Here is a 57,671-nt window from a genome sequence, read left to right on the forward strand (position 1 = left end):
ATAGATGTACACGTAGCCGGTGAGGCTTTTCGTATTATCAAAGACGTACCTTTTATTCATTACCAAAACTTAAAACAGTTAAATACACAGCTTGCACATGCTTTTGCAGAAGAAATCAAGCTTTTATTAAATGAACCACGGGGTTTTTCAGGCCTAAATGGCTGTCTTATTGTTCCACCGATTAACCAAGAAGCAGATGCTGCAGTCATATTTTTAAATCATGAAGGAACAATCCCTCTTCATTATGGTGGTATTGTTGCCGTGATTACAGCTTTACTAGAATGCGGCTATTTACAACCAAGGGCATCAAACAACTACAAAATTGAAACAGTCAGTGGTGTGATCCCAGTTACTGCTACTATACAGAATGATGAAGTCGTTTCGGTTTTGATAGAAAGTGAACCATGTCAAGTAACCCATGTAAATATTCCTTTGCCTTATGAGCGTTTAAACTCCCGGTACTCTCTCGTCCAAGCCGATCAATTATATGCTGTGTTTGAAAAATGTGATACTTCTGCAGAGATTCGTATTGAAGAGCTTTCCGAATTGAAAAGATGGGGAAAAACAGTTCTTCAATCTCTCAAATCAAAAACACCTGTAAAAAGTATCATTTTAATGGATACTTCCCATCTAGAAGAGAAGCGAATTAAAACGATCACTTTTCGTAATGATGAGTATATAGTTCGTTCCCCTGGCTTTGGATCAACAATGGCATGTTATACAAGCTTGCTTTCTAATAGTAGATTGTACATGGAACCACCATTTGTAAATGAAAGTATTTTTGACAGCTCTTTGAAAGTACAATTTGCCAACCATACAGAAAATGGATATAAGTTTACGTTGGCAAGCCGTGGTTTTATTACAGGAATGCAAAAATTTATATTAGATCCGACAGACCCTTTACCAACTGGATTCTTATTAAAATAATTCACATAAAAAAGCGACTAATAATTCCATTTGGCCTAGCTGCAGGTGTGTAATCAAAAAAGTATGGAATTATAAATTAATGATTACAATATAAGCACCGCAGCCCTATTTGGTAGCTATAAACATTCAGATATCCAAAACGAATTGTCTCTTATGCACTTGAAAGCTGATACTAACAGCACTTTATTTTTCTGAATATTAAAATAATTAACATTTTTCCTGAACCTACAAACATTATATTAAGGAGGAATTGGATGGAAAAATTAGTGGAATGGTTAGTTGGACAAGTATGGAGCCTCGGATTAGTTGTCTTTGCTCTTGGAGCAGGATTGTTTTTCTCGATCATGACCCGCTTTCTGCAGATACGATATTTTAAAGAAATGATTAAGTTGCTGTTCGAAGGCAAAAGTTCTGATTCAGGAGTATCATCTTTTCAGGCTTTTTGTATGGCTCTAGCAGGACGTGTAGGAATTGGTAATATAGCAGGTGTAGCGACAGCTATTGCCTTTGGAGGACCAGGGGCGGTGTTCTGGATGTGGATTATGGCTCTATTAGGAGGAGCAAGTGCTTTTATCGAGTCCACTCTTGCCCAAGTATACAAAAGTAAAGTAGGAAATGAGTACCGAGGGGGTACACCCTACTTTATCGAAAAAGGTTTAAAGATAAAATGGTTTGCTTCGTTAGTCGCTATCGTTGTTACCATTTCCTATGGATTCTTATTGCCTGGTATACAATCAAGTACTATTGCTGTTGGATTTGAAAATACATCCGGTATAAATAAGAGCATCACTGGGGTTTTATTGGTTGTTTTGCTTGCAACAATCATTTTTGGTGGTGTTAAGCGAATTGCTAATGTTGCAGACAAAATAGTTCCCTTCATGGCTGTAGGGTATGTGATCGTTACTTTCATTATTTTATTTGCAAATATGAAGGAAGTTCCCTCTATGTTCGCTCTTATATTCTCGAGTGCATTCGGTGTGAATGAGGCCTTTGGTGGGATTGTTGGGGCAGCGATTGCCTGGGGTGTTAAAAGAGCCGTGTTTTCAAATGTTGCTGGTGTTGGGGAAGCAACATATAGTTCAGCGGCAGCTGAAGTTTCCCACCCTGCCAAGCAAGGGTTAGTCCAAGCATTTTCAGTCTATATCGATACAATTGTTGTATGTACAGCGACGGCTCTTATGATTCTCGTAACTGGTATGTATAGCGTTACTCCAGAAGGAAAAGAACCCATTGTGGAAACGATGGAAAATGTTGAAGCTGGCCCCATCTATACTCAGGAAGCAGTAGACACTGTATTACCGGGATTTGGATCAATATTTATATCTATCGCCATCTTCTTCTTTGCCTTCACCACCCTAATGGCTTATTATTATATTGCCGAAACGACTCTTATCTATCTCGATAAAAAACTAAAAATGCAGTGGTTGAAAACGATTCTGAAAATCGTATTTTTACTTATGGTTTATATTGGAAGTGTTGAATCAGCATCTTTATTATGGGCTCTAGGGGATTTAGGTATAGGCAGCATGGCATGGCTTAATCTTATTGCTATTTTATTTCTAACAAAACCAGCTTTAAAAGTATTAAAGGATTATGAAGTTCAAAGAAAAGCAGGAAAAGATCCAATTTTTGATCCAAGCAAAGTAGAAATAGATGGAGCGGATTTCTGGGAAGAAAAATATAGAGAGCTAGAGAGTGAGGCTTCCGAAGATAAAGTGTCTACTGGTGGACCGGGGACAAAAATAATGCAATAGGAACATAGAATATCAATCCCCTCACGAATAACTTGTAAAGAGTATATGAAATTCATACTAGTAAAGAACCGCCCCTAGTAACTAGAAAACGATCTCCTGTAAGGGGCTGACTTATGAAGCTAATCCAAACAATTGACGGACAAGTTCTTATTGATTTTGGAAACATATCCTCCTTCTTTCGGGATAGGCAGAATTCTTAACTAAGATTATGAGAGAAGGTTTAGAAATATATAAGGCCAAGACTTTTAAAAAAGTGCTTGGCCTTTTTTATTCCTTGCCTTAGTAAACATCTAAGGCATTCTCACCATGTTATGCAACGTTGTTCTTACTGCCCCTGGTGCCTTAATTAGGAGTTTAAAAAATTCTTCTATTTTTCCTCCCAAACCGATTTCATATAAATCAACCCCAAAGATTTGTGCATTTGTTAGTATAGGTTTTAAATGATTATGAACAGAATCTGGATTTCCAAACTCTATCTTTTGAATATATTGCTGTACCTCTTCTAGCAGAGGGTCTGGACTAGGGGTGAATGCTTCCCCATCATCATTAATCCCCATTAAATAACGACACCAAGCTGCAATTGTTAATGGAATAAAAGTTAAGTGGTTTACATCTAGATCGTCTCTTTCTACATATAATTTTAATGTTTCTCCAAAACGAATGCTTAGCTTTTGTGAAGTATCTGTAGCGATTCGTTGTGGTGTATCTGGGTTGTTCGGATTCGCAAAGCGGATTTCAATCACTTCTCTCAAAAATTCCCTCGGATTAATAATCCCTGGATCCACCACTACCTTCATACCTTCAACATACCCAATTTTCTCTACTAATGCCTTCAAATCTTTATCCTTCATCTCGGCAGCAATCGACGTATAATTAAGCAAACAACCGAATATGGCTAATGCTGTATGCAGCGGATTCAAACAAGTGCATACTTTCATCCTTTCTACGCGATCAACAACTTCTCTTTCTGTAAAATATACACCAGCTTTTTCTAAAGACGGTCTTCCATTTGGAAAAGAATCTTCAATAACAAGGTATTCAGATTCTTCAGTATTCACAAAAGGAGCTATTGTTGGTCCATTTTTTCGCGTTTGAATTAAATCTATACTTCCGAATCCTACTTCTTTCAATTTCTCTTGTACATCTAAAGAAGGATTCGGGGTAATTTTATCAATCATACTCCATGGAAATGTAATAACATCCTCGTCATTTAAATACTCAATAAACCCTTGATCTACAGTATTCATTTCCTTCCACCTAGAAGCTACTGTCATAACAGCCTCTTTTAACTTATCCCCATTATGAGAAAAATTATCTGTACTTACCAATGCTAATGGTACTTTTCCATTCTGATACCGTTCAAATAAAAGTGCTGTTAATATTACCATTGTATGTTTTGGGTTTTCAAGTCCTTGCTCAATTTCTTTTTGAATAGAATACTGGATTTTACCATCCATATCTTTTAAATTATATCCTTTTTCAGTAATTGTAAGAGTTATAAATTGTAGAGAAGGATTCCTGAAAATTCCCTTCAACCTTTTCCAAGATGAAGTTTTAGAATCTGCTGTGATACTTTCTGCAACACTTGCTATGACTTCCATATCCAATGTCCCATCTACTTTCATGGTAACATCTAAACACAAATTATCATAAGGATGATAAGCTTTTTCTATCTTGCCATCATTGCTAGTTGAAACAACAATAATTCCCTTATCAGCCTCTTTTAATTCTATTAAATGATGTTGTAAGACTGAGTGGAAGGCTCTAAACAAGTTTCCTCCTCCAATGTGTAACCAAAGGGGCTCTTTTTTCGTAGCTTCCCAAACTTCCTCAAAGTTATATTCCGGTGTTTTGATCCCTATCTTCTCAAAGCAATCTTTTTTATTTTTTAATTCTTCTTTTCCTAATCGTAGCATTTGTACACCTTCTCCTAACTTCTACATTATTATTTATCTTTAAGACGGGGAAATGATGGCTTCTTTCAGTTTAATTTCAAAATACTCCGAAGCATTGTTGTAGGATATATCCTGGACAATTTGCCCTAGCCATTCTAAATCATATGGATATTCGCCATTCTCAACCCATTCACCTAAAATATTGCATAAGATTCGTCTAAAATACTCATGGCGACTGTATGATAAAAAGCTACGTGAATCCGTTAACATTCCAATAAATCTAGATAATACTCCTACATTGCCAAGTGTTTTCATTTGAGCAACCATACCATCTATATGGTCATTAAACCACCAAGCAGAACCAAATTGAACTTTTGAAGGTGTTTCCCCTCTTTGAAAATTCCCTGCTATTGTTGCTAATAATTCATTATCCTTTGGATTTAATCCATATAAAACTGTTTTAGGAAGTTGCTGAACTTTATCTAATTCGTCAAGCAACTGACATAAAGGGATAGCAATAGAGTCATCTTTCATAGAATCACATCCTACGTTTGAACCAATATTATAGAATAGATGAGAATTAGCATTTCTTAAAGCACCAATATGATATTGCATAACCCATTTTCTCCGACTATAAGACTTTCCAAGCCTTACTAGCAATTGCGCTAGAAACTGATAGATTTCCTTTAATGAAAGAGCTTCCCCATGTAACCTCTTTTCCACAATCGCATCTAATTCTTGTAAGGTAGCATTTTCAAAAACAACTGTCTCTAAACTATGATCAGCTAATTTACAGCCTATGTTCTGAAAATAATCCAGCCTATTCTCTAAGGCATCTATTAGTTCTGTAAAATTGGTTATGCGAATCCCTGCTACATCTCCTAAATCTCTGACATAATCTCTCCAAGATTCATGTTGAATAGACATAACTTTGTCTGGTCGAAACGATGGTAAAACAGTTGTAGAAAAGCCTCTATCCTCTTGCAATAGCTTATGATAATGCAAATCATCCATTGGATCGTCTGTTGTTCCGATGAATGTTACGTTTGAGTGTTTAATTAACGCCCTTGCTGAGAAATTTTGCTCCTTTAGCTTCTCATTACATATATCCCAAATATCTTTTGCTGTAGTTCTTTTTAAAATAGTTTCTACATTAAAATATTGTCTTAATTCCATATGTGTCCAATGATAAAGTGGATTTCCTATTAACTTCTCAACTGTTTCAGCCCACTTTTCAAATTTTTCATATCCGCTAGCCTCTCCAGTAATATAATACTCGTCTACACCATTTGCCCTCATTGCACGCCATTTATAATGATCTCCCTCTAACCATAATTCTGTCATATCTTTATAAGTTCTATTTTCATAAATTTCGCGTGGATCTAAATGACAATGGTAATCATAGATTGGCATTTTAGAAGCATAATCATGGAACAGTCTTTTAGCTGTTTCAGTTTGAAGTAAAAAGTCATTATTCATAAATGGTTTCATTTGTTTCATCACTCCTATTAATTAACTTTTATATGAGGTAATTGAGTTTTTTTATCATTTCCCCATAGTTTTTCATATTTATAACCTGTAAGTGCTTCTACAACTTCTTTTGTCTTTTGGTCAACATCATCCTTGCTTCCGTTATTTTTCAAACGGTCTATTTCAGCAACAAGAATTGAATGCGTTTCTTTATTTAACTTAAATGTAAATGCTGCAATCAAGGAGATGAGCAGTAATCCACCTACCCCAAAAATCATAATCCCTATAATTGCATGAACAGCGCCTACTGGCTGTGAAGTGGCATTTTGCACAAAACCTCCACCCTCTAAGATTGCTCCAACTAAAAAAGTAGCCAATGCAACAGAAGACTTTCTAAAGAACGTCATTACAGATGCAAAAATCCCTTCTCGTCTTTTGGTCGTAATTATCTCATCGACGTCTGGAATAAACGGAAATACATTCCAAGGTATAAACTCTAGCATACTCCTTCCAATCTGATATACAAACGAGATGATTATTAAAGTTAGGATTAAATTGTCTGGATGAATAAAATAAACGGCTGCATATGCTGCTATACAAAGAAGCATAGTAGAGTAAGAAATTTTAAATAGATTTCCTGGTCCAATTTTAATTAATAAAAACCCATAAATAATTGCACCCGGTAGTCCAATAATACTAAATGAAAGTAAATTTGCTGCAACAGTTGAGGAACTATGCAAAGCATAGACACAGTAGAATACAAACACAGCATTAAATGCATCTTTAGCAGTCATAGAACAAATATAGATAAGTAGATGCTTACGGAAACTTTTCACTTTGAAGGTTGAACCAAAATCAACTAATGTTCGAGTAATTCCTGTAAGGATTTCCGAAAAGTTTTTATGCTCTTTCTCTTGATCTAATAATTTTTGCATATCTTCTGGAGAAAGTTCTCTTTCCCATGTCGAGCGAAAAGAAATAAAAACACAAATAGCATAGATAACAGCAAAAAATACGCCATTGACAAGGAAGGACATAGAGTTATCTTGCCCTAAAGCACTAAATAGTTGACCTGGAATAAAGGTAGCTAAAAATGTGCCAACACCTGAAATAAACATTCTAGCCGTTGATAACTTCGTTCTTTTGTTAAAATCTGTTGTCATTTCTGAAGGAAGTGTCTCCCATGGAATTAACACCATCGCTGCGATGATTTCAAACATTAAGTAGCTGAATAAGTAGTATAAATAACCCATTCCGTCTACCCATAGTAAAGCGTAAACAAGCATTAATGGTGATCCAATCAACAGGAAAAATCTGCGTCTTCCAAATCGTCTACCCAATTTTAATTTTAGAAAGTTATCCGAAAAACTTCCCATAAATAAACTAATAACCGCATCAATTACTCGGGCAATAGCAATAATTGATGCTGCTTCAACAGCCGATAAGCCAGCAAACTTTGTATAGAAAAACAATAGCCAAGCTCCAATAATTGTGAAGGCTCCTCCACCCATCATATCTGTCAAACCAAATCCTATACTTGTTTTGAGAGTAATTTCTTTATTGTTTGTAGACATTCTAACGCCTCCATCTCAAACCATTATGCACACACAAACTAATGAAGCGCTTACATGACGAAGGTGAGCTTTTAGAAGAAAAGAAACAAATTGATATTATTCCTTTTCTCCCCTTATCTCGATAAATAATGTACTAAATGTTTTGAAAATTAATCTTTTCAAGAGAACGGTTTCTTAATGATACGTTAGCATCCCATGCACCTTGTAAATACATGGCGCCTAAAGCACGATCATATAACCCGTATCCCGGTCTACACACTTCATCCCAAATATGTCTTCCATGGTCAGGACGAATATAACCTTTAAAATTACGGGCAAATAATGTATTGACTATTCCTGTAATAGGTAAAGAGCCATCTTCATTTCGATGGGATGCTTCAATAAAACTGCCATCTTCAAAATGTTTGACATTCCGAATATGAGCAAAAGGGATTTGATTGATAAAGGATTGTACGATATCAATTAAATCGTTATTAGGATTTCCCCCTAATGAACCAGAGCAAAATGTTAGTCCATTTGAAGGACTGTCTACAGCACTTAATATAGATTGAATATCCTTCTTGTTTTTTACAATGCGGGGTAATCCAAATATAGAAAATGGTGGATCATCTGGATGAATAGCTAATTTAATACCACATTGTTCAGCCGTAGGGCACACTTCCTTCAAGAAATAAGTCAGATTCTCTAGTAACTGTGCTTCAGTAACGCTTTTGTATTGATCAAAGAGATCTTGTAAGTCTTTTAATCTTTCAGGCTCCCAACCAGGAAGAGTAAAATCTTTTGAGTTCTCTTCCATATCCCTCACAACCTGTTCAGGTGTAAGTGAAAGAACTTTTTTAGCATCGAAAAATAAGGCTGTACTGCCGTCTTCCATTTCTTTAAATAAATCCGTGCGAAGCCAGTCAAATACTGGCATGAAATTATAACATACAACCTTAACACCAAATTTGCTTAAGTTTTTTAATGTTTCCTTATACGCATTTATATATTTGTTTCTCGTATTCAATCCAAGTTTTATGTCTTCGTGAATATTGACACTCTCAACAACATCGGTATTTAATCCATATTTTTTTGCTTGATTTACTACTTCTTCTATCCTTTGAACAGGCCAAATCTCTCCAACAGGGATATCATGAAGTGCCCATACGACTCCTTTTATTCCAGGGATTTGGCGAATTTTGTTTAATGAAATAGAATCATTCCCTTCCCCATACCACCGAAATGTCATTTGCATATTATTTATCCCCCTTTTATTAGTTAAACTCAACATGGAAATCTTTGAATTGTTATTGAATATTACTTTTAAAGATTTTTTAAAGTAAAGGTTTTAATTTTAAAATACCTCCCTTCATTTAATACAAGTAAACTTCTTTGAAACCAAATTAATAGTGGTCCTACCTTTCCTTTTCTATATGTTTATTAATCAATAGTGAAAATAAGGAATTTAAGCGAATCTTTTTTTAGAGATAACATACTAGTATGGTAGTATTAACATAATTATATTGCATTTTCCTGAATATTCAAACAAAATTGACAAATTTACTTTTATAAGCAATTAAAGTTCCCCTGGAATTTTTAAAATCCCTTATTCGCTACATCCTAAGTTAAGTTTATAATTGGCATTAGTTAAAGTCTTTCTGTTTAAAATCTGTTTCTTCAAAACTTCTGACTGGCTGCTGATATCCTACATTATTGTGCCCCCAGAGCTTCTCATACTCCCACCCTGTTAGCGCTTTCAAAGTAATGCGTGTTTCTTTGTCTGCTTGTTCCATTGACCCGTTGTTTTTTAATCTATTAATCTCCGCAAGCATAATAGAGTGAGTCTTCTTAGATAGTTTGAATCTAAAAGCTACAATTAAACTAATAATAATAAGTCCAATTGTTCCAAAAAATAAAATACTCGTAATCCCATTTACTGCTGTTGTTGATTGGGTCGTGGCATTTGCATTAAATCCAGTCTCTTGCAAAACAACCCCTACTAAGAAAGTTGCTAATGCTGTAGTGCTTTTACGTGTAAAGGTCATAATACCTGCAAATATGCCTTCTCTTCTTCTTTGCGTTACCATTTCATCTACATCAGGAATAAACGTGTAAATATTCCATGGAATATAATACAGGCCACTCTTCCCTATTCCTAACACAGTAGAAAGAATGTACAAAGCAATAATCATATAAGTTGGCTGTGTAAAATATAAAAATATGTAACCACTTATACTTATCATAATCGCAAAATAAGAGATTTTCAGTGATGGAGCTGGTCCAATTTTAATAACAAGCCATCCAAACAATAATGTACATATCATTTGAAGGAGTGATCCAATAGATAATAAATCAGATGCTAATACAGCATCTTTGTTCAACGAAAAGACGATAAAATAGACAAAAACTGCATTTAAAATATCCATTGCTGTAAAGGAGCAAATGTACATTGTGAGATGTTGACGAAAACTTTTAATTCTTAAAGTAGATGATAAATCAATGATGAATTTTTTTGTAGTTTCCATAAGAGGTAATTTTTCGGTTTCAGAAGGTCTTGTAATATCTTCTTCTATATTACGTTCCCATGTTGTTCTATGTGTAATTAACAGCGAAGCCATAAAGATAAACGTAAAGATAATCCCATTATAAAGAAAAGCTTGTGGTGAGTCCTTCCCAAATATTTCAAATAATCGACCAGGAATAAAAGTAGCTAAAAATGTCCCTAATCCTGAATAGATTAATCTAATAGTTGAAAGCTTTGTACGTTCATTAAAATCATCTGTCATTTCAGCTCCAAGAGTTTCAAATGGAATTAACACCATTGCTGCCAAGAACTCTAACAAAATGTATACTATCAAGTAATACCAATAGCTCATATCAGAAATCCAAAGTAAAGAATAAATAACCATTAAAGGCGCTCCAAGTAATAGAAAAAACCTACGTCTTCCAAACTTCTTTCCAAGTTTTGTACGGCCAAAATTATCAGTGATATGACCCATAAGTGGACTTGCAATAGCATCAACAATACGGGCGATGGCAATAATTGACCCTGCTTCAACAGGAGTAAGACCACAAAAGGTAATATAAAAATATAACATCCATGCTCCAATAATTGCGAATGCTCCACCTCCAAATAAGTCCATTGTTCCATAACCAATAAAATTCTTTACTGTTAATTTCCTATTTGCAGACTTCATTCTTTCTCTCCTCTCAAATATGTCCTAAGAGATTACTTTGTGAATAGGATAAGGATAGTCATTTTTTTGGTTGCTCATGCTCAACTCCTTTATTTATAAATCATAGGCAGCTTGAAGAGAAAAGGACTAAAATTACACTGAACCTAGTTAATAGCTTATTATGAAACCTGATAGTTAAAGTTATCTTCCACCACCTCCTTTTTCATATTAAAATAGCACTTTTTTAATATAAAAAGATAAGTCTATTATTTATTATAATAAATCTCTCCATTGAATGCGTTTTCATTTCAGTTTTCACCTTTCATAAAAATGTCTATAAAACTTACTCCTCTTCTAGGAGACATTTCATAAATAATGTTTTATTCATAGATTGACAAGCTAAAAGTAAGAATGAATAGATAAGGAGCCCATGTAATAGAGAGCTCTATTATATGGGCCAATATTTCAAGTTATGGAAACATTACTAATACAAGTTCAGTTTTTATTTAAAATAATGTGGATGCTCTTTCTTTAATAATTCTCTGTCTATAATAACAAGTTTTAAATGCTCTTCCATTAGTTGTTCAGCTTCTTGTACATCATGTTTTTGTATCGCTTTAAAAATACTTTCATGTTGAAGCAAAATACCATCCCAGTTATAATCTGTGACTAGTCTTAACATTCGACTTCTATTAAAGTGAACATTCATTTGTTGAATAATTAACCATGTTTTTTCTTTATTACATCCAGCAAAGATCGTTCTATGAAATTCCTCATCTAACTCAAACATTTTTTTATAGTCTTTTTCTTTAATACATATTCTTTGCATATTTAAATTCATTTCTAAAGCAATCATCGTCTCTTTAGGAAGGCACTTACAGGCTAATTTAATAACAGCCTTTTCAAGTTGTTCCCTCATAAATCTTGCTTCCTCTACAAGATCTAGATCAATTAAGGAAATAAAGGTTCCTCTTTGAGGGTAAATGTCTAATAACCCTTCTTGAGATAATTTTAAAAAACTCTCCCTTACTGGTGTACGGCTAACTTGGAATTGCTCTGAAATTTCTTTTTCAGAAATATTGGTCCCAGGAGCAAGTTTAAGACTTAATATTTGATCTTTTAACATATGGTAAACTTGTTCTCTAGTAGAAATGCTTTGATTTTTTAAGTTCATATTCATCGTCTATACTCCTTTCACTAACATACTACCATACAAGTATATTAAAGCAACATATATTTTTTGATTATTCTGTTTTTATTCTGTTTATATCTCGAGATTTTGAGAATCCCTAAAAAGATTCTTAAGATAGAGACCACAGGGCCTCAAAAATAAAAAACTAAAAAAGTATTCAAAATTCAGAATATTTATATTATAATACATTTTGTACTACCATACTAGTATATCTATAAACGATCAGTAGGAAATACCTTTTAAAATCTGAGTTAACGTTTTTTTGAAAGCGCTATCTGCATCTTTGTTTTAAAAAACCACTTTCTTACAGAAAGGAAAGATTCATATGACGAACATTGCCATTATAGGAACTGGATCTATTTCAAAATCACATATTGAAGCTTATCTCGAAATGCCTGGAAGTTGTACAATTGTAGCTATGTCTGATATTTATCCTGAAAAGGCTGGAAGTTTGGCAAAAAAATATAATTTAGAAGTCAAAGTTGTTGCTGACTACAAAGAGTTACTAAATGATTCTAATATTGATGCTGTGTCTATCTGTACCCCTCCTTATATGCATGCGGCTATTGCTATCGATTTTCTTAAAGCAGGAAAACATGTTTTAGTAGAAAAACCTATGGCTTCTTCCTTACAAGAATGTGATGAAATGATAAAAGCAGCTATTGAGAGTCAGAAACTTTTATCGGTGGTTGCTCAAAATAGGTTTTTAACTCCCATTATGAGATTAAAACATGTACTCGATCAAAAAATGATTGGAAAAGTTGCTCATGCTCAAGTTGATTCGTTATGGTGGCGCGGACATAGTTACTATGACTTATGGTGGAGAGGCACATGGGAAAAAGAAGGTGGAGGTTGCACACTAAATCATGCAGTACATCATATTGACATGTTGCAATGGATGTTAGGATTGCCAACTGATATTTTTGCCGTAACTAGCAATGCTCTACATGATAATGCAGAAGTTGAAGACCTATCTGTTGCTGTACTTCGTTATGACAATGGCAGTTTAGCTCAAGTAACAAGCTCTGTTGTCCATCATGGAGAAGAACAGCAACTTATTTTCCAAGGTGAAAAAGCAAGAATATCTGTTCCTTGGAAAGTAACAGCTCAAGTATCTAAAGAAAATGGATTTCCTCAAGAAAAAAATGATGAAGATTTAGAAAATCAAATTCACGAAGCTTTTGATCAATATCCAGAGCTACAATTTGAAGGTCATACTGGTCAAATAAACAACTTCTTAATGGCAATTCAAAAAGGTGAAGAACTTTTAATTGATGGAACCGAAGGAAGAAAAACGCTTGAACTCATTACAGCTATTTATAAATCAGCAAATTTAGGAGTAAATGTAAAGCTCCCTCTTTTATCAGATGATTCGTTTTATACACGTGAAGGGATGCTAGCCAATGTTAAACATTTTTATGAGAAAAAAAGCAGCGTAGAAAATTTCTCAGATGATACGATAACAGTCGGAAGAGATTATAAAAAGGGATAAATATAATCATTTAATGTCATGTATCTAAACCTTATCACAAACTCTAAAATGTTTTTTAGGAGGAAAAATGATGAAAAAAAACGATGGAATGAATTATGCTCCTAAAGGAAAAAGTGCTCCTGTTGTTACAGAGGGACAATTTATCATTGCAGCTATCGGTCTTGATCATGGCCATATCTACGGGATGTGTAATGGATTAATTGAAGCTGGTGCTACACTAAAATGGGTATATGACAAAGATTCAAAAAAGGTAGCAGAATTTTGTAAAACATATCCTCAAGTACAGCCAGCTCAAAGTGAAAAAGAAATTCTTGAAGATTCTGATGTAAAACTTGTAGCAGGTGCAACAATTACATCTGAGCGCTGTGATTTAGGATTACGTGTGTTAGATTATGGTAAACACTATTTTACTGATAAATCCCCCTTTACAACATTAGAACAATTAGAGTTAGCACGTAAGAAAACCGCTGAAACGGGACTTAAATGGGCTGTTTATTATAGTGAACGGTTACATGTAGAAAGTGCAGTATTTGCTGGGCAATTGATTGAACAAGGAGCCATTGGGAAAGTAGTCCAAGTTCTTGGAACTGGTCCACATCGTAGTAATGTAGAAAGCAGACCAAGCTGGTTTTTTGAAAGGGAATATTATGGGGGGATCCTATGTGATATTGGCAGCCATCAAATTGAACAGTTTCTCTTCTATTCAGGTGCACAAGATGCCAAAGTCGTACATAGCAAAATTGGCAATTACAAGCATCATCAGTATCCTGAATTTGAAGACTTCGGCGATGCAACTTTAATCGCTGATAATGGGGCTACAAATTATTTCAGAGTAGACTGGCTTACTCCTGATGGACTTAAAACTTGGGGAGATGGACGTACAACTATTCTTGGAACAGACGGATACATTGAAATTCGCAAATATATTGATATAGCTAGAGACGAAGATGGAGATCACTTATACCTAGTAAACCATGATACAGAGCACCATTTTTCTTTAAATGGAAAAGTAGGATTTCCTTACTTTGGTGAACTCATATTAGATTGTTTAAATGATACGGAAAATGCTATGACTCAAGAACATACCTTTAAAGCTGCCGAACTGTGCTTAGTTGCACAACGAGACGCCCTCTATGTAAATGATGAATTTAAAGTAAATAGAGTTTAAAAATTAAGAGTTACTTTAAACTCTGACGCAAAAACTTCGAAATAACTACTTAAATCAAATATTCTAGTTCGCCTTTGTGCAAACATCCTGACTTTCTCTTGAATCTACATGTTTTAAATTCCTTTGGACATACTGTTTATGTATCTTTTATACCAATGACAGTATATAACAAGGAGGAATAAATATGTTAAATGAAAATCAGTCTGTACAGGAGAAAATGGAAAGCTTGTGGCACACAACTTGTGGAACGTGGGAAAACTGTAATGAATCTACTGTTCAAGCCTTTTTATCGGAGTGTGAACAACATAGTATCGATCCTCAATTTTGCATGAATTGGATTCAGCAGAACAAAGATAAAATCCCGAACTGGTCCGCTGTTTCGGATACAACACGAGAATGGGTCAATGAACATACTTCTACTGGTTCTCCTATTTCTATGTCAAATCAAAATAATGAGTAAATCAAAAAGAGAGTCTTAAGACTCTCTTTTTGATTTACGAAAATGAAGAATATGAGCTGTTGTTCTTTTGGTAAGATGATCCATAGCGATTGGTTATTCATTGGTTTTACAATAACTGCAAATAACAGTCCCAACTGCTTTGGCTGCTACTAAAAGGGCCTCTTCATCAATATCAAATTTCGGATGGTGGTTGAAATAAGGCTTTTCTACGCCTTTAGGTGTACAGCAGATATAAAAGAAACAAGCTGGAAACTTTTTTGCATAATGGGCAAAGTCTTCTGATGGCGATAATTTAGGAAACTCTTTTACTTCTTTAATGTCTCTATCATTTGTATTTTTCAAAGCCATTTCCACCATCTTTGTTAATTCTGGATTATTATATAGCGGTGGATAGTCAGGCGTATAAGTTAACTCACATGTTACATTAAATTCCTCTTCTATTCCTTTTGCAATACGACGAATTTCTTTTTCAATTAATTCCCGCGTTTTTTCAGTCATGCCCCTTACATCACCTTCAAGTTCCACCTTATCTTTAATCACGTTAAATGTACCTTTGCCATCAAAAGAACCGATTGTGACAACACCCATGTCAAACGGATTTAATCGTCGACTAATAACGGTTTGAACAGCTGTTACAAAATGTGCACCAGCTACAATAGCATCATTTGCTAGATGGGGAGAAGAACCGTGTCCCCCTATCCCTTGTACTTTTAATTTAAAGTATGCTCGCCCTGGAAAAACGTATCCACTATTATATCCAACTATCCCTACAGGTCCAAGAGGTAATAAATGAACACCAAAAATATGATCTAAATCATCAAGTAAACCTGACTCAATCATACCAATTGCCCCACCAGGCGGTACTTCTTCAGCTGGTTGATGAATAATTTTTATTGTTCCTGGGATTTCATCTTTTAGCTGGATTAAACAATCAGCAAGAATCATTAAATATGCAGTATGTCCATCATGTGCACAGGCATGCATAACCCCCGGATTGTTTGACTTGAATGGTACATCCGTTTCTTCTTGAATAGGAAGAGCATCAAAATCTGCCCGTAAGCCAATCTTTTTTCCTTCTTTCTCTCCTTTAATCGTTACAATGACGCCATATCCTCCGCCTACATTTGTGTGTATCTCGACATTCTTGCCTTTATAAAACTCTACAATATACTGACTAGTTTTCTTCTCCTGAAATGATAGTTCCGGATTTCTATGTAGGTATCGCCGGATGTTAATCATCTCATCCTTGCGATTTTCTAACATCTTCATCAATGTTTCTTTCATTTTAGTGCCCCCTTCTACTAAATCTTTTAATTATTGAGGCTTCTCCTTCTCTGCTTTATTGATTTTTTTGTAATCACAACATGAACAAACTGACTATGAATACTAACTACTACTCCAAAGATTGCATTTACAATGGTGCCGAATAATAATAACTTCTATACTGTTAATTTTTTCTTTCGAAAATGTACCACACTCTATAAAAGTAATAAGAATCTTTCACATAACTATTGAAGAAACATTTAGGTATAAAGGTAACTTTTACAATCTAGGGTAAAATGCTATCCTATACATAAACCATACCGAAAAGGTGAAAAATACAAAAATATTTGGAAAGAGGTGGATAATAAGTGAATGATTTTAAAAATAAATACAATAAAAACTATATTAATGGCAAGTGGATTGATGGAGATACAGAACGTACAGAAGATATTATGAATCCATATGACAATTCGGTCATAACCTCTGTTAAATTAGCATCATTACAACAAGTAAAGGATTCATTTAAAATAGCTGAAGCAAAACAAAAAGAATGGGCACATTCACCTGTCAATGATAGAAAAGCGATATTTCGTAAGACAGCTGAATTTCTTCAGGATAATCGTGAGGATATTATTCAGATCATTAGTCAAGAAACAGGGGGTACCCTACTTAAATCAGAATTAGAATTGAACCTTTCCATTGATGTACTAAAAGAAACGTTTAAATATATGGATGCTGTGGATGAAATAATAGATATCCCTTCGACAATCGAAGGAAAAAGAAATAGAGTTTATCGTCAACCACTTGGCGTCGTTTCATCCATTTCACCCTTTAACTTTCCAATGAATTTATCACTACGTTCTATTGTTCCAGCTATTGCGCTTGGAAATACAGTTGTTCATAAAGCAGATTTACAAGTTGGATTAACAGGAGGATCTATCATTGCACGAGCCTTCGATTATGCTGGATTACCAAAGGGCGTATTTCAGTCTATCCTTACGACTCCTGATGAAATTAAAGATGAAATGTTAGAAAATCCAGTGATACAATTAATTGCTTTTACAGGCTCTACTGGATTTGGGAAACATATAGGGAAAGTAGCTGGAGAAAATCTCAAACGTGTTGCATTAGAGCTTGGTGGAAATAACCCATTTATCGTTCTTCAAGATGCAGATGTTAATAAAGCTGTTGATGCAGCTATTTTTGGGAAGTTTATGCATCAAGGACAAATTTGCATGTGTATTAATCGACTTATCGTACATAAAGATTTATATGAAGACTTTGCGAATAAATTTATGGAAAGAGCTTCAAAGCTGCCGTACGGAGATCAAACAAATCGGGATACAGTAATTGGTCCACTGATTAATGAAAAACAAATAGAAAGAGTACTTGAATTAATTGAAAAAGCTGAGAAAAGTGGCAACAAACTAGGGCTGAGAGGCAAACGAATAGGAAACGTGTTAACTCCATTTGTATTTGTTGATGTAAATAATTCTGATGAAATTGCTCAAACAGAATTATTTTCCCCGGTCGTTTCAATTATCAAAGCTGAATCGGATGATCATGCAATTGAATTAGCTAATGATACTATCTATGGCCTAAGTTCTGCTATATTTACTTCTGATTTAAAAAAAGGCGAAGAATATGGATTGAAAATTGACAGCGGGATGACACATATAAATGATCAAACTGTAAATGATGCATCTAATATACCGTTTGGCGGTAATAAGCAAAGTGGTCTAGGAAGGTTTGGAAACCCATGGATAATTGATGAATTTACAAAGTTAAAATGGATCTCTGTCCAAGATAAATATCGAGAATTTCCGTTTTAATAGGGTGAAGAATATTCTTCATTTCCTCCCTTCTTATTGTTTAGTCATACGCAAAAATAAAACTCATGGAACTAGTAAAAGTTCCATGAGTTCTCTTCATTAATGAATAAATATTAATGAGTTGTATTGTTATTTGGCATGTTTTGCTGCCCTTGAGCAGGTGCATATGCATTTAACATTTGTTGCATATCTTGTTGCGCAAGTTGTGGTACTTGATAATAATGATGTTTGTTTTGATAAAGAGAGAGCTCATATGCCATTTCAATACTATTTGGGATAGAATCTGCAAGCACACGGCGCACAACTGGATTAGTTGTTTCAAGAGCTGCTGTTGTTTTCATTGTTGCACATGACTTTACAGAGCCAAGCATACAGCTTGAAACACATTCATCTGTAATTTCATTTACGGATTGTAAAGGCTTCTTAGGCTGAGATGGCTTAAGACCATATACAAAGTCATTACCTTGCTTCATCTTATAACTCTGTGTTGGTTTAGAAGGATCTTGGCCACTTTTAAAACATTCTACTGTTGTATTGTACTCATCTTGAATAAATTGATATTGGCGTTCCAAAATATCTTTTAATTCAGGATCTTGTACATGTTGACGTAACAACGTATAAGAATTCAGAGTACCAATTGTTCCTGATAATACTTCTTGCACATCAAAGACTTCATGGCCACCATGATTCATATGTTGTGAAATATCCCCCGTGTGCATGTTTTGATGTGTTTGACCTTGTTGATTTTGCATCATTTAAAACTCCTCCTTTTAGAACCATATTTTCGCAGTTAGTATAAAACAACAAACCAAAATTATTCCTTATAAAAATAATGGAATAAGGTAAGGCGATTTTTTTAGTTTTAAATGATACATACTATTTTATAGATGAGGGAAAAGAAGACAACATGCGGTTAGAAAGGAGTCATCCCCTTATAAAAAAAGAAGTCTACTTTTCTATCTTCCTCTTTCCCCTTATTTTTCAGATATAGTCTTCTGTAGTTTCTTCAAAAAAAGCCATCATAAAAATCCGTAAACAAACCTGTTTACGGATTTTTATGATTTACTTCGTGAAAAGTATAGTTAAAGACTTCTCTATTTTTATTAGGAGGTAATTTCTCTCACCATTATTTAAATAGTGGTCAATGAATAACATCCGGCTTAATAACTGGATTAGAATCATAAAGTGAAACATACATTTCATTTCGCTCATTAACAGAAGCTAAGAAAATACGATTTATATCTTTAATCCCCTTCTTTTCCAATTCTTTATTTAACCATTCTTCTGTCAAATGTAAGTCTGTTAGTACTTTTCTATACACTTTCCCTTCAATCACAACAGGATAAGCAATCCCATCAAGATTTTTTTCAATACCTAAATCATTTACCGTTACAATATCGTTAGCAGGATGTTTATAAACCGTTAACTTCCCGTTTGATTCAATAATACCAAGATGAACATGTGTTATATCAAAAACTCCGTTTTCTCTTAACATTTGCAAGATATTATCAAGTGAATAGCGTATCTTTTTTATATTAGTTCTTGATATTTGACCATCTTTAATAACAACCGTTGGGTCAAATGTAATAAGCTTTCCAAATCTTCGAAATGAGATGGCCGACTTTGCGATAATACGTTGAAGAAAAGCAATTAAAACAATAGCTATAGCTGTATGAATATGTTCAACATTTGGATCTGCAATATCCGCTCCAACAACAGATCCTAATACAAGAACAACAAGAAAATCAAAAACAGGAAGTTCTCCAATTGCCCTTCTCCCCATTACAAGCGTTACAACTAAAAGTAAAGGGATAATTGTGACTATTCTCCCAAAGATAAGCATTAGCTCTTTTAAAAATTCCATCTCCTCCCCTGCCTTTTCTGTATAAATATATACTTACTTTTTCCGTAAAGAAAAGGAAACATGTATCATACGTTCTAGAATTTAATAAGTGTGATGTTTAAGCACGTCTTCTATTTGATTCATCATTGGATCATAGAGATCCGGTCGTTCTTTTTCATATCATTTATATATTCTAACTAGACTTTTTTCTAAAAGGTTTTGCGAGACATACACCCTATATTCTTTTAGTTTTGCGTTATTTAAAAAAAGCGTAATATTTCTGAATGGGAAAATAAAATTCTCTTTTTAAGAAAAATTAAAAGAAAAGGACGAGAACAACGAGAATAAGAATTGGCCTTTTTAGACTTTCTTTTAACCGTTTACAGAAAAGGTGAGTTGGGAAAGTGGTATATAGTAACTTTTTTAGAGAGGAATGATAAAATGGGCAAAGCATCGTTAAACTATGTAAAACGAAATGTATTTTCAGGTATTCTTGTTGGAATGGGTTTTGCTGCTTTTATTGATGAATTTGTTTTTCACCAGCTTTTACAGTGGCATCATTTTTATGATGGTTCAACAACAAGAATTGGTATCATATCTGACGGTTTCTTTCACGCCTTCAGCTGGTTTTCCACAATTGGAGGTTTGTTTCTATTTGCTGACTTACGCCGCCGAAATGCTCTGAAGTTTAAAAAGTGGCACGGTAGCTTTTGGCTTGGGACAGGAGGATTTCAGCTTTACGATGGACTTATTCAGCATAAGCTTATGGGCCTTCATCAAATTCGCTATGTTGATACCTTATGGATATATGATACTATTTGGAACGGGTTAGCTCTGCTGATGATTGTAGCTGGAATTGTATTACTACAAATAAGCAAGAAGAAACAAGGACGTCATTCTTATGAATAATATGCAGCATCATATAGTTAGAGCAGAGTTCATCTTAGCTGCTCCATTTCTTATCGCATTGTTCCTTTATCTTGTTTCTGTATTTCATTCTAATTCTCGCTATAAAACATGGCCTTTTTCTAGAGTAATTTTGTTTGCTTTAGGTATTCTTTGTGCAGTAGGCTCTGTTAGCGGTCCAATTGCAGAGGAAGCTCATTCTAATTTCACTCTACATATGGTTGGACATTTGCTGCTTGGCATGCTCTCACCGCTGTTGATTTCTTTATCTTTTCCAATAACGCTTTTGTTGCGTACGCTGCCTAAAAAACGAGCTAGAATGCTTTCAGCCTTTTTAAAAAGCAGATTTTCACGTTTTTTTACTCATCCTGTTGTTGCAACATTGTTAAATGTTGGCGGGCTTTGGTTGCTTTATACTACAAATTTGTACAGTATGATGCATGAACATATTTTATTGCATATTTTCATTCATGCTCATGTGTTTATAGCAGGCTATCTTTTTACGATTTCTATAATTTATATTGATCCTGTGTCACATCGCTTTTCTTATCTGTACAGAACGATTGTCCTTATTCTCGCACTAGCAGGTCATGGAATTTTATCTAAATACATCTATGCACAACCGCCTAGTGGAGTACCTATTCATGAAGCTGAACTTGGCGGCATGATAATGTACTACGGGGGAGATATCATCGACGCACTGCTTATTTTTCTTCTTTGCTTACAATGGTTTAACTCTACAAAACCGCGAAAAAGGCCTGAAGCACATTATGTTTAGTTCCCTCACCTTAAACAGCATTGACCTGGAATAGATAAGCAAAGAAAAAAGCAGGAAACTTATATTTTAAATATTAACAACACTACCTATATGATTTTTCCGTTTGTATGCTGCAAAATAGGTTTTGTTATTTGTTATTGCTTTTTTTGATAGACGCTAAGGATGAAGAATTAACATTCTTCATCCTTTTTTCTTGAGGAGCCAATCTCCCTTCTATCTATAAGACTTAGCTATGCTCACTCCCCCCAGTTTCTGGGGTATAACAACTATTTCTTCATAAGACGCCCCTTTTTCTTTCATGTTGTTCATTCACAAGTCTACAGTGTCTCTCGGCTATGAAGAAATAGTAAATAACTTATTTCAAACACAAGGCTCCTTTTTGCCTTACGACATCCAATCGATTCCTCATAGTCACAAATTGCTCCAATTAAAATAAGTGAGACATATCATGCCTCACCTATTCTGATACTCCACCTGTAAAGATTGTTGTTTTTGTATTTTTTGGCGTCACAAGTATAGGCCACCAGAAAGGACCTCCTCGCCAGCCGTTTTCTTCTTTTCCATTTTGACGAAGTAAAATCAACACAGGTGTATCAATAGCAATGCGTTTTGCAAGCATTAGTTCACTTTCTTCATTTGAAGCTGTGTCTGGCGCATCTTCATAGCGATGATTGCTTCTTATCCGGCTCATGTTACGATTTTCTCTTACAATACATAATACGTTGCCACTATATTTAGAGTTCAAATTTTTAGAAAGGTACGTGAGACTTGAAAGAAAAGCTGCATCATCCCAACTTTCTCCTTCTTTCTCATCATGTGTTAATTTAATTTTCTGGATCACTTTTACAGCTTCTGGGAGAGGAAACAAAAAGGGCTTTCCATCTTCTCTTTTTCTCCTTTCTATGATTTGATCAATCTCTTTTACATGTTTTGCAATATTTGATTTATAACCTGTTTGAAATCCAACAGGCAATAGGCGCTTTAATGGTTTTAGAGCTACAGTTTTAGACAGTAAGATTTTGTTTGGATTGCAAGGAACAAGCTTTTCATCTTCATCACGTCTTATAAATACAACACCTCTTTCATGGCTCTTCTTTTCAAAAGATTCCCGTAGTGATGTATCAAATTCGTGAATTTTTTTCATCACCTGATAAATTTCAAGCGTTGTATAAAAGCGAGTGACAGCTAAATCTTTCTTTAATCTGTAACCAAACATTCGAGAGTGCTGTAAAATGGTATCCTGCTGAAAGGTTCTTGGATTTCGTCCATAATAGAAACCAATTAAATTTTGTACGGTAATTCCACGATCTAAAATTTGCCCGCCAATAAAAATATTAAGAGGCGCTCGAAGTTTCAGCTGCCCTTTATCATCTAAAAGCTCTGATATTTCTTTTTCTGAATTTACTTTTGTCACAAGTACATAATCGTTTTTTAAGTAAAAACATGTTTCATGCTGAACATCTTGAAGCGTTGGGATTTCCCCTTTTATTCTTTCTAATGATTTTTTCAAGTTAGCATAAAGGGGCTTAATGAGTTTGTAAAGAAAAAGAGGCTGTTCAGTTGCCATTTGTTGAAGCTTCCGTTTCATCTCAGCCACAATCGTTTCTTGCCATTCGTGTGCTGCCTTTGCTTGCTCAGTATGAACGATAAAACTGTATTTCATCTCTCTCTTTCTCATTTTCCGCTGCTGTAGCCTTCTGATAATTCCACCAACGATAAATTGAAGGAGCGCTGTACGAAGCGATTCAATCCTTTTACTTGTTAACGCTTCTTCTAGTTTGAACCGCCTTCTATCTGGTTTCTTTAAAATAGCAAGCTCATGCGATGGAATCGCTTCATAGAGATAAGAAGCAAGCGACCGTTTCCTTATGCCCTCTTCGAAATAATACTCTCCTCCAATATAGCCGTCAGATACAGGAACAAGCTCTGTGAATGAAGGCTTCACAGGTTGAAACTCCTGAATAGAGCCATTGATTTTCAATTGTTCAGGCTGAAGGTAAAGAGAATATGGTGTTGCTGTCACTTGTAAAAAGGAAATATCGTCAACTTTCTTCCGGAACTGATCAATCTCTCCTGCGATAACTCTTATTTCATGAGCTTCTTTTTTTGTTTTTAAGAAACCGACACTCGCAAAATCTGCTTCATCATCAATTAAGAGAATCTTTCGGTCCTGAAGAAGCGGATATTGGTCAAAAAAAGCTTTATGAAGCCTTTTTAAATTGTGAATTTCTTTCTTCACAACAAAAATGAGCTTTTGGTTTAGTTCATATTGAATGAGATTGCCTGGAAGATTCATAATGTCATAAATTTGTATTTTATCATGAGCCTGAAATGAAGAAAATTCTTCTTTCAAACGTTCGTACGTTTGCCTTGTAAGAGCTTTTGTACCTTTTGTAAGAACAATTACAATATCATAATTGTTATCAAAAGCTAATCCTGTAATTCCAATAAACGTTTTCGTTTTTCCGCTTTGGATCTTCCCAAGCAGCATCCCTGGCTTATTTGCCGTTGTCTTTTTATTTTTCAATCCTTTGAGCGTATTAAAAATGCACTTCTCTGTTTCCGGGGAATAATCATTCTTCTTCAACAGTCCTTTATAGAATAGACCCCGAATAAGCTGTTCATTCATGCTGAATCTTTTTCTCCTCTTTCATCATAGTCTTTGCTCATTGTATCACAACATCCCCTTTTTCACGTTGCACAATCTATGCCATAATAAATGAGAGAAGGCTTCATTACATATAAAGGGAGGAATATTGTGTTTACGGACTATCATACACATACGAACAATTCATTTGACTCAAAAGCGATCATGATGGAAACATGCCAAAAAGCGCTTGAGAACGGAGTAGAACAAATTTGCTTCACTGAACACTTCACACTAAACCCGAACATTCCAACTTATGGACATATGAAATGGGAGAAGTACAGGGAAGACATTCAAACGTGTCAAGAAGCTTTTAAAAATCAGCCTCTTCATATCTTAAAAGGAATAGAACTTTGTGAACCACATAAGTATACAGAAGAATATAAACAGCTGTTTCAAAAAGAGCACATTGATTTTATTCTTGGTTCTGTTCACAATATTAAAGATATAGGCCTTCGCAAAACGTTAGCAAAATACTCACGGCTAGAAGCATATGACCTTTATTTTAAAGAAATGCTCTTACTTGTTGAAAAAGCCGACATTGACTGTTTAGCTCATTTTGATCTTATTAAGCGCTATTCAAAAGAAGCGTTTAGTCAGGACGACTTCGAAAAATTCGAGCCTCTTATAAAGAAGATACTTTCTAAAGCCATTGAACGAGGTATTGGAATTGAAATTAATACTTCAACAGTAGAAGCATTACAAGAACCAATGCCTTCACACTATATTTTAACTTTATATAGAGAGCTCGGCGGACGCATTTTAACCATTGGTTCGGATTCTCACTATTCAGAGCATATTGGTCGAGGTATTAAAGAAGCGTATGCTCTTGCCAAAGAGTGTGGATTTACGGAAGTGAGTATTTTTGAAAACCGATGTGCAACATTTGTTTCTATTTAAAAAAGCAGGCTTTCCTTGACGGAAGCCTGCTTTTTTATAAATCTTTTTCTTTAAAACGCTTCTTTTAAAGATTCTGCTCCTTCTTTCAACGCTTCTCTTGCTTCTGGAACAAATTCAATAAAATTAGCAAAACCATGAATCAAATCATCATAATTTTTATAAAAAACAGGAACATCATTTTCTCTTAGCTTTTCTGCATAAAGCACGCCAGAATCACGAAGTGGATCATATTGAGCAGTAAGGATTGTTGCAGGAGGAAGATTTGCTAAATCTTCTGCAAGCACAGGGGATGCATACGGATGTTTCCAATCTTCTTGCTTATTTACATAATGTTCTCCAAACCATTCCATAAGCTCACGGGTGAGAAAATAGCCTTCGCTGTTTTCTTTCATTGAGGGAAGCTCATAATCACGACCTGTTGATGGATACAGTAAAAACTGATGGATAATGCTTGGCCCTTTTTTTTCTTTAGCGATCATACTTGTAACTGCAGCTAAATTTCCTCCTGCGCTGTCGCCTCCAACTGCAATTCGATTAGCATCAATATCAAATTCCTCCCCATGATCGCTAATATATACAAGAGCGTCATATGCATCGTGAACACCAGCAGGGAATTTATGTTCAGGAGCTAATCGGTAGTCCACCGAAATGACCGTACATTGCGCCATATTTACAATCGCTCTGCACACGCCATCATGACTATCAATATTTCCTAACACCCAACCTCCTCCATGGTAGTAAACAAGCGCAGGGAACTTTCCATTTCCTTCTGGCTTGTAGACTCTTACTCGAATATCTCGATCTTTTAATGGAAGCATCTTATCTTCTACTGCTCCTACTCGTTCAACAGTTGTCGGAGCTTGGCTCATTTGTTCTTGAAGCGCTCTATATTCTTTAGGAGTAATCGTTTTCAAATCTAGTTTTGGCATACTATTCATCTGATCAAGCATCATTTTAATTTTAGGATTTAAAGACAACCAAAAAACCACCTTTCTTATATCATTTACTACTTTTAGTATACCCTCCTTTTATAGATAGTTCAGCTTTAAAGCTTATCTCAATAGGCTAAAAAGAGCTATCAGTCTCGATAGCTCTTTTTCCTCTATGCTCGTCCAACAACTGCAATTGTTTTTTCTTCGATTACATGACCTTCAATTGCTCTATAAAATTCATTAAGATAATAGCCGTCTCTTAAATTAAGCTCTGTGTCTAGCGCATATACAACAAGTGTATAGTCATGATCTTTATCAGGAGGTGTTGGGCCCCCGTACTGCTGTGTAATTTTTGGGTCTTTATGGCCTGCTACTGGGGAAGCATAGCTTGTGTTCCCTTGAACAAATGGAAACGGCTTTTCATCACTTGCATTTTCCGGAAGCTCTTTAACCTCCGCTGGAATATTCGCTACAAGCCAATGAATCCATGCAAAATTACAAACTGGTACTGAATCATAATCAATAAGAGTTAACGCTAAACTTTTAGCATTTTCAGGCACATTTTCAAATGAAATTGGAAAAGAAACGTATGGAACACCATCTCTTAAATATTCTTCTGAAGCTTGCTTTCCATACTTGTCTGCTAAAGAACCGTTTTCCGTCGTTACGTGAACTTTCATCATAAATCATCCCTCATCTCTATTTAATACCCAATTTTGGATATATCTATGATAACTTATCTTTATAAATTCGCGCAATTTTTAGATACTTTCATTTTACTTTGTTGGTTTATATGTAACGATTTCCTCTCCTCTTTGAGACTGACCGTTTTTCACACACGAATATGTAACATATAAAATAGTATCCTTACTCTCTTCAAGCTTTCCAACATATAATCTGACAGATTTATAGTTTGTATTTTCGTCTACATTGCTTACATCTGCCTCTCCCTCTTGCAGTTTGTAAACATGTCCAGACCAAGGACCTGTGTTACTTGCTGCTCCGAAGCTTCTATTATTCCACCATAAGGGAGCATTCCATACTTCGTTGTAACCCTATTATCCTTTAAATTAAATGTTACCTTATCAAAGGAAGTTGTTCCACTCGCTTTTAATGTTAACTTATCTTTATCTCTTGTAACCTTAATACTTGTATTTTTTCCTTTTACCATTTTCATATCGCTCTGTGAATCTAGGAAAGTTTTATGCTCATCTTCTAAAATCCTTAACAACTATAGTTTAACAAAAAACTTTCTAAATAAGGAAAAAGAATTAATCCTAGTTCTTTAGTCTCTAAATTTAGAAACTAAAAGAGAATCTATATTCAACACTTTTTCTTCTTTGCTTTTTTACTATAATAGAGAGAAAGAGAGAAATATGGTATTCTACTTTTATTCTCTCACTTTAAAAAGGAGTTTTTTAACATGAATTCAAAAGAGATGGAACAAAAAATTATTCAAAATTATCAAAAAGACGAAGAAATGATGATTCTTGTTTTTGCACAATGGTGCGTTAACCATGATTTAGATCCTTTTGAGCTATATATACGCGCATACCCTAATCAAAGGGAGAATGCTGCATTAAAACACGCACTCTCCCTTACTGTACCAAAGGATGAAGCTGGGGAAGTTGGGGATAGCACGCTTTTAGGTGTTTTGTCCCTATTTGGAAATGATGATTTAGCATTTGTGGTAACTGAAGAAATGAAAAAAATGAAAGAGAAAAACTAACGAACCTTTTTTTCCTCCTCTACATATAGTGACCACAACGATGTAGAAGGAGGCTTATGTACTATGGATAGTGAGACAAAGGACTATAAAACATACTTAGAAGACTGGGCTAACGATTTATACAGCCATTGGGACTCTCTTTCCTCTCACCGAAAAAATGAAGAAGAATGGCACCAAAAGTGGAATGAATTTGCTCATCTTTTAGAAGAAAATCATGATCAAGATATGCCATATGCTTGTTTTGAACGAGCAAAGGAGCTTTACCTTTTGTGGGAAGACGCCTATGAAGAGAACGAGCGGGATGAAGAAATTCATCACGAGGAAGAGAACCACCAAGATGAAGAGGGTCACCGAGACGAAGTAAATCATCATGGTGAAAAGTCTCGCCCTGCTTTTAATCCTGTACCGATTGGAGGACATACTTTACCTCCTTTACCATATCCGTATGAAGCACTTGAGCCTTATATTGACCGCGAAACAATGAGGCTTCATCATGACAAACATCATCAAACATATGTTGATGGGTTGAACAAAGCAGAGAAAGAAATGAAAAAAGCGCGAAGCAATGGAGATTTTACGCTTATTGCCCATTGGGAACGAGAAGCCGCTTTTCACGGTGCTGGACATTATCTTCATACGCTGTTTTGGAATGTAATGAGTCCAAATGGTGGAGGAAAACCAAGAGGTGAAATACGAAAAGCGATTGATAGCACATTTGGAGGATTTGAACGATTTAAACAACAGTTTACAGAAGCCGCAAACAAAGTAGAAGGATCTGGATGGGGTGTTTTAGTATGGGCTCCCCGTGCTCATCGTGTGGAGATTTTACAAGCTGAAAAACACCAAAACTTAAGTCAATACGATGTTATCCCTCTTCTAGCTCTCGATGTATGGGAGCATTCTTATTATTTGAAATATCAAAATGACCGCAAGAAGTATATTGAGAACTGGTGGAATGTTGTCAATTGGGCACATGTTGAAGAACGTTATCGTGAAGCAATGAAAGTGAAATGGAAGCCATTTTAATATAATATAAATATCGCTCTTTTTTAGTTGTGGAACATCTTGCCTTGGGGTATAATGAGACTATCTCTTACAATGGAAATGTGAACAACAGATTCATTCCTCATAAAAAGGAGCGATATGTTTATGAATATTACGATTTATTATGGAAGTCACGATGATAAAACATTACATACAATGGACTGTTTTGTAGAAGATGAAACAGATGATGAAGGTTCAAACCTTGCATAATCAAAGCATTGATGATACTGATCAATGCTTTTTTTGTTGCTCTTTTTATTATACTGGATGAAAAATAAGAGAAAATCTTCCTTCTCTCTCAATTTTCCCTCTTCTTTTTCTTTACTTTTAGAGAAAAGTGCTGTAATATAGGGGTATAGAACATCTGTTCGTGTTACTAATGCAAGGAGCTGAGCTTATGGCAAGAATGACAAAACATAGTCGTAAAAAAACCTCTTCCCCTACTCTTTCAAATACTGGTTTCATTGGGGCAACGTTCACAGACTTAGATGATTTAACGAAATACGAATACTACTTCTCTCGTAAAAAGCTGCAAATTACACATCACGTGCTTGATGGGCTATTGCAAGGAAGCAGCATTTTATTTTCGCAGCACGGTATTCCTGCGCACATCTCCTGCATCTATTTACCAAAACAAAAGAAAATTGGTCTTGTTTTATCTAAGAAACCCTTCCGCCGGAAAGAAGGAAAAAGTTATTTTATTAACTACCTACGTGAAGTTGGACATTTAAATGAGGATGAAAAAATAAAAGAACATGAAATTTTTAATACAGGCTTTATTGGCGTCATCTTTGCAGATCTCTCTAAAGTCGAACGTTTTACATTTCAATTTGAGTTAGAACTTCTTTCTCAATTTTTAAAAGGCTTAATCATTCCTGCAAAAGAGCTTTTCCTTCGCCATAACATTCAAGCTTATATCTCTTCTGTTGAGCTTACTAATGAAGGGAAAATTGGTTTCGTTCTTTCAAAGAAACCATATGATGAAAGAAAGGAAGCAGACCTTTATTTCATTGAATACTTAAAAGAACGTGGATTATATGAAGACGAAGAAGAATTTATTCCTATACATAGTGAAAAGACTCTTTTTTAAAAAAGAGTCTTTTTTATAGGACTAGCCAGAATGTTTTTACTTTTTTTCTTTCCTTATCTCTTTATTGACGAAACGTGCGCCCTCTTGTATTATTTTTTAGTATTACCGTGGTTCGTAACCCTCCCACGCTAAAAAACTAAGGAGAAATAAATTGATGAATATTAGAACAATAAGTATTAACGCCCTTGTAGCGGCTTTATATATTGCCGTATCTCTTTTAATTCAGCCATTTGGCTTTACGAACATTCAGTTTAGACTTTCTGAGATGTTTAATCATCTTGTTGTATTTAACAAGAAGTTCATTTTTGGTATCGTCATTGGAGTTTTCTTAACAAATTTACTATTCTCACCGCTTGGAGCATATGATCTTGTATTTGGCGTTCTTCAATCTCTTATAGCTCTACTTGTTACAATTGGAGTAGGCCGCTATATAAAGAACTTATGGGCTCGTATGATGATGAATACAGCTATTTTTACAGTAACAATGTTTATTATCGCCTTTGAGCTGCACTTAGCATTAGGACTTCCCTTCCTTTTCACATGGCTCACAACTGCTGTTGGTGAATTCGTTGTGATGTTTATCGGCGCTTTTATCATGATGGCTTTAGATAAAAAATTATCTTTCAAAACGCTCTTGAATTAAAAGAGAAAAAGCAAAAGGCTTCCTTATGACAGGAAGCCTTTTTATTATGAGAACCATTATATAAAGTCCTCACAAGATTAATTAATGCGCATAAACTAGGATTGTGATATTCAACTATATGTGAAAGGATATAATTACTGTGTATCCTCTTTATACTACCTCCCATCATCTCAAACAAGAAACTTTATTAAAGGTTAACCCATGGGTACAATATGGTTTAAATGAAGCTCAAAAAACATCTATCCCTCATGCAATGATGGAAATAGCAGCTATCACTTATTTGATGGGTAAAGGATATGATGCACGAATAGCACATCAAATTGTCGAGTCATGGGAAATTAATGAAACCTTTTATCTGTAATAAATGAACAGATAAATGATTATGTTAAGAATCCTGTTCAATATGTGAATTATAAATACACAAAAAGAGCAAAAAAAAAACGACTTTTTAAAAGAAAAGGTCGTTTTTCTTATCAACAGATTAAATATTAGAGGTTAGGTACCTAAAGGGTGCCTAATCTTGTTTATGTTGCTGGGGAAGAAACTCTAACTGCTGCAAAGTGTGTACTTGGGCTTGCTTGGATCGCACCAGCGGCAGTACTTCTCATTGCTACCTGCACCTGATCTCCAGCATTTAACTGAAGTATCTCAGTAGTCGTTAGGATTGCCGGAATATTACCTGCAAAAGTTTCACTATTTCTTCCCTCAATTATATCGCTATTTATCAGGAAAACCATTTCTAAGGTAAACTCACCCATGATATTCGGTTGAAACTCAACAGATGCAGTGAGCGAATATACCCCATCCGTTTGTGGAATAAATGTAGATGTATTTGGGTTATATTCATTCGCTAAATCAAATTGTTCATTTTGAAAAAGAACTTGGCTAGCAGCGTTTGCGGGAAGAGACTGATTAGCAGTATTATTAATAGCTCTGAATGCTGATAATGTTACGCTACCACTTTTATGATTGGGGTACCAGACTTGTGATTTCTTATAAGGGTAATGCTTACTTATTTTAATCACTCCTTTTTAAATAAAAAAAGATTTTGAAACTCTCTTTTTAAGGTAGAATTGAAAGGAAAAGAAGCTGACAACCAAAAGTTCACTTTCACAATTTTTGGGGTCAGCCTCTTTTATCCATAAGGAGAGATGATTCAAAGCATAATCCATTTAACAATATGAAAAGGTATAAATATTTTCATATTACTAATATTTTTTCTTGCGGTCGCAATCATGATCTTCTTTGAAGTAAAGATATCCTTTTAGAATAAATTTCTTTTTCTCATCTTTATCATCATGTTTACAATCATCTTTATCTTCATATTTACGACGATCCTCTTGCTCTTCACAATAACATTTTACTTTTTTAAATTTATCATGTTTGTCATGTTTATCATAACAAGAGTCTTTTTTATCATAATCATATTCAAATTCATACATAGACATGTTCACCTCCTCACATCTTATATGTAATATCATATGAAATTGTTAGAGCAAAGATTGGATGAATATTACATGTCAAAAACCTGTTTTGGCCTAAAACTATAAACTTACTCTTTAAAAAAGGCATGAATGATTAAAATTACCTTAATAGAAGGTTTTATCTATCTATTTCTAATAAGGACCATTTCAACTAATAGGAAAGATATCGAAGCGAATAATAGGTTATTTTGTTATATTAAAAAAAGGTTGGGTAACTAGACGCCGAACCCTTTTCAATGCTTATAATTACGTTACGTTAACTAACTTTACATACCTTATCCATCTCGAAAGAAAACAACTACCTTCATAAGAAGATAGCTGTTTTCTACTAACAATATGATTTGTAGTCAATGCCCATGGCGTCTTGAGTAGTTCACTCAAAGGAGCTTCACCGCTTCCCATGCACTCTTTTAAAGGTGATCCGCTATTTCTTAACCAATTGGATAAAACAGGACCCCCTCTATTTCCCTAACGCATACAATCAATTTCTTATATTTAAGTAAAAAAGCTCTTATCAATGTAATAAGAGTTTTTACTTAAATGTTTTTAGTTAATCTACAGGTTGCGTATTTTTCAAAATAAATTCTTAACTTTTATTGTCAAATAGGAATTCGTGACATAGTTTTAATTAAATTTCATTTCAAAGCTACCATTTAGGATTTCTCTGAAATCACGTTTTTCTCGGTGCAAACCAACCAATTAGGGCAATACCGACTAATACTCCGTAGAAAATTAACGTCCAAGCTGTACTGTGAGGAAAATCATGATCTAAGAACCCAATATCCTCATGGGCAAGGGTAATGACAGCAAGTTTGACACCGACCCAAGCAACAATGACATATGCTGTTGTTTCCAATGCTGGACGTTTTGCAAGAAGCTGCACAAACCAGGTTGCTGCAAACTTAATTAAGATAAGGCCAGCAATACCGCCAAGAAGAACAACAATAAACTGTCCTCCATCCATACCGCCAAAATCGCCGAGCGGTGAATCTGGAAGACCAAGGGCAAGAGCAACCGCAGCTAGTATCGAATCAATTGCAAAAGCAAGGTCAGCTAGCGCAATCTTTGCCACTGTCGGCCAGAAACCTTTTCCAGCGGCTTCCTTTTCATCATCCTTATGAATATCCTTATTCTTTTTTCCGAAACGCGCCTGAATAACATGTTTTAAACCTAAGTAAAGAAGATAAGCTGCTCCTATCGCCTGTATCTGCCAGACGTTTGCGATAAAAGAAATAGCAAAAAGAGCAACAAATCGAAAAACAAAGGCCATAATGATACCATAATTGATAGCTCTTCTTTTTTCATTTTCGGGTAAATGCTTGGCTATAACTGCTAGTACAAGAGCATTGTCAGCCGATAACAATCCTTCTAATCCGATTAGAACTAACAATGCCCAAGCATACTCTAGCCATAGTGACTCCATCCTCTTCTCCCCTTTCTAAAAATAAATTATCCTTTAAAAGTTCTGCTAACATTAGACTTTCCCATTAAGTCATAAGTAATTCTATAAAATACATCTTAATGATTTTGATAATTTTTCTCTTCCTCTATTTGGAACCTCAACTCTTTATATGTATTGAAAAACTAACATAATAAAAACGCAAAGAAAAAATTGCTTAAGAAAAGAGCTGTTACAAAAATTGCACCATACCCATGCCTCCTTTCTAATTGTAGTAGAATCAATAATAAAAGAAACACAAGGCATTTTTAGAGAATGATGATGTAGGAATGACTATGACCATTTATGCTCATGTGGTAAAAGTTTTTTCACTTTTAAGCTGTATACCTATTCATTTCTAGTTAACATCATACATCTTCAATGAATTGTCATATCTCTCCATACTTAATCATAAAAGAGAAAGAACATTACATAGGGAGTTGAAGGTTATGCGAACACCTTATAGAAGATGGGCAGAACATCCTTATCCAGGAGAACAAACCCTTCCGAAAGGCGCACCTGAAGCAGGATATTGGCCAATGTTTTTTATAAAAAGAGAAGGAAGTAACAATTTTTCAGATCCATTTCAGCGCCGCATCAATTGGAACATTAGAAAACCTGAGACCATTGATTGGGATAGAGAATTGCTAATTGTAGAGCAAACATTGGCTTCCTTAACATCGCAACAGGCTCAAATCGCACGATACTGGGGTACAGGCGAACTAACTTCCAAAATTACCCCTATGATTTATAATCTCGCTGAAAAATATAGAATGGGTTCCCCCTATACCGCTAGAATATTAGGTTATTTTCATGCTGCCATAAATGATGTATGTGTTATAACATGGTTTTTAAAATATCTATGGGATGTAGCACGTCCAAATCAGTACAATAGAAATATATCCCCCGTTCTATTTACCCCACGTTTTCCAGCTTATCCTTCTGCACATGCAACAATTGCAGGATGCTCAGAAGCAATAGTAAATTATTTCTTCCCTCAGGAGTCCTTTACAATGAGTCAATTGATGAAACAAAGTGCTCAATCTCGTTTATATGCTGGAGTACATTTTAAAGTTGATAATGATGAAGGGTTAAAACTTGGTAGACAAGTAGGAGAAATAGTAGTACAGGTATTACGAGCTCAACATAATGAATAAAATGATTACATGAAATAAAATAAATGGTAACTAATAATGTAAAAGTAGGAGCCTTATTTCAGTGGATTCTCATCAAGGTCAGGAAGCTGACCATCCTAAGAGTAGTATGGATAATAAAAAGCACATTATCAAATGTATATTCTGTATAAAATTAGTTAACATAATGGATTTTATGGGTAGTAATAATGAAAAATGAGAAACAAATATAATCAGGAACTATAAGCCTAATTTTTCTTTACGAAAAAACAATCCCAGGGAGGTGGATTGTTTTTTCACTTTTTTATCCGCCTATATAATCTCATTTTGGTTAATATCGTTGGTCTCTAAGCATATAATTCAATAATGAAATCTTTAAAGATTTCATAAATTTTGAGGGGGTGTAATTATGAAAACAAGGGGTATTTTAAATGCATTAATTGGTGTCTGGTTTATTATCGCGCCTTGGGTTATTGGTTTTTCAGATCAATCAGGAGCTTTGTGGTCAAGCATAATTTTTGGAATCATTCAAGTTATCGTATCATTGTGGGGAGCTGATAAACCTGGCTGGAATTCGTGGCAAAACTGGATTTCAGTCATTACCGGTGTCTGGTTTGTGGCTTTTCCATTTATCTATTCATTAACAGATGGAGCAGTTTTGTCAAGTGTAATTCTTGGATTAATCACAATTGTATTTAGCTTATGGAACTTGGGATCTAAGTTGAACTCAAAAGCTGAAGGTTAAAAATAAAATAGATAAAATCCCATAGTTTAAGCAAACAAAAGAAACCGCTTTCAAACCCTAATGTGCAATAGCAAACATCTCCCCTACTGTTTAGCATTCAGTAGGGGTTTCTATTTGTAGACTGGATAAGATAAGCGTTTTTAGTTAACATAATATATCCCCTAGGAACCAAGCACTAAAAAAACTTGTATATAAGGTTTTTTATTTCCTCCAACACTTTTATACACCCTTCAATACTTGATTAATATAAAAGCGTTCTGCTACTAAAGCAAATAGAAATCTTTGTATAAAAAAATTAATTTTTCATACAAAATTTGTAGCCTAAAATTTATCAAACAGAAACTGGCTAATACAATCAATTTATAATTTAAATTACATTTATCTTCTTTACTATTCATAATACATTCAAAATTTCTGCCATTGATATGTGACGACTAATCATAGCACAAAAGTCTAATAAAAACGCCCCCTCATCATGAGCAGGAGGCTTTTTGGTGAGGGTATAACATTAACAGATACACCCGCTCCCTTCACATAGATTTTCCAGGTATCTCTCTTACGTATTTCATCAATAAGAAAACTAGCTGTGTTACTGGAGTGAAAGAATGAAAAGTTTATCCAAAATTCTATCGTTGCTTAATTAAATATGAGCACTCTTAATATAACTAAGCTAAAATCCTAGTTGCCCCTTGGTAATAAAAAAAGACTCCCTTATTAATAAGGGAGTCTTTTTTTCATTACGAAAACCACTTTGTATATGTTGATACATCAGTCTTTTTAACGTTTTTTGGTTCTTTAGCAGGGTACCCAATATAGAGAAATCCAACAACTTCTCCTCTTTCCGATAAACCAAAAGACTGAGCAATTTTAGGATGATAACAAATATCCCCTGTACGCCAAATCGCACCAAGACCGCTTGCATGTGCCGTTAACAGCATATTTTGGATCGCTGCACTTACAGCTGCGTACTCTTCTTTTAACGGAACTTTTGGTTCATTACTTGGCTCTACCCCTACTGCGATAACAAGAGGAGCTCGAAAAGGATTTTTTTGCTGTTTTTCAATTCTTTTTTTATTTTCCTCTGTTGTTATATCTTCCATATCCTCTTTAATAGCATCTACTAAAGCGGTTGCTAGCTTGTTACGCCCATCTCCTTCTAGCACAAAGAAGCGCCAAGGCTCTGTTCGAAAATGATTTGGAGCCCATACAGCAGACTCAAGAATCCGCTCTGTTACATCTCGAGGAACAGGATCTTGTTTCACAACTCCAACTGTTCTTCTTGTTTTAATTGCTTCAAACACATCCATTACTTTTTCTCCTTTTAATTTGTTTTGTGAGCTACTTCCTTCTTTTTTGCTTCTTGACGACGCTTGTGTAAAATAGGCTCAGTGTAGCCGCTTGGTTGCTCATATCCTTTAAAAATCAAGTCGCGAGCTGCTTGGAAAGCAATAGATCCTTCGAAATCAGCAGACATTGGTTTGTAGTTTTGATCTGTTTTGTTTTGTTCATCTACAACTTTTGCCATCCTTCTTAACGTTTCTTCTACCTTATCCTTTGTACAAACACCATGATGAAGCCAATTTGCAACATGCTGGCTCGAAATACGCAATGTTGCTCGATCTTCCATTAATCCAACGTCATTAATATCTGGCACTTTGGAACATCCAATGCCTTGATCTATCCAACGCACAACATATCCTAAAATTCCTTGAGCATTGTTATCAAGTTCTGCCTGAATCTCCTCATCCGTCCAAGCTTTATTCTTACTTACAGGAACATGTAAAATATCATCTCGCACATGTTGATTTTGGCGCATTAAAGTATGCTGAATATTTGCTACGTTTATACGGTGATAATGGATAGCATGAAGCGTTGCGGCCGTTGGCGAAGGAACCCAAGCTGTGCTTGCTCCTGCCTCTAAATGTGCACTCTTTTGCTGGAGCATATCTTTCATTTTATCAGGCATTGCCCACATTCCTTTACCAATTTGCGCTTTTCCCTTTAAGCCGGTAGAAAGACCAACACTTACGTTTGACTTTTCATAAGCTCCAAGCCAAAGAGCAGATTTCATATCCTGCTTTCGAATCATCGGGCCTGCTTCCATTGAAGTATGGATTTCATCGCCTGTTCGATCTAAAAACCCTGTATTAATAAAAACAATCCGCTCTTTTACTTCACGAATGCACGCTTTTAAGTTTAGCGTTGTGCGGCGCTCCTCATCCATTACACCAATCTTCACTGTATTTCGAGCTAAACCAAGTATATCTTCTGTTCGATTAAAAAGCGTATTAGCGAACGCTACTTCTTCAGGGCCGTGCATTTTAGGTTTTACAATATAAATCGAACCTTTCTTGGAATTGCGAAAAGATTCACTTTGCAAAAGATCATGTTTTGCAATTAAGGATGTAATCACTGTATCAACAATTCCTTCAGGTACCTCTTCTCCTTTTTCATTCAAAACAGCACTTGTTGTCATTAAATGACCAACATTGCGAACAAAAAGAAGAGATCGCCCCCGCAATGTAACGCTTCCTCCGTCTGGAGACGTGTAAGTGCGGTCTTTATTTAATGTTCTTGTAACCGTTTCATTTCCTTTTTGGAATGTAGCAGATAAAGTGCTATTCATAAGTCCTAACCAGTTGCGATAAACATCAACTTTATCCTCTGCATCAACAGCTGCAACAGAGTCCTCGCAGTCCATAATTGTAGTTAATGCTGATTCCATGACAATATCTTTAATTCCTGCTCGGTCACTACTCCCAATTGGGGATGAACGATCAATTTGGATTTCTAAATGCAGACCATTGTTTTTTAACAGAAGAGATGTGGGGCTTTCGGGGCTGCCTAAATAGCCAGCAAACTGCTTTTCTGTTTTAAGAGATGTACGGCCTCCTCCTTGAAGCACTGCTGCAAGAATGCCGCGGTCAACCGTATATTTGGTTACTTCCTCATGAGACCCAATTGCGAGAGGGCAAATATCATCAAGGAACTTTTTAGCATATGAAACAACTTTATCTCCTCTTAACGGATTAAACGTTTTTCCCCGTTCACTTCCACCTTCTGTTGGAATAACGTCTGTACCATAAAGCGCATCATATAAACTTCCCCATCGGGCATTTGCTGCATTAAGAGCATAGCGCGCATTGTTGACAGGAACAACAAGCTGCGGACCTGCCATTGTAGCAATCTCTTCATCAACGTTTTCTGTTGTGACTTTAAAATCGTCCCCTTCGTCTTGTAAATAACCAATACGTTCTAAAAAAGCTTTATAATCAGAAATGGATGTTCCTTCTTTATGTTCTTTATGCCATTTATCTATGCTCTTTTGGAGGTCTTCACGCTTCTCTAGCAACGCTTTGTTTTTAGGGGCTAGTTCTTCGACAATAGATTGAAACCCTTTCCAAAATTCTTCTTTCTCAACACCGCTTCCCTTTAGAGCTTCTTCATTTACAAAGTCATATAAAATAGGGGATACACGAAGTTTCCCAACTTTAACGTATGATTCCATCACAAATCTCCTCCTTTAGGTCTTAGGCGAATTTGGGGCAAAGGGCATAAGAAAATAAATAGCACAGATTCTCTATTTTATTAAAAATATAGCATGAACGCTTTTTTATTTCAATAATTTTCTAAATATTCAACTTTTAACAGAATTTCTTTTCTTTCCTTTCTCTTTTCCTTTTATCCTCTTTTTAGGTACAATAGAACATAGGAGGTGACATATTGAGGAAACTATTCTCTTTGATTATTCTCATTGCTGTGCTGTACTTTTCTTGGCCCACTTTACAAAAGATTGCGGAAGATCCTTCTCCACAGTCTGCCATTGACCATATAACATCTAAAATTCAAACACTTGAAGATAATCCTGATGTCCAAGATACATTTGCTAAACTTTCCACAGGGCTTACAGAACTTTCAGGTAAAGTTGATGAGGCAATTGCTGCCCTTCCCTTTACTTCGGAAGAACAGAAACCAAAAAAAGTGAAGAAGCCTAATCTAGACGTGCCAGAAAATCAAACTTTTTCTGTTTATAATGTTGAGATTGGAGATGATCGAACAAATGTTGAGAAAACGCTTGGACAACCACAGCGTTCAACGCTTAATGAATATGGCGTAGAATGGGTGGCTTATCACCAAAACTATGAGCATTTTATGATGGTAGCGTACAATCAAGAAAATCAAGTTGTTGGACTGTATACAAATCAAGATTTAATTTCTTCTACAAAAGGAATCAAACGTGGTTCAACAAAAGAAACGGTTGAGAACACGCTTGGTGAGCCCCTTACAGAAATACGCAAAGGGTTTGTGTACTATAAATTAGAAAAAGATCGAGATTATGATATGTACAAACTTGATCATAGTTTCGTTACGATCTTCTATGACAAGCATGAAAACAATACAGTTACATCAATCCAGATTATGAATGAAAACCTTGAAGAAAATAAGCAAGACTTTTATACAAAAGGCAGTGAAGCTCTTCAAAAAGGGTTTGAATATCAACTTTTTGATCTCACAAATGCCGCAAGAGTAAATCATGGCCTTCCTATTTTAACATGGGACGATCAAGTGAAAGAAACGGCTCTTGCTCACAGTGAAGATATGGCTGAACATAATTATTTTGATCACCAAAATCTCCAAGGTCAATCTCCATTCGATCGTATGAAAGAGGATAATATTCGCTTTACGGTAGCAGGAGAGAACCTTGCATACGGGCAATTCAGCAGTATATTTGCCCATGAAGGGCTAATGAACTCGCTCGGTCATCGTAAAAACATTTTACAACCTGACTTTAGACGGTTAGGCGTTGGCGTTGCTTTTAATGAGGAAGCACAGCCATATTATACAGAAAACTTTTTCACAAAGTAAAAAAGCAGGTAAAAACCTGCTTTTTTATTTTTCTGTTTGAGCAACAAGGTTAAATAGGAACGTGTAAATAAGCTTATATGCTTCTCCAATACTCATTCCTTCGTGAAAACCTTGCACACCATCAAGAGCAAAGTTTATATCCCAGAGGCCATCATTACCATTAAAGCTAAGCTCAAACTTTCCTCCATTTATTTGTTCTGAAAGATACGTTTTAATCACATCATGCCATTTCTTCTGTACTTTTAGTCCAAGAAGAACATTATAGTAACGAAAAACATCATCAAGCTCAAGCGTTACCCCTTCTACTCCAATCATCTCAAATAGAGGCGATTCAATGTATGCAAACTCCTCCATGTTCTCTTTTAAAAAAGAGAGCGGCTTGTCTAGAAAATTTGAAGGTGTTTCTTCTGCTATCATTTCCTCTGTTTCTTTATTCACCCGTTCAATATACGCATCAAAAAAACGAGTGTACGAATCTGTTTCTTTCACAGATCCCCCAAAGATAAGCTCTTTTTCATTTATGTATGCTATTTCGTCTTTGTATAATTCTATTGAATCCTGAGCAGTTTGCTTTTCTTCTAGCATTTTCATTACATTCTCTTTTAACATTTATACTCCTCCTAAATCTCTTTCTTCATTATAATAGTGCATTAAGCAGCGCTTTTCAAACTGATAAAAAAAGCCCCCTTAGTTTTCACTAAGAGCGCTTTTTAAAGACTAGTTAGATTCTCACAACGTGACCTGAGAAGTGATTAGCCCAGTATCCACTAGACATATTAGCAATAGCAACGCCTGTTGAGCTTTGTGCACCGATGAATTGGCCTCCACCAACGTAAATACCAACATGTCCATCTTTTTTATATGTGTCAAAGAAAACAAGATCTCCTGGTTTCATACTGCTTGCTGATACTTTTGTCCCTTTATGTTTGAGCGTATCTGTGCTAACAGCCCCCATTGGTCCTAAGTCTACGCCAACTTGAGCATATGCCCATCGAACAAAACTAGAGCAATCGAAAAGTCCATTATCAATATCTGATTGCGTACGTCCTCCACCAAATACATAAGCAGAGTTCCCGATCCATTTGTTTCCTACCGTTACAACATTTCCAGATGTTGGCGTTGAGCTGACATTTGAAGATGGTGTAGATGTAGTCTCTGCTTTTACAGAAGAACGTTCTTCTGTTGTATTTTTTGAGTTTGGTGCTGCTGTAGGAGCATCTTTCGCTTGAGGTGCTTGCGCTACTTCAGCATTGCTACTTTCTGTGTTTTGCTTCGGTTCAGCTGATGCTTTTGCTGCTGCCTCTTCAGCTGCTTTTTTCGCTGCCTCCTGCGCCTTTATTTCTTCTTGACGCTTTTGTTCAGCTGAGATGCTTTCATCAAGGTTAGACTCTTGATCTTTTAAGCTACTTGATTGCTGTTCTAAGGCTGCTTTAATATCTGCGCTGTCCATCTCTTGCGCTTTTAGGTCTTCCATTACTTTATCTTTTTGCGCTGTTTGTGTTTCAAGCTGTGCTTGCATTTCCTCAAGCTCTGCTTTCATATCTTTTAAGCTAGAAAGTTTATCTTTCACTTCTTTTTGTTTCTTTTCTAAGCTATCTTGCATATCTTTTGTTTCTTGTAAAAGATCACGATCAGCTTCAGCTACTGTATTTACTGCAAAAGCGCGACCAATAAGGTCACCGATATCCGCAGATCCAAGAATAACAGAAACATAGTCTACGTTTCCACCACTTTTTTGTAGAGAACGAGCACGCTCTTTAATAACTTCTTCGCGTTGTGCTAACTTTTCTTTTAATTCATCAATCTCTTTTTCTAGTGATTTCACTTTTTTATTTGTTTCTGTAATTTGCTTTTCTGTTTCTTCTACTTTTTCGTTATTTTTCTCTGTTGCTAGATTTAAACGATTAAGCTGAGCAATTAATTCTTTTTGTTCGCTCTTCAGACTGCTAAGCTTGTCTTCTGCTTCTTTTAAATTGCTTTGAACATCAGCTTGTTTTTTCTGAACTTCTTGCTTTTGAGCTTGCATTTCGCTCATTGTTTGGGCATATGTCGGTGTTGAAAGTACAGCACTTAGTCCTAACATTACCGTTGCATTAAATGCGATCATTTTCTTTTTCAAAACATTTTCCTCCGCTTTCTTTCCCGTTCGGTGATTCCATTACCTTCTTTATAGTTCACGTGTCAGTATGTATTGTTAATATGTATTATGAAGAAGAGAATCTTAAGGTTATTTATATTATCGATCATTGTTTATTTATAAAAGCCAATACTGGCAAGAAACGACTAAAACCAACATTTTTTTCTTTTAAAAGTATATCATGAGAAATGATGAAAGGGAGATTAATTATATTACAGTTTTATTTCAAACATGTAATAGTAGTGAAATGGTAATAAGCGAGATAAAAACAATAAAAAACCAGCACAGAAAAAAACTTCTATGCTGGTTTCCTTCAGCCCATTATTTCAGCGATAATTTCATAAGAACGAAGACGGGCTTTGTGATCAAAAATTTGTGAGTTAATAATCATTTCGTCTGCATCTGTATCAGCTAGAAATTGCTCTAGTCTTGCTTTCACCGTCTCTTTTGTTCCAACAATTGTAGAGTCTAATTTTTCTGCAATAATCGACTTTTCATAAGGAGTCCATACTTGTTCCATATCATCAACTGGCGGCTTAAGCTGTGTTGGTGTACCACGAATTAAGCTTAAAAATTGCTGTTGCTGAGATGTTGCAAGACGCTTTGCTTCCTCTTCTGTATCTGCTGCAACAACGTTTACACCTACCATCACATATGGAGTTTGTAAATGTTCTGATGGCGTGAAATGATCCCGATACGTTTTTAAAGCTGGAAGCGTATAATTTGGTGCAAAATGGCTTGCAAAAGCAAATGGAAGACCAAGACGCCCTGATAGACGCGCACTAAATCCGCTTGACCCAAGAAGCCAAATCGGAATATTTAATCCTTGGCCTGGCACAGCTTTCACAAAACGGCTATTTTCAGAGAAATAAGCGCGCAATTCTTCCAGCTGTTGGGGAAATTCATCCCCAGTTGTACCGAGCGTTCTTCTTAATGCTCTTGCTGTATTTTGGTCGCTTCCAGGGGCTCGCCCAAGACCTAGGTCTATGCGCCCAGGATACATAGACTCCAATGTTCCAAACTGTTCAGCGATAACTAGAGATGCGTGATTCGGTAACATAATTCCCCCAGAACCAAGACGAATCGTTTTCGTTCCCGCTGCTAAATATCCAATAACAACAGATGTTGCCGAACTTGCTATTCCAGGCATGTTATGATGTTCAGCAACCCAATACCTGTTGAATCCCCATTTCTCCGCATGTTGTACAAGATCCAAGCTATTACGGAAAGCATCAGCTGGTGTGCTGCCTTCATTCACTGGTGCAAGGTCAAGCACAGAAAATTTAATATCATGAAGTATTTTTGTTTCAGTTGTTCCTGACATTCTAATCCTCCTCTTATATAAAAGACTGCAGAAAGAGATTGACTTCTTTAAAATTTTGAATAAGGCTAAAAACTCTCTTTATGTTAAGGTATTTTCCAGTCGTTTATTCAAAAATAAATATTACGAGAACCGAAAGAAATTGTCTAATAATCAGCTTGCACAATGTATTATTTAAATAATATTATTATCTTCTTTTACAATTAAAACAAAAAAACCTATCAGTTTTTCACTAATAGGTTTTTTTAACTATGTATAACGATTTACATACCGGTTGAAATTCTTTTATTGTGACGTTCTGCTACTTTATAAGCGTCGTACATGCCCCATATCCAAAGGATAGGTGTTGTAATGAAGCCGATAAGAACAAACATTAATAACCAGCTGAAAAAATATACAATAATAAAAATGATGCCTTTTGCAAACTGACCGTTATAAATTTGCCCTAATCCAGCAATTAAAAAGCTTAGCACTGCAGCTAATCCAGGATTTTTTGGTTGTTCCATCCTTCCTCCTCCTTTCCAAACATTACAGATCATAACATAAAAAATAATTTTTTCCTACCTTATTCCTAAAATACATAACTTTTATTCATTTAAAGTTATGAGAACTTTCTATAAAAAATACGCGTTTCTCTTTAAGAGAAACGCGTATTTTCAAGGTAGCCTCTTTTCAAAAAAACTCCACATGATTTCACTTGCATTTGGACCTTCTCCATCTGTGTAGCTTCCTAGCGGGGATCCGCCAGACCAAGCATGTCCCATATTGTTTACAATATATTTTTCTAATACTATCTCTCCATTCTCATTTGTATAGCTATATTGTGTATATGCTTTACCTCCTTGCTTTGTTTTTTCTACTACGCTATCCGCTTGGTCGTCAATCGTTCCATTTAGAACTCCGTCATCAGCCCAGTCGTTTGTTGTCGCCCATTGACTAATAACTTGATTTCCATTTTTTAACACAACTGTTCTATCCGCATTTCCATGAAATACAATAACAGGCATAACACGTGCATTCTTCCCCATTTGTTCATATGCATACTTTCCTTGAAGGTTAGGGTTAGGCCCTCCATTTTGCATCGCATAAAGTGAAGAAAAAGCATTGCTTGATGCCCTGTACTCAAGGCCTGCGCTTACTCCAATACTTGCAAACTGCTCAGGATATGTGGCGCCTAAAATAACGCTCATTCCCCCACCTGCTGAAAGTCCTGCAACGAAAACGCTTTGATTTTGAATACTATACGTTCCTTTAACCTTATTAATCATCCCTACAATAGTAGCAGGTTCTCCCCATCCTCTTTGTTGGTTAGAGGCGCTAAACCAGTTCCAGCATTTATTGACGTTTGCAAATGAAGATTGTTCCGGATATAAGACAAGAAACCCTTCCTCTTCCCCAAGCTCGTTCATTCTTGTTCCTTTTGCAAAATCATCCGCACTTTGACTGCATCCGTGTAACATCACAACAAGAGGATAGTCTTTGCTTCCATCATAAGAAGATGGAATGAAAAGCTTATATGTTTTACCTCCGTATGTTCCATTTGTAAAAGAGGATTGAGCGAAAGCAGGTTCATTAAAAAAAGACAAAGTTCCGAATATAGCTACAAAAAGCACAATAACTCGCCATAACTTTTTCAAATAACCCCTCCTAAAGAAAGCGTTTTCAAATTAAACATCTCTTTTAGATTTCTAAATTACCTCATCCGTTTTTGCTTTTAAAAAGTGATCTAGTAACACTTCATTTTTCATCCCTGATTTCCTTTAAAAACAGAAGATGAAAAATGAAGTGTTTTTTGCTCGCTAAAGGGAAATAGAGACGGCCGTGCCATTTGGCACTATCCTAGCAAGTTCTAACACATCTTTGTTGTGCATGCGAACGCATCCAAGAGAAACCGATTTGCCTATTGAACTTGGATCATTCGTGCCATGAATTCCATAATGAATCTTTGATAAACTAAGCCACATAGCTCCAAAGGGGCCACCTGGATTTGGCTCTCTATTTACAATTACAAATTCACCTTGTGGCGTAGCTGTTAACATTTTACCAACGGCAATTGGATATACTTTTACAACAGCTTCGTTATTTTTTAGCGTTAAAGTCCGCTTCGTAATAGAAATTTCGATACGATAAGGAATTTCACTTGGGTCTCTTAAATTAGGAATTGTAATAGGTTGACCAACATAAAGAATATTTGGGTTTACAATAGTTGGGTTTGCTGCAATAAGAGTTGAAAGCGGTAAGCGATAATCAAAGGAAAGACTTGTTAGCGTTTCTCTCGGCTTTACGATATGAATCAACGTTCTCTTCCTTTCTATACAAAGAAATTCTCTTTTTTATCATATGTTGGAAAAACACTTTTAGGTCTACATTTATTACAGATTTTCGAAAAAGAGAAAGCCCTCTTCCTTTAGAAGAGGGCTTTCTCTTTTATATAATCATTCATTATCCTTCTTTCAATTGCTAACCATTTAGATTACATTGTATCCAAGGAAAACAGCAACATATCTACGTATTTTGAAAGGTTAGAAAAGCTTCTTCGTCATTAAAACATGGGGAATATCAGCTTCCATAAATACGTCTGATTCCACTTTATATCCAAGCTTTTCATAAAAGCCTTGCGCTCTCGTTTGTGCATGAAGCTTTGTTTTCTTCAAGCCGTTTTCAGCTGCTATTTCTTCTAGCTTGGCAAGAATAACTTTACCAAGGCCGTATTTTCTGTACTCTTTTAAAATACATATCCGTTCAAGCTTTCCGCTGTCCTCCACAACTCGCACTCTTCCTGTTCCTACAGGGGTTTTATCGTAATAAACTAAAACATGTGCACATTCGCCATCAAGTGTATCAAACTCATCAAGCTCTTCTTCCACCGAAACTCCTTGCTCTTCTACAAATACCGCGACTCTTATGGAAAATGCCTGCTTTAATTCATCTTCTGTTGTAATTCTTGCTGCTTCCATTTCCTTCAATCCTTTCTCATACTTTTATAAAACGAGTATAAGGAAAAACTAGCTTCTTGTAAACGTTATCCTTTAGCAGAAGCTCTAGAGCTAGCTTTTCTCTTGCTTTCCTTTACTTTTATAACATGTTTTCCACTCGCTTAAATAAACAATGTCTTCTTTATACACTGGTTCATCGCTTAAAAATGTTAAAAAATTCTAAGCTATGTCCATTCGGATCAATAAAATAAATGCTTGCAGATGGCATCCACATATGAACAATTGGCTCTCTAGGTGCTTTGCCAAAGAAATCTTTTGGAATTTCAATCTCTTTCTCCTGTAGCCCTTGTAAACTTGCTTCAAGATCTTTCATTTCTACACTAAAAGCAAAATGATCTCTAATCACTTCCTGACCTTCTTTAACCTCTTGCAAACCAGGCATTTGTTTCGTTTCTCCAATAGAGAAAAAAGCCCGCCTTCTTTCCTCAATTTGAAAAGCAAGCTGAAGTCCTAACTTTTATAGAAGCTAATGGATACTTCTAGATTCTTTACTTTTAATTGTGGTTCGTACAGACTCTTAATCCTAAACCACCCTCTTAATTCCTATTATGAAAAAAAAAGAAATTTCAACAGGAGGAGACAAAGAAAATTTAAAAATAACCAAAGGACCTACTCCTTAATTATGTTAAAATAAGGATATATTCCTATTCTTGTATAATACAACTAGATAAAGGGATGATGCGACCATTATTTTTGACATCACCAACTAAACAAATATATTATAGTAAAGTAACAAAGGAGGTTACATGATGTCGGAAATGAATAAACAGAAAATTGTGTCAAGCGTTCCTCAGACTGGATTCTTTGGTCATCCGAAGGGATTGTTTACACTTTTTTTCACTGAATTTTGGGAACGTTTTTCGTACTATGGAATGAGAGCTATTCTTGTTTATTACATGTATTACGAAGTGTCAAAAGGTGGACTGGGATTTGATCAGTCTACAGCTTTAGCTATTATGTCCATTTATGGCTCACTTGTGTACATGTCTGGAGTGATAGGTGGCTGGATTGCAGACCGCATACTTGGACCATCTCGGTCTGTATTTTATGGCGGGATTTTTATTATGCTCGGTCATATCGCTCTTGCTGTGCCTGGAAATATTCCAATGTTTTTTGTTTCCATGGTTCTTATCGTAATTGGAACAGGAATGTTAAAACCAAACGTCTCTAGTATTGTGGGAGATCTGTATAGTGAAACTGATGCACGACGAGATTCTGGCTTTAGTATTTTCTATATGGGAATTAACTTTGGAGCCTTTATTGCTCCCTTAATTGTTGGGGAAGTTGGCATGAAGCATAATTTCCACTTAGGATTTGCGATTGCAGCAGTCGGGATGTTCTTTGGATTACTTTTATTTATTCTCACAAAGAAAAAAAATCTTGGCCTTGCAGGTACTATTGTACCTAATCCCTTATCGCCTGCTGAGCGAAAAAGAACCACATTTGTGGTGATTATAGCCCTTATTGTTATTGCAGCAGCGCTTACTTTTATGATTCCACGCGGATGGGTTACAATTGACTCCTTCGTTATGTTTGTTGGAATACTAGGTATACTAATCCCAATTTGTTACTTTGTGACAATGTACTTCAGTTCTAAAACATCAACAGTAGAGCGTTCTAGACTTTTAGCGTACATTCCACTATTCGTGGCAGGAGTGATGTTCTGGGCAATCCAAGAACAAGGATCAACTATTTTAGCAGCATATGCAGACAATCGTACAGACTTAAGTATTGGCGGGTTTTCGATTTCACCTGCATGGTTTCAATCTCTAAATCCGTTGTTTATTATCGTCCTCTCACCTCTTTTTGCCCTTTTATGGACAAAACTTGGTAATCGTCAACCAACAATACCGAAAAAATTCTCTATTGGTTTAGTTTTTGCTGGTCTTTCGTTTGTGGTTATTCTTATTCCAGGAACGCTCGCTGGAGAGAATGCACTTGTTAATCCTCTATGGCTTGTACTGAGCTACTTTGTTGTTGTATTAGGAGAACTTTGTATCTCTCCTGTTGGTCTTTCAGCAACAACAAAACTAGCACCTACTGCCTTTTCAGCTCAAACGATGAGTTTATGGTTTTTAACAAACGCAGCAGCTCAGGCTCTAAATGCTTCAATTGTAGATCTTTACACACCTGAAACAGAAACCTTGTATTTTGGAATTATCGGAGGCGCTTCTATTGTCCTTGGTATTCTTCTTTTCCTTATTGCTCCGGTTATTCAACGTGCAATGAAAGGAATTCGTTAACAAAAGCCGTGGAAAATCTTTTTTCCGCGGCTTTTTTCTATCTTTTTATATGTATTAATTCAAATTGCTCAAGTACTAAAAGCATATCATCAGAGAACTCTTTTCCTATTTTTCGAAGTTCGTTTGTAAAAAACTGTTTGTGTGCCGAATACCAATGCTGATATGTTCGATCTCCTTCTCCTTCTGCAAAAGCAAATTCTTCTGTTACTTCATTCATTGGCATTACTTCAACTTTAGAGATTCGAATAATCGCAACAGGTTCTTCTTTGCTATTTAACACAATGCTGTATTGACCTTGCTTAGGAAGCGGTTCTTGCTCCAATTCGTAGAACAAATACCCTGAGCATGTTGCTGTTTTTACGCCTTTTATGACAAGATCTGCTACTCCGTCTGGATCTCCCCCAAAGCTCCATGCGTTTACCTCTTTTGGTTGTTTTTTCTCTCCCCAATACGTATTCCAATAGTGTAGAGTTTCTTCATTCACTTCGCTCCCCTCCTTATCAATATATTACCATATGCATTCTAAACAAAATAAAAGAGCAAAAAGGTCTCTGTTTTTTATTTTGTAAAATCTTTTAATTTCACAGCTTGTTCTAATGTTGAAACAATAGAAACTCGATTAAAGTTAATACCAAGCTGTACGGCTGTTTGCGCAATCTCAGGGCGAATACCAGAAAATGTACTTGTTACACCAATTAAATTTAATGTTTCAATAAGTTGAAAGAGCTGTTGTGCCACCATTGTATCAATCATTACAACACCTGATAGATCAACAAGCAAGTGATGAATCTCGCGCTCTGTACACTGTGTTAATGTGCTATCTAAAATAAACTTAGCACGAGCTGTATCAATATCTCCTACAAGCGGAAGTAGCGCTACATGTTTTGTTAAAGAAATAATAGGTGAACTTAGCTCATTAATCATCTCTTGCTGAGCTTTTAGACGAGATTCAGAGTACTTATGACTTTCTTCTGTAAACCACATAATTACTTTATTAAACGCTTTAATTGTAATATCTTTCCATCGATTAATTTCTTCTAATGAATATTTATCTTTATATTGAGAAGCAAATTCATTAATCAGCTGTATATATTGAGTTTGTACATGAAAAAATTCTTGTAAAATAAGATGAATTGGTGTTCGTGCATGTTCTTCATCTTTGGCAATTTCTATAACCCATTCTTCAAATCCTTCATAAAAAACAGCACTTTCTTCTGCAAACAGCTTACAAAACCTTTTGTGAAATTCATGGTTTTGCTTTTTCAATGTTTCTACTACGACTGGATCTGTTGAAGCATACACACCACCTAGTTCAACTTTATCAAGGTCCGCATACCAACTTTCAGTTAAATTCCACGTTCTTTCTAATAGAAAGTTATAAAGATCATCATTTCTATGCATCGTAATCTCCTGACCCTTCCCCTAAATATGTTTTGTTTTTACTATATCTTGCTACCATTCTATATGCGATGTATGACTATAAAACAATAACAGAGTATAAGCTCATAGCATTGAAATATTAGGGTTTTATCTCTCTTTTAGTTCTAATTTCATCTGTTAATTTTCTATTTCTACTTTACCTCCCTAAATTTCTGCACATGAGCTTTTAATTACCCTCTTGTTTAGATGGTAAAACCTCTTTTACAAAAAAGTTTTAGAAAAGAGAAAAACGGAATGGGTTCTCCGTACGATAAGTATGTTCATTGTTAATTCAGAAAGGAGAGACTGCTATGAAGATGAAAGTTGATCATATTAAAGAAGAGCTTCAGCAAACTTTACAAGCTTTGAAGAAAGAAGGCTATGAAGAAGATATAAAAATACTTGTTAATGAAGATAAACATTCAAAAGAGAGTGTCAAAAATTTACTAGTAGATTCGCCTTATGGCTCTTATTCTTTACTAAATACAGTAAACAGTATACTTCCGTCAAAGATAGAACAGCTCTCTAAAGTATTAGCGTTTGAACAGCTTTCCTCTCAAGATGTAGAAAAGTACATAGAAGACTTGGCAGAAGGAAAGTATGTAATTATAGCTTCTTCAAGCATTATCTAAATTCAGGTCCCTCTCTTTTCAATGAGAGGGGTTTTTTTATGCCTTATTGCTAGTTCTATGTATAGCGAACGAAGGATTCATGCATTCTTTTACCGTTTTTGGGCATTGTATGAAAATGAGCTTTTTAGAAGGAGCCGATTATGATGGTGAAGCTAATCAAAAGAAGTGCGGTAGCCCTTTTAATTTTGTTAGCACTGCTGCTTATTATGATAAAAGACGTTCAACAAGGGCAAAAACACTATACCGAAACACATCCAGCATGGGAAACTCCTGTTTATACCGGAAACATTTCTCTCTATAAAAAGGGGCAAACTTTATTCCCGGCTCTCTTTCAAGATATAAAAAAAGCAAAAAGCTCTGTTTATCTTCACTTTTATATTCTTCGCAATGATGCACTTACAAAGCGCCTTTTTTCTCTTTTAAAAGAAAAAGCAACTCAGGGACTTAACGTTTGTCTTTCTGTAGACTTAATAGGCGGTCATGAACTTACAAGAGAAAGCATTGAGCAATTAAAAAAGGCTAATGTAAAGGTTTCATTCAGCCGAAAAATCTCCGCTGCACATCCTTTTTATAGTGCTCACCACCGCAATCATCGACGCATAGCTGTGATTGATTCGTCTATTGGCTATGTCGGTGGATTCAACGTTGGTGAAGAATATCTTGGACATGAGAAAAAGCTCGGAAAATGGCATGATTATCATGTCCGAATCACAGGAGAAGGCATAAATACACTAGAGAAACAGTTTCTTCTTGATTGGAAGGAAGATAGAAAGGAAAGCATTCTTCCTCCATCTTCACACAACATTGTAAAAGGTGGAGAGACTTCTTATCGTTTTTTATTTACTTCTGGTTCAGGGATGGAGAATCGGATGAGAAAATGGATAAAGAAAGCAAATTCATCTTTTTTCATTGCTACCCCTTATTTTCTCCCTCCTCGTTCTATTATGAATGAGCTTGAACAAGCACTAAAACGAGGAGTTCACGTCACCATTCTAGTTCCAGAGAAAACGGATGCACGCCTTTTCGCACGCCCCCCCTCTTATCAGAAATTAAAAATGCTTGTAGATAAAGGTGCCAATGTTTATGTTTATAATCACGGCTTCTTTCATGGAAAAGTACTTGTAAAAGATGAAGAATTTGTGGATATCGGAACAGCAAACGGAGACTCACGTAGTTTTTTCTTAAATGATGAATCAAACTGCATCATTTATGATAAGCAATTTATACAAAAAATAAAAAACAGCTTAAAAAAAGATATAGAAAACTCCAAACACGTTGATCAGTCTTATTTTGAATCACTTCCTTTTTGGAATAAATGGTTTCAAAACGCTCCAGAATTTCTTCAATATTATTTTTAAAGCCTCCTATTCTTAACTTTACCTTAACTACAAGCCTTACCTCTTTCAGGAGCTGAACAAAAGCGGTAAAATGGAAATAAGGTAAAAAATGGAGGTTACATATGTTTATTCAAAATATTCACGGTGTATTTCTTGCTATTTTAGGTCTTGGTCTTATTTTTATGTCTTATTTTATTCGTCATATTACAGAATACGGAAGTTACTTTGGCATTATTGGTGGTCTTTTGCTTATTATAGGTCTTATTTTAATCCCTGAAGAGCCTGCTAAACGTAGAGATGATGGATGATTTATTGACTTTATATCTCTAGGAAATCATTCATAACTAGCATTTCATCTTCTCTTTTTGGTACACTATTTATATAAGCCTTCTCTTTTTATGAATAAATAGGTTGCTTCTGCCCCCTACTTTTCAGTAAGATATTAAAGTGAGTAAAGGTAAAGTTTCGAAATGAGGGTTGGAAATGAATAAAACTTCCATATATGGATTAACATTAGATGGATTAACTTCGTGGCTTGTAGAAAACGGTCAAAAAAAGTTTCGAGCTGCGCAAATTTGGGATTGGCTTTATAAAAAGCGTGTCACAGATTTTTCAGAGATGAAAAATTTAAATAAGGACTGCATTGACTTACTTGAACAACATTTTGTTATTCAAACACTTGAACAAGCCGTAAAACAGGAATCAAAAGACGGTACAATTAAGTTTCTCTTTAAATTACAAGATGGAAACTTAATCGAAACAGTACTGATGCGATTCAACTACGGCCTTTCTGTCTGTGTAACAACGCAAGTTGGCTGTAACATCGGCTGTACGTTCTGTGCGAGTGGACTTCTTAAGAAAAACCGTGATCTTTCAAGCGGTGAAATTGTGGAGCAAATTATGAACGTTCAGCACCATCTTGATTCACAAGGCAAGGATGAGCGTGTTAGTCATATCGTTGTGATGGGAATTGGAGAACCATTTGATAACTATGACAATATGATGGATTTCTTCCGCGTTATTAATGATCAAAAGGGACTTTCTATTGGTGCACGTCATATTACTGTATCAACAAGTGGTCTTGCTCATAAAATTCGTGAATTTGCAGATGAAAACATTCAGATTAACTTAGCTGTTTCACTGCATGCACCAAACAACGATCTTCGTACACGTATTATGAAAATTAACAAAGCATACCCGCTTGAAAAGTTAATGCCTGCCATTGACTACTATTTAGAAAAAACAAATCGACGCATCACATTTGAGTACATCCTATTGCACGATGTGAATGATCATAAGGAAGAAGCTATTCAGCTTGCAAAGCTATTAAAAAACAAACGTCACCTTTCTTACGTTAACCTTATTCCTTATAATCCAGTTGATGAGCACAACCAATATCAACGAAGCACTAAAGAAGCTATTGTTGAATTTTATGGAACACTGATGGAACATGGCATTAACTGTGGTGTGCGCGCTGAGCAAGGAACAGATATTGATGCAGCATGTGGTCAGCTTCGAAGCAAGCAAATCAAAAAGAACAAAGTAACTTCTTAAAAACCTCTCCTCTTATGAGAGGTTTTTTTATGGTCTATCTTATAACAAACAACAAGACAAACTATCTTATTTTTGTTTAAATAAAAAAATAAGATGGAAAACTTATAAAAGATGTATTTTTAAATGAGGAGCAAACTAACATGAATGAACAAACAGAAAAATATTGTAAAGAATCTTTAGTTGTTCGAACTAGTCGTGTATTTCCTTTAGATACGAACAACCATAACACGCTTTTTGGGGGAAAATTGATGAGCTATATTGATGATGTTGCCTCCATCTCAGCCGCTCGCCATTCACGAGGCGAAACTGTGACAGCTTCAACAGATTCCGTTGACTTCTTGTCACCTATAAGACCTGAGCATTCTGTCTGCTTAGAATCTTACGTAACATGGGTTGGAACATCTTCTATGGAAGTGTTCGTAAAAATTATTGCGGAGACATTAAAAACAGGTGAACGTCGTCTTGCCGCTACTTCTTTCCTAACATTTGTAGCTCTAGACGAGAACGGAAAACCGAAAAGAGTGCCACGCGTTATTCCACAATCAGATGAGGAAATTATGCTTCACAATACAGCAAAACAACGAGCAGAGGAACGAAAAAACCGACGCAAACATAGCCAAGCACTTGCACAAGCTATCGGAACAGACCAACCTTGGTCATAATATAACAAGAACCTTTCACATTCTGTGAAAGGTTCTTTTATTGGAAAAAATTACATTGTATGAGAGCAATAAAAAAAACACATTCTACACTTACAAGGAGGTGATACACATGGCAAACCGTAATAAATTAGTCGTTTCAGGTGCTGAACAAGCTATCGACCAAATGAAATACGAAATCGCTTCTGAGTTTGGCGTTCAATTAGGCGCTGATACTACAGCTCGTTCTAACGGTTCAGTAGGAGGCGAGATCACAAAACGTCTTGTTGCTTCTGCTCAACAACAATTATCAGGAACACAACGCTAACCTCCATTAGCAATTGAATAGTTTTGGCTATAGACTACCCGTTGTTCGGGTAGTCTTTCTTTATTGTAAAGAAATGACTAATTCCCTTTTAGTTGCCGGATATATCCTGTATACTGTAGGAAAGATGCATACCCTTACGTTTCTGAAATATGAACTTGTGATTAAGGAAGCTATCTAGCTTTATAGGTACTATCTATTAAAACTAAATTATCAGGGACAAATCTGGTCTATCCCCTCATAATTTGAAAGGGGCACGCGGAGAACATGACATTATTAGAAATAAAAAAAATGCTTTTTGAATTAACAGTCCCCCCCTTCTCTGAAGCTTATGTTACGAAAACCCTATCTTCGTCAAACATGCAAATTTTGTCAGTTTGTTATTCTAAACCAAGAGATGTATTTCAAATTGCTTATATGACAACAGAACATCCTAGAGAGTACCGAAACCTTGATCAAGCAGCAAATCATATCTATGCGATTATGAAAGCAGCTGGATAAAAATAACTTTTCCCTTTTTTATAAATATAATCCCTTCTCCTTTTTATTTTTTATTATAATGAAGAAGAAGATGAATGGTTGAATATTTTACAAAAAGATGGGAAGGAACGTTTATTACACTAGTGCCAATAATTTTTGAACATTGGGAGAAATTGCATCGTATTGCACAAGAAAATAAAATTTGGACACATCTTCCAAATAATCTTGAAAAGTCAGAGAGTATGTAAAAGTTTGTGCAAGAAGCATTATCTCAAAAATAAAAGAAGATAGAGTTTCCCTTTGTTATTTTAGAAAGGAAAACAACTAAAGTAGTCGGCACAACTCGTTTTCTACATATATCAGAAAGAAACTGAAGCCTAGAAATCGGCTGGACGTGGTTCTCTCCCTCTGTATGGGGCACAAACTGCAACAAAGAAACAAAGTATTTGCTCTTAAAGTACTGTTTTGAAACGTTGGACATTGGCCGTGTTCAATTTAAAACAGATGAACGTAATATCTGTTCTCAAAAAGCAATTGAAAAAATTGGCGGTGTCAAAGAAGGGATTTTGCGTAATTATATGATTCGTAAAGATGGCTCTTATCTTAATTCTGTGTTTTACAGTATTATTGATAAAAAGTGGCCAGCTGTAAAAGAAAAACTAGCAAGCAGTCTTTACTCTTCTTATAAGCCTTTTTTTACATAAGGAGAAAAGCGAGAATCTTATTTCTCGCTTTTGTTCACTATTCCCCTTCCCTTTTTCTTCTTCTTTCAAACTTACTTTTATTCTTTTAACAAAAATTTGTGATTTTTTATCCTTCCCTTCTTATTAGAGCGTTTTTATATCCTTTCTATCACTAAACAAAAAAAGTTTGGACTCTTTTTATCCTTTTTTCATTTCATAACTTCTCTTATCATGTCCCTTCTCTCTTTATATAATGAATATTTTTCCTATTATTAAGACATTCGTACAAGCTTTTTCTTTTATTCTTTCATACAATAAAGAGAGGTGATGGTATAGTGAAAATTTTTATTGACCCTGGTCATGGAGGAACAGACAGCGGAGCTGTTAGCAATGGCTTACTGGAAAAAAACTTAACATGGCAAATTGCTTCTGCCGTTCGAAATATGTTGATAAATGAATATGAAGACGTTTATGTTCTTATGAGCCGTACAGGAGATCAAACCGTTTCTTTAACGGCAAGAACAAATGCTGCGAATGCTTGGAATGCAGATTACTATTTGTCAATTCACATTAATGCAGGAGGCGGAACAGGATACGAGGATTACGTTTTTCCAGGAATCGGCGCTCCTACTACAACATATCAAAACCTTATTCATGAAGAAATTTTAAAATCTGTAGATTTTACCAATCGAGGTAAGAAAACAGCAAACTTTCATGTTTTGCGAGAAACAAATATGCCTGCTATTTTAACGGAGAATGGATTTATTGATAATGTCAATGATGTCGCTAAGTTGAGAAATGCAAGCTTTATTACCTCTATCGCCCGTGGGCATGTAAACGGATTGGCTCGTGCTTTTAATCTTCAGCGAAAACAGCAGGCATCACTTTTTAAAGTTCAAATTGGGGCTTTCTCTTCACGAGAAAATGCAGAACGGTTAGCATCTGAAGCTAAGACAAAAGGATTTTCGAGTTTTATTGCTACTGAGAATAATCTCTTTAAAGTCCAAATTGGGGCTTTCTCTTCACGAGAAAATGCTGAAGCTTTATCTATAAGAGCTAAGAATGCAGGATTCGAGGTTACAATCATTCAATAGCAGAAAGCGCTCTTTATAGTAAAGAGCGCTTTAATTTTCTCTAATTTTTTGGGTATACCAAACGGTTTCTCGTTTTCCAAGAGCTGCATGACCCATTTTTTTATTATAATACAAATCAATTTTCACATTTTTCACTTCATATTTTTCATCCATATGTTGAAGCTCATCAAGAAATGGAAGGAGATGATTTGTAACATCAAATTCGCATGCTCCATTTTGTAGATAGTAAATTTCAGGAACATACTTTCTAGATTTAAAAAATTGAACAATATTGATTCGATTGCCAAATCTATTGATTACTTCTTCATTTGTTAGACCTTGATATGATAAGTTAAATACATTCTGTACAGGAGTCTTTAACCATCTTGTTAAACAGGTTTGAGGATTGTTAACAAGCGCTTTAGATCCTCGTATATATCCTGCTAAAATCATAGACATAAATCCTCCTCCAG

The 57,671-nt window shown here is 35.4% G+C and carries 55 protein-coding genes, 1 pseudogene and 1 riboswitch (2 of these 57 only partly in view); of the genes and pseudogenes, 27 read left to right on the forward strand and 29 right to left on the reverse strand.

The features are described from left to right. Nucleotides 1-927: the 3' portion of a proline racemase family protein gene (locus B9N79_RS13170; protein ID WP_040061158.1), read on the forward strand. The gene continues 27 nt to the left of window position 1, outside the view; only the last 927 of its 954 coding nucleotides appear in the window; the start codon falls outside the window, past its left edge; its stop codon occupies nt 925-927. A 254-nt stretch (nt 928-1,181) separates the two neighbouring features. Further along, entirely contained in the window at nt 1,182-2,681 is a 1,500-nt protein-coding gene (locus B9N79_RS13175; protein WP_040061156.1) for an alanine/glycine:cation symporter family protein, read from the forward strand. Nucleotides 2,682-2,971: 290 nt separating this feature from the next. Here B9N79_RS13175 and B9N79_RS13180 read toward each other — a convergent pair whose 3' ends face one another. From B9N79_RS13180 to B9N79_RS13205, 6 genes are all read right to left on the reverse strand, one after another. Continuing rightward, entirely contained in the window at nt 2,972-4,597 is a 1,626-nt protein-coding gene (locus B9N79_RS13180) for a mannitol dehydrogenase family protein (protein ID WP_046217594.1), read from the reverse strand. Between the two features lie 39 nt (nt 4,598-4,636). Beyond that, a complete protein-coding gene (gene uxaC, locus B9N79_RS13185; protein ID WP_040061152.1) occupies nt 4,637-6,067 on the reverse strand; it encodes a glucuronate isomerase in 1,431 nt (476 codons plus the stop codon). A gap of 17 nt (nt 6,068-6,084) precedes the next feature. Next, nucleotides 6,085-7,620, reverse strand: a complete 1,536-nt coding sequence (locus B9N79_RS13190) for an MFS transporter (RefSeq protein WP_040061150.1) — start codon at nt 7,618-7,620, stop codon at nt 6,085-6,087. Nucleotides 7,621-7,753: 133 nt separating this feature from the next. Further along, nucleotides 7,754-8,854, reverse strand: a complete 1,101-nt coding sequence (gene uxuA, locus B9N79_RS13195) for a mannonate dehydratase (RefSeq protein ID WP_040061149.1) — start codon at nt 8,852-8,854, stop codon at nt 7,754-7,756. A 388-nt stretch (nt 8,855-9,242) separates the two neighbouring features. Next, entirely contained in the window at nt 9,243-10,796 is a 1,554-nt protein-coding gene (locus B9N79_RS13200; RefSeq protein ID WP_040061147.1) for an MFS transporter, read from the reverse strand. 481 nt (nt 10,797-11,277) lie between these two features. Further along, nucleotides 11,278-11,955, reverse strand: a complete 678-nt coding sequence (locus tag B9N79_RS13205) for a GntR family transcriptional regulator (RefSeq protein ID WP_019393548.1) — start codon at nt 11,953-11,955, stop codon at nt 11,278-11,280. A 337-nt stretch (nt 11,956-12,292) separates the two neighbouring features. Here B9N79_RS13205 and B9N79_RS13210 point away from each other — a divergent pair, with 337 nt between their 5' ends. The 3 genes from B9N79_RS13210 (at nt 12,293) to B9N79_RS13220 (ending at nt 15,087) form a co-directional block, all read left to right on the forward strand. Next, nucleotides 12,293-13,459 (forward strand): Gfo/Idh/MocA family protein, encoded by a 1,167-nt coding sequence (locus tag B9N79_RS13210; protein WP_019393547.1) that lies wholly within the window; start codon nt 12,293-12,295, stop codon nt 13,457-13,459. A 70-nt stretch (nt 13,460-13,529) separates the two neighbouring features. Beyond that, nucleotides 13,530-14,627, forward strand: a complete 1,098-nt coding sequence (locus tag B9N79_RS13215; RefSeq protein WP_040061144.1) for a Gfo/Idh/MocA family protein — start codon at nt 13,530-13,532, stop codon at nt 14,625-14,627. Nucleotides 14,628-14,811: 184 nt separating this feature from the next. Continuing rightward, nucleotides 14,812-15,087 (forward strand): hypothetical protein, encoded by a 276-nt coding sequence (locus B9N79_RS13220; RefSeq protein ID WP_019393545.1) that lies wholly within the window; start codon nt 14,812-14,814, stop codon nt 15,085-15,087. 93 nt (nt 15,088-15,180) lie between these two features. Here B9N79_RS13220 and B9N79_RS13225 read toward each other — a convergent pair whose 3' ends face one another. Then, nucleotides 15,181-16,371 (reverse strand): amidohydrolase, encoded by a 1,191-nt coding sequence (locus B9N79_RS13225; RefSeq protein WP_046217596.1) that lies wholly within the window; start codon nt 16,369-16,371, stop codon nt 15,181-15,183. 347 nt (nt 16,372-16,718) lie between these two features. Here B9N79_RS13225 and B9N79_RS13230 point away from each other — a divergent pair, with 347 nt between their 5' ends. Further along, nucleotides 16,719-18,182, forward strand: coding sequence for an aldehyde dehydrogenase family protein (locus B9N79_RS13230; RefSeq protein ID WP_048896822.1), 1,464 nt, complete (start codon nt 16,719-16,721; stop codon nt 18,180-18,182). Between the two features lie 113 nt (nt 18,183-18,295). Here B9N79_RS13230 and B9N79_RS13235 read toward each other — a convergent pair whose 3' ends face one another. Both B9N79_RS13235 and B9N79_RS13240 read right to left on the reverse strand, forming a co-directional pair. Beyond that, entirely contained in the window at nt 18,296-18,934 is a 639-nt protein-coding gene (locus B9N79_RS13235; RefSeq protein WP_026009649.1) for a spore coat protein, read from the reverse strand. A 389-nt stretch (nt 18,935-19,323) separates the two neighbouring features. Continuing rightward, a complete protein-coding gene (locus B9N79_RS13240) occupies nt 19,324-20,046 on the reverse strand; it encodes a DUF421 domain-containing protein (RefSeq protein WP_019393541.1) in 723 nt (240 codons plus the stop codon). Between the two features lie 420 nt (nt 20,047-20,466). Between B9N79_RS13240 and B9N79_RS13245 the strand changes: the two genes are divergently transcribed. Continuing rightward, nucleotides 20,467-20,934, forward strand: coding sequence for a DUF2243 domain-containing protein (locus B9N79_RS13245; protein ID WP_046217597.1), 468 nt, complete (start codon nt 20,467-20,469; stop codon nt 20,932-20,934). Further along, nucleotides 20,927-21,709: a cytochrome c oxidase assembly protein gene (locus tag B9N79_RS13250; RefSeq protein WP_040061136.1), complete on the forward strand. Its 783-nt coding sequence runs from the start codon at nt 20,927-20,929 to the stop codon at nt 21,707-21,709. The genes B9N79_RS13245 and B9N79_RS13250 overlap by 8 nt, the downstream gene beginning before the upstream one ends. Before the next feature lie 457 nt (nt 21,710-22,166). Here the strand turns inward: B9N79_RS13250 and B9N79_RS13255 are convergent, their stop codons facing one another. After that, nucleotides 22,167-24,338 carry a Z1 domain-containing protein gene (locus B9N79_RS13255; protein ID WP_085118594.1) on the reverse strand — a complete coding sequence of 724 codons (2,172 nt, stop codon included), beginning with the start codon at nt 24,336-24,338 and terminating at the stop codon, nt 22,167-22,169. 129 nt (nt 24,339-24,467) lie between these two features. On the opposite strand from B9N79_RS13255, the gene B9N79_RS13260 reads away from it, so the two are divergent. After that, entirely contained in the window at nt 24,468-25,256 is a 789-nt protein-coding gene (locus B9N79_RS13260; protein ID WP_082864736.1) for a histidinol-phosphatase HisJ family protein, read from the forward strand. A 50-nt stretch (nt 25,257-25,306) separates the two neighbouring features. On the opposite strand, the gene B9N79_RS13265 is transcribed toward B9N79_RS13260, so the two are convergent. The 3 genes from B9N79_RS13265 to B9N79_RS13275 all read right to left on the reverse strand — a co-directional run bounded on the left by B9N79_RS13265 (nt 25,307) and on the right by B9N79_RS13275 (nt 27,359). Next, nucleotides 25,307-26,233 (reverse strand): alpha/beta hydrolase, encoded by a 927-nt coding sequence (locus B9N79_RS13265; protein WP_046217600.1) that lies wholly within the window; start codon nt 26,231-26,233, stop codon nt 25,307-25,309. Nucleotides 26,234-26,358: 125 nt separating this feature from the next. Beyond that, a complete protein-coding gene (locus B9N79_RS13270) occupies nt 26,359-26,871 on the reverse strand; it encodes a YbhB/YbcL family Raf kinase inhibitor-like protein (RefSeq protein ID WP_094041254.1) in 513 nt (170 codons plus the stop codon). A gap of 251 nt (nt 26,872-27,122) precedes the next feature. Then, nucleotides 27,123-27,359 (reverse strand): hypothetical protein, encoded by a 237-nt coding sequence (locus B9N79_RS13275; RefSeq protein ID WP_040061130.1) that lies wholly within the window; start codon nt 27,357-27,359, stop codon nt 27,123-27,125. 252 nt (nt 27,360-27,611) lie between these two features. On the opposite strand from B9N79_RS13275, the gene B9N79_RS13280 reads away from it, so the two are divergent. From B9N79_RS13280 to B9N79_RS13300, 5 genes are all read left to right on the forward strand, one after another. Further along, nucleotides 27,612-27,917: a hypothetical protein gene (locus B9N79_RS13280; protein ID WP_019393533.1), complete on the forward strand. Its 306-nt coding sequence runs from the start codon at nt 27,612-27,614 to the stop codon at nt 27,915-27,917. A gap of 63 nt (nt 27,918-27,980) precedes the next feature. Next, nucleotides 27,981-28,943, forward strand: coding sequence for a superoxide dismutase (locus tag B9N79_RS13285; protein WP_046217602.1), 963 nt, complete (start codon nt 27,981-27,983; stop codon nt 28,941-28,943). A gap of 415 nt (nt 28,944-29,358) precedes the next feature. Next, on the forward strand, nt 29,359-30,051 hold the full coding sequence (locus tag B9N79_RS13290; RefSeq protein ID WP_046217937.1) for a hypothetical protein: 693 nt from the start codon (nt 29,359-29,361) through the stop codon (nt 30,049-30,051). Between the two features lie 101 nt (nt 30,052-30,152). Further along, nucleotides 30,153-30,197, forward strand: a riboswitch (PreQ1 riboswitch). A gap of 8 nt (nt 30,198-30,205) precedes the next feature. Further along, nucleotides 30,206-30,694: a QueT transporter family protein gene (locus tag B9N79_RS13295; RefSeq protein WP_085118597.1), complete on the forward strand. Its 489-nt coding sequence runs from the start codon at nt 30,206-30,208 to the stop codon at nt 30,692-30,694. A gap of 139 nt (nt 30,695-30,833) precedes the next feature. After that, complete coding sequence (locus tag B9N79_RS13300; RefSeq protein ID WP_046217603.1) at nt 30,834-31,055, forward strand: hypothetical protein; 222 nt, start codon at nt 30,834-30,836, stop codon at nt 31,053-31,055. Between the two features lie 163 nt (nt 31,056-31,218). On the opposite strand, the pseudogene B9N79_RS13305 reads toward B9N79_RS13300, so the two are convergent. From B9N79_RS13305 to B9N79_RS13315, 3 genes and pseudogenes are all read right to left on the reverse strand, one after another. Further along, nucleotides 31,219-31,575, reverse strand: a pseudogene (locus B9N79_RS13305) (C1q-like domain-containing protein); the annotation flags it as partial. A gap of 327 nt (nt 31,576-31,902) precedes the next feature. Next, entirely contained in the window at nt 31,903-32,142 is a 240-nt protein-coding gene (locus B9N79_RS13310; RefSeq protein ID WP_040061122.1) for a hypothetical protein, read from the reverse strand. Between the two features lie 706 nt (nt 32,143-32,848). Then, nucleotides 32,849-33,601: a TerC family protein gene (locus tag B9N79_RS13315; RefSeq protein ID WP_019393525.1), complete on the reverse strand. Its 753-nt coding sequence runs from the start codon at nt 33,599-33,601 to the stop codon at nt 32,849-32,851. A gap of 464 nt (nt 33,602-34,065) precedes the next feature. Between B9N79_RS13315 and B9N79_RS13320 the strand changes: the two genes are divergently transcribed. Beyond that, a complete protein-coding gene (locus B9N79_RS13320) occupies nt 34,066-34,773 on the forward strand; it encodes a vanadium-dependent haloperoxidase (protein WP_046217604.1) in 708 nt (235 codons plus the stop codon). A gap of 385 nt (nt 34,774-35,158) precedes the next feature. Beyond that, nucleotides 35,159-35,494, forward strand: a complete 336-nt coding sequence (locus tag B9N79_RS13325) for an SPW repeat protein (RefSeq protein ID WP_019395608.1) — start codon at nt 35,159-35,161, stop codon at nt 35,492-35,494. Between the two features lie 737 nt (nt 35,495-36,231). Here B9N79_RS13325 and B9N79_RS13330 read toward each other — a convergent pair. Then, a complete protein-coding gene (locus B9N79_RS13330; RefSeq protein WP_040061118.1) occupies nt 36,232-36,801 on the reverse strand; it encodes a nitroreductase family protein in 570 nt (189 codons plus the stop codon). 14 nt (nt 36,802-36,815) lie between these two features. Continuing rightward, nucleotides 36,816-39,002 carry a malate synthase G gene (locus B9N79_RS13335; RefSeq protein ID WP_040061116.1) on the reverse strand — a complete coding sequence of 729 codons (2,187 nt, stop codon included), beginning with the start codon at nt 39,000-39,002 and terminating at the stop codon, nt 36,816-36,818. 215 nt (nt 39,003-39,217) lie between these two features. Here B9N79_RS13335 and B9N79_RS13340 point away from each other — a divergent pair, with 215 nt between their 5' ends. Further along, nucleotides 39,218-40,360, forward strand: a complete 1,143-nt coding sequence (locus tag B9N79_RS13340; RefSeq protein ID WP_193399791.1) for a CAP domain-containing protein — start codon at nt 39,218-39,220, stop codon at nt 40,358-40,360. Between the two features lie 24 nt (nt 40,361-40,384). On the opposite strand, the gene B9N79_RS13345 is transcribed toward B9N79_RS13340, so the two are convergent. The 8 genes from B9N79_RS13345 to B9N79_RS26575 form a co-directional block, all read right to left on the reverse strand. Next, entirely contained in the window at nt 40,385-40,969 is a 585-nt protein-coding gene (locus B9N79_RS13345) for a hypothetical protein (RefSeq protein WP_040061113.1), read from the reverse strand. A 112-nt stretch (nt 40,970-41,081) separates the two neighbouring features. Next, the gene (locus B9N79_RS13350; RefSeq protein ID WP_019395613.1) at nt 41,082-42,479 is read right to left on the reverse strand and encodes a C40 family peptidase; all 1,398 of its coding nucleotides are present in this window, start codon (nt 42,477-42,479) and stop codon (nt 41,082-41,084) included. 331 nt (nt 42,480-42,810) lie between these two features. Further along, nucleotides 42,811-43,821, reverse strand: coding sequence for an LLM class flavin-dependent oxidoreductase (locus B9N79_RS13355; protein ID WP_085118599.1), 1,011 nt, complete (start codon nt 43,819-43,821; stop codon nt 42,811-42,813). 260 nt (nt 43,822-44,081) lie between these two features. Next, on the reverse strand, nt 44,082-44,324 hold the full coding sequence (locus B9N79_RS13360) for a DUF5683 domain-containing protein (RefSeq protein ID WP_019395615.1): 243 nt from the start codon (nt 44,322-44,324) through the stop codon (nt 44,082-44,084). Nucleotides 44,325-44,474: 150 nt separating this feature from the next. Continuing rightward, nucleotides 44,475-45,455 (reverse strand): extracellular catalytic domain type 1 short-chain-length polyhydroxyalkanoate depolymerase, encoded by a 981-nt coding sequence (locus B9N79_RS13365; RefSeq protein ID WP_053102085.1) that lies wholly within the window; start codon nt 45,453-45,455, stop codon nt 44,475-44,477. 162 nt (nt 45,456-45,617) lie between these two features. Then, nucleotides 45,618-46,115: a L,D-transpeptidase family protein gene (locus B9N79_RS13370; protein WP_040061111.1), complete on the reverse strand. Its 498-nt coding sequence runs from the start codon at nt 46,113-46,115 to the stop codon at nt 45,618-45,620. A gap of 225 nt (nt 46,116-46,340) precedes the next feature. Beyond that, nucleotides 46,341-46,775, reverse strand: coding sequence for a GNAT family N-acetyltransferase (locus tag B9N79_RS13375; RefSeq protein WP_040061110.1), 435 nt, complete (start codon nt 46,773-46,775; stop codon nt 46,341-46,343). Nucleotides 46,776-46,947: 172 nt separating this feature from the next. After that, complete coding sequence (locus tag B9N79_RS26575) at nt 46,948-47,196, reverse strand: VOC family protein (protein ID WP_231573196.1); 249 nt, start codon at nt 47,194-47,196, stop codon at nt 46,948-46,950. A 367-nt stretch (nt 47,197-47,563) separates the two neighbouring features. Between B9N79_RS26575 and B9N79_RS13385 the strand changes: the two genes are divergently transcribed. After that, nucleotides 47,564-49,057 (forward strand): peptide MFS transporter, encoded by a 1,494-nt coding sequence (locus tag B9N79_RS13385; protein WP_182928710.1) that lies wholly within the window; start codon nt 47,564-47,566, stop codon nt 49,055-49,057. A gap of 37 nt (nt 49,058-49,094) precedes the next feature. Here the strand turns inward: B9N79_RS13385 and B9N79_RS13390 are convergent, their stop codons facing one another. Continuing rightward, nucleotides 49,095-49,541 carry an ASCH domain-containing protein gene (locus B9N79_RS13390; RefSeq protein WP_040061107.1) on the reverse strand — a complete coding sequence of 149 codons (447 nt, stop codon included), beginning with the start codon at nt 49,539-49,541 and terminating at the stop codon, nt 49,095-49,097. A gap of 74 nt (nt 49,542-49,615) precedes the next feature. Next, on the reverse strand, nt 49,616-50,458 hold the full coding sequence (locus B9N79_RS13395; RefSeq protein ID WP_040061106.1) for an STAS domain-containing protein: 843 nt from the start codon (nt 50,456-50,458) through the stop codon (nt 49,616-49,618). Nucleotides 50,459-50,787: 329 nt separating this feature from the next. Between B9N79_RS13395 and B9N79_RS13400 the strand changes: the two genes are divergently transcribed. From B9N79_RS13400 to B9N79_RS13440, 9 genes are all read left to right on the forward strand, one after another. Continuing rightward, nucleotides 50,788-51,108 (forward strand): general stress protein, encoded by a 321-nt coding sequence (locus B9N79_RS13400; protein ID WP_046217607.1) that lies wholly within the window; start codon nt 50,788-50,790, stop codon nt 51,106-51,108. 143 nt (nt 51,109-51,251) lie between these two features. Beyond that, complete coding sequence (locus B9N79_RS13405) at nt 51,252-52,466, forward strand: phospholipase D-like domain-containing protein (RefSeq protein WP_048896824.1); 1,215 nt, start codon at nt 51,252-51,254, stop codon at nt 52,464-52,466. 101 nt (nt 52,467-52,567) lie between these two features. After that, nucleotides 52,568-52,753, forward strand: a complete 186-nt coding sequence (locus tag B9N79_RS13410; protein WP_019395626.1) for a hypothetical protein — start codon at nt 52,568-52,570, stop codon at nt 52,751-52,753. Between the two features lie 175 nt (nt 52,754-52,928). After that, a complete protein-coding gene (rlmN, locus tag B9N79_RS13415) occupies nt 52,929-53,999 on the forward strand; it encodes a dual-specificity RNA methyltransferase RlmN (protein ID WP_040061103.1) in 1,071 nt (356 codons plus the stop codon). 140 nt (nt 54,000-54,139) lie between these two features. Continuing rightward, nucleotides 54,140-54,661, forward strand: coding sequence for an acyl-CoA thioesterase (locus B9N79_RS13420; protein ID WP_019395628.1), 522 nt, complete (start codon nt 54,140-54,142; stop codon nt 54,659-54,661). 109 nt (nt 54,662-54,770) lie between these two features. Next, the gene (locus tag B9N79_RS13425) at nt 54,771-54,965 is read left to right on the forward strand and encodes an alpha/beta-type small acid-soluble spore protein (protein WP_019395629.1); all 195 of its coding nucleotides are present in this window, start codon (nt 54,771-54,773) and stop codon (nt 54,963-54,965) included. Between the two features lie 264 nt (nt 54,966-55,229). Then, nucleotides 55,230-55,463 carry a hypothetical protein gene (locus tag B9N79_RS13430; protein ID WP_040061099.1) on the forward strand — a complete coding sequence of 78 codons (234 nt, stop codon included), beginning with the start codon at nt 55,230-55,232 and terminating at the stop codon, nt 55,461-55,463. 362 nt (nt 55,464-55,825) lie between these two features. Next, nucleotides 55,826-56,146: a GNAT family N-acetyltransferase gene (locus tag B9N79_RS26580; RefSeq protein ID WP_231573205.1), complete on the forward strand. Its 321-nt coding sequence runs from the start codon at nt 55,826-55,828 to the stop codon at nt 56,144-56,146. Nucleotides 56,147-56,457: 311 nt separating this feature from the next. Continuing rightward, nucleotides 56,458-57,219, forward strand: a complete 762-nt coding sequence (locus B9N79_RS13440) for an N-acetylmuramoyl-L-alanine amidase (protein ID WP_040061097.1) — start codon at nt 56,458-56,460, stop codon at nt 57,217-57,219. A 30-nt stretch (nt 57,220-57,249) separates the two neighbouring features. On the opposite strand, the gene B9N79_RS13445 is transcribed toward B9N79_RS13440, so the two are convergent. Continuing rightward, on the reverse strand, nt 57,250-57,671 hold the 3' portion of the coding sequence (locus tag B9N79_RS13445; protein WP_040061095.1) for a hypothetical protein. Its footprint extends 409 nt past the window's final position; the window shows 422 of its 831 coding nt (coding positions 410-831); its start codon lies beyond the right edge, outside the window; its stop codon occupies nt 57,250-57,252.

The organism is Priestia filamentosa, assembly GCF_900177535.1.
GTDB classification, from domain to species: Bacteria; Bacillota; Bacilli; order Bacillales; family Bacillaceae_H; genus Bacillus_I; species Bacillus_I filamentosa.

What these genes read in the sequence shown, in the direction of transcription:
- B9N79_RS13175 (WP_040061156.1), top strand. Translation starts at nt 1,182, where the DNA reads ATGGAAAAATTAGTGGAATGGTTAGTTGGACAAGTATGGAGCCTCGGA.
- B9N79_RS13180 (WP_046217594.1), bottom strand. Translation starts at nt 4,597, where the DNA reads ATGCTACGATTAGGAAAAGAAGAATTAAAAAATAAAAAAGATTGCTTT.
- uxaC (WP_040061152.1), bottom strand. Translation starts at nt 6,067, where the DNA reads ATGAAACCATTTATGAATAATGACTTTTTACTTCAAACTGAAACAGCT.
- B9N79_RS13190 (WP_040061150.1), bottom strand. Translation starts at nt 7,620, where the DNA reads ATGTCTACAAACAATAAAGAAATTACTCTCAAAACAAGTATAGGATTT.
- uxuA (WP_040061149.1), bottom strand. Translation starts at nt 8,854, where the DNA reads ATGCAAATGACATTTCGGTGGTATGGGGAAGGGAATGATTCTATTTCA.
- B9N79_RS13200 (WP_040061147.1), bottom strand. Translation starts at nt 10,796, where the DNA reads ATGAAGTCTGCAAATAGGAAATTAACAGTAAAGAATTTTATTGGTTAT.
- B9N79_RS13205 (WP_019393548.1), bottom strand. Translation starts at nt 11,955, where the DNA reads ATGAATATGAACTTAAAAAATCAAAGCATTTCTACTAGAGAACAAGTT.
- B9N79_RS13210 (WP_019393547.1), top strand. Translation starts at nt 12,293, where the DNA reads ATGACGAACATTGCCATTATAGGAACTGGATCTATTTCAAAATCACAT.
- B9N79_RS13215 (WP_040061144.1), top strand. Translation starts at nt 13,530, where the DNA reads ATGAAAAAAAACGATGGAATGAATTATGCTCCTAAAGGAAAAAGTGCT.
- B9N79_RS13220 (WP_019393545.1), top strand. Translation starts at nt 14,812, where the DNA reads ATGTTAAATGAAAATCAGTCTGTACAGGAGAAAATGGAAAGCTTGTGG.
- B9N79_RS13225 (WP_046217596.1), bottom strand. Translation starts at nt 16,371, where the DNA reads ATGAAAGAAACATTGATGAAGATGTTAGAAAATCGCAAGGATGAGATG.
- B9N79_RS13235 (WP_026009649.1), bottom strand. Translation starts at nt 18,934, where the DNA reads ATGCAAAATCAACAAGGTCAAACACATCAAAACATGCACACGGGGGAT.
- B9N79_RS13240 (WP_019393541.1), bottom strand. Translation starts at nt 20,046, where the DNA reads ATGGAATTTTTAAAAGAGCTAATGCTTATCTTTGGGAGAATAGTCACA.
- B9N79_RS13245 (WP_046217597.1), top strand. Translation starts at nt 20,467, where the DNA reads ATGGGCAAAGCATCGTTAAACTATGTAAAACGAAATGTATTTTCAGGT.
- B9N79_RS13250 (WP_040061136.1), top strand. Translation starts at nt 20,927, where the DNA reads ATGAATAATATGCAGCATCATATAGTTAGAGCAGAGTTCATCTTAGCT.
- B9N79_RS13255 (WP_085118594.1), bottom strand. Translation starts at nt 24,338, where the DNA reads ATGAATGAACAGCTTATTCGGGGTCTATTCTATAAAGGACTGTTGAAG.
- B9N79_RS13270 (WP_094041254.1), bottom strand. Translation starts at nt 26,871, where the DNA reads ATGATGAAAGTTCACGTAACGACGGAAAACGGTTCTTTAGCAGACAAG.
- B9N79_RS13275 (WP_040061130.1), bottom strand. Translation starts at nt 27,359, where the DNA reads ATGGTAAAAGGAAAAAATACAAGTATTAAGGTTACAAGAGATAAAGAT.
- B9N79_RS13280 (WP_019393533.1), top strand. Translation starts at nt 27,612, where the DNA reads ATGAATTCAAAAGAGATGGAACAAAAAATTATTCAAAATTATCAAAAA.
- B9N79_RS13285 (WP_046217602.1), top strand. Translation starts at nt 27,981, where the DNA reads ATGGATAGTGAGACAAAGGACTATAAAACATACTTAGAAGACTGGGCT.
- B9N79_RS13290 (WP_046217937.1), top strand. Translation starts at nt 29,359, where the DNA reads ATGGCAAGAATGACAAAACATAGTCGTAAAAAAACCTCTTCCCCTACT.
- B9N79_RS13295 (WP_085118597.1), top strand. Translation starts at nt 30,206, where the DNA reads ATGAATATTAGAACAATAAGTATTAACGCCCTTGTAGCGGCTTTATAT.
- B9N79_RS13310 (WP_040061122.1), bottom strand. Translation starts at nt 32,142, where the DNA reads ATGTCTATGTATGAATTTGAATATGATTATGATAAAAAAGACTCTTGT.
- B9N79_RS13315 (WP_019393525.1), bottom strand. Translation starts at nt 33,601, where the DNA reads ATGGAGTCACTATGGCTAGAGTATGCTTGGGCATTGTTAGTTCTAATC.
- B9N79_RS13320 (WP_046217604.1), top strand. Translation starts at nt 34,066, where the DNA reads ATGCGAACACCTTATAGAAGATGGGCAGAACATCCTTATCCAGGAGAA.
- B9N79_RS13325 (WP_019395608.1), top strand. Translation starts at nt 35,159, where the DNA reads ATGAAAACAAGGGGTATTTTAAATGCATTAATTGGTGTCTGGTTTATT.
- B9N79_RS13330 (WP_040061118.1), bottom strand. Translation starts at nt 36,801, where the DNA reads ATGGATGTGTTTGAAGCAATTAAAACAAGAAGAACAGTTGGAGTTGTG.
- B9N79_RS13335 (WP_040061116.1), bottom strand. Translation starts at nt 39,002, where the DNA reads ATGGAATCATACGTTAAAGTTGGGAAACTTCGTGTATCCCCTATTTTA.
- B9N79_RS13345 (WP_040061113.1), bottom strand. Translation starts at nt 40,969, where the DNA reads ATGTTAAAAGAGAATGTAATGAAAATGCTAGAAGAAAAGCAAACTGCT.
- B9N79_RS13355 (WP_085118599.1), bottom strand. Translation starts at nt 43,821, where the DNA reads ATGTCAGGAACAACTGAAACAAAAATACTTCATGATATTAAATTTTCT.
- B9N79_RS13360 (WP_019395615.1), bottom strand. Translation starts at nt 44,324, where the DNA reads ATGGAACAACCAAAAAATCCTGGATTAGCTGCAGTGCTAAGCTTTTTA.
- B9N79_RS13375 (WP_040061110.1), bottom strand. Translation starts at nt 46,775, where the DNA reads ATGGAAGCAGCAAGAATTACAACAGAAGATGAATTAAAGCAGGCATTT.
- B9N79_RS26575 (WP_231573196.1), bottom strand. Translation starts at nt 47,196, where the DNA reads ATGCCTGGTTTGCAAGAGGTTAAAGAAGGTCAGGAAGTGATTAGAGAT.
- B9N79_RS13385 (WP_182928710.1), top strand. Translation starts at nt 47,564, where the DNA reads ATGTCGGAAATGAATAAACAGAAAATTGTGTCAAGCGTTCCTCAGACT.
- B9N79_RS13395 (WP_040061106.1), bottom strand. Translation starts at nt 50,458, where the DNA reads ATGCATAGAAATGATGATCTTTATAACTTTCTATTAGAAAGAACGTGG.
- B9N79_RS13400 (WP_046217607.1), top strand. Translation starts at nt 50,788, where the DNA reads ATGAAGATGAAAGTTGATCATATTAAAGAAGAGCTTCAGCAAACTTTA.
- B9N79_RS13405 (WP_048896824.1), top strand. Translation starts at nt 51,252, where the DNA reads ATGGTGAAGCTAATCAAAAGAAGTGCGGTAGCCCTTTTAATTTTGTTA.
- B9N79_RS13410 (WP_019395626.1), top strand. Translation starts at nt 52,568, where the DNA reads ATGTTTATTCAAAATATTCACGGTGTATTTCTTGCTATTTTAGGTCTT.
- rlmN (WP_040061103.1), top strand. Translation starts at nt 52,929, where the DNA reads ATGAATAAAACTTCCATATATGGATTAACATTAGATGGATTAACTTCG.
- B9N79_RS13420 (WP_019395628.1), top strand. Translation starts at nt 54,140, where the DNA reads ATGAATGAACAAACAGAAAAATATTGTAAAGAATCTTTAGTTGTTCGA.
- B9N79_RS13425 (WP_019395629.1), top strand. Translation starts at nt 54,771, where the DNA reads ATGGCAAACCGTAATAAATTAGTCGTTTCAGGTGCTGAACAAGCTATC.
- B9N79_RS13430 (WP_040061099.1), top strand. Translation starts at nt 55,230, where the DNA reads ATGACATTATTAGAAATAAAAAAAATGCTTTTTGAATTAACAGTCCCC.